At 54.1% G+C, this 57,671-nt stretch carries 43 protein-coding genes (2 of these 43 running past the window's edge); 28 read left to right on the top strand and 15 right to left on the bottom strand.

The genetic code is table 11. From position 1 onward, the window contains the following. Positions 1-1,480 carry the 5' portion of a response regulator gene (locus tag HQN87_RS05280; protein ID WP_173128806.1) on the bottom strand. It extends 137 nt beyond the left edge of the window, so the window shows 1,480 of its 1,617 coding nt (coding positions 1-1,480); it begins with the start codon at positions 1,478-1,480; its stop codon lies beyond the left edge, outside the window. Then, positions 1,473-3,305: a sensor histidine kinase gene (locus HQN87_RS05275; protein ID WP_173128803.1), complete on the bottom strand. Its 1,833-nt coding sequence runs from the start codon at positions 3,303-3,305 to the stop codon at positions 1,473-1,475. The genes HQN87_RS05280 and HQN87_RS05275 overlap by 8 nt, the downstream gene beginning before the upstream one ends. Before the next feature lie 321 nt (positions 3,306-3,626). Here HQN87_RS05275 and HQN87_RS05270 point away from each other — a divergent pair, with 321 nt between their 5' ends. From HQN87_RS05270 to HQN87_RS05240, 7 genes are read left to right on the top strand one after another with little or no spacing between them, the layout of a single operon-like run. Continuing rightward, positions 3,627-4,973, top strand: coding sequence for an ABC transporter substrate-binding protein (locus HQN87_RS05270; RefSeq protein ID WP_211720855.1), 1,347 nt, complete (start codon positions 3,627-3,629; stop codon positions 4,971-4,973). 56 nt (positions 4,974-5,029) lie between these two features. Next, on the top strand, positions 5,030-5,905 hold the full coding sequence (locus HQN87_RS05265) for a carbohydrate ABC transporter permease (RefSeq protein ID WP_173128800.1): 876 nt from the start codon (positions 5,030-5,032) through the stop codon (positions 5,903-5,905). Positions 5,906-5,928: 23 nt separating this feature from the next. Further along, positions 5,929-6,750, top strand: a complete 822-nt coding sequence (locus HQN87_RS05260; protein ID WP_216857152.1) for a carbohydrate ABC transporter permease — start codon at positions 5,929-5,931, stop codon at positions 6,748-6,750. A gap of 58 nt (positions 6,751-6,808) precedes the next feature. After that, entirely contained in the window at positions 6,809-9,067 is a 2,259-nt protein-coding gene (locus HQN87_RS05255; RefSeq protein ID WP_216857151.1) for a glycoside hydrolase family 65 protein, read from the top strand. After that, entirely contained in the window at positions 9,048-9,752 is a 705-nt protein-coding gene (gene pgmB / locus HQN87_RS05250) for a beta-phosphoglucomutase (RefSeq protein WP_367272658.1), read from the top strand. The genes HQN87_RS05255 and pgmB overlap by 20 nt, the downstream gene beginning before the upstream one ends. Before the next feature lie 45 nt (positions 9,753-9,797). Next, on the top strand, positions 9,798-9,980 hold the full coding sequence (locus HQN87_RS05245; RefSeq protein ID WP_173128790.1) for a hypothetical protein: 183 nt from the start codon (positions 9,798-9,800) through the stop codon (positions 9,978-9,980). After that, complete coding sequence (locus HQN87_RS05240) at positions 9,973-11,097, top strand: DUF4432 family protein (RefSeq protein WP_173128787.1); 1,125 nt, start codon at positions 9,973-9,975, stop codon at positions 11,095-11,097. The genes HQN87_RS05245 and HQN87_RS05240 overlap by 8 nt, the downstream gene beginning before the upstream one ends. 201 nt (positions 11,098-11,298) lie before the next feature. Here the strand turns inward: HQN87_RS05240 and HQN87_RS05235 are convergent, their stop codons facing one another. From HQN87_RS05235 to HQN87_RS05225, 3 genes are all read right to left on the bottom strand, one after another. Then, positions 11,299-12,159 (bottom strand): alpha/beta fold hydrolase, encoded by an 861-nt coding sequence (locus HQN87_RS05235; protein ID WP_173128784.1) that lies wholly within the window; start codon positions 12,157-12,159, stop codon positions 11,299-11,301. A gap of 642 nt (positions 12,160-12,801) precedes the next feature. Beyond that, entirely contained in the window at positions 12,802-18,162 is a 5,361-nt protein-coding gene (locus HQN87_RS05230; RefSeq protein ID WP_216857150.1) for a CBM35 domain-containing protein, read from the bottom strand. A gap of 776 nt (positions 18,163-18,938) precedes the next feature. Continuing rightward, the gene (locus HQN87_RS05225; protein WP_173128778.1) at positions 18,939-20,924 is read right to left on the bottom strand and encodes an alpha-amylase family protein; all 1,986 of its coding nucleotides are present in this window, start codon (positions 20,922-20,924) and stop codon (positions 18,939-18,941) included. Positions 20,925-21,058: 134 nt separating this feature from the next. Between HQN87_RS05225 and HQN87_RS05220 the strand changes: the two genes are divergently transcribed. Continuing rightward, the gene (locus HQN87_RS05220; protein ID WP_173128774.1) at positions 21,059-21,961 is read left to right on the top strand and encodes an AraC family transcriptional regulator; all 903 of its coding nucleotides are present in this window, start codon (positions 21,059-21,061) and stop codon (positions 21,959-21,961) included. Positions 21,962-21,981: 20 nt separating this feature from the next. On the opposite strand, the gene HQN87_RS05215 is transcribed toward HQN87_RS05220, so the two are convergent. Next, positions 21,982-22,848 carry a helix-turn-helix domain-containing protein gene (locus HQN87_RS05215; protein ID WP_173128771.1) on the bottom strand — a complete coding sequence of 289 codons (867 nt, stop codon included), beginning with the start codon at positions 22,846-22,848 and terminating at the stop codon, positions 21,982-21,984. 135 nt (positions 22,849-22,983) lie between these two features. Between HQN87_RS05215 and HQN87_RS05210 the strand changes: the two genes are divergently transcribed. The 7 genes from HQN87_RS05210 (at position 22,984) to HQN87_RS32035 (ending at position 33,945) form a co-directional block, all read left to right on the top strand. Continuing rightward, positions 22,984-23,712 (top strand): GDSL-type esterase/lipase family protein, encoded by a 729-nt coding sequence (locus HQN87_RS05210; RefSeq protein WP_173128768.1) that lies wholly within the window; start codon positions 22,984-22,986, stop codon positions 23,710-23,712. A 94-nt stretch (positions 23,713-23,806) separates the two neighbouring features. Next, positions 23,807-26,116 (top strand): AraC family transcriptional regulator, encoded by a 2,310-nt coding sequence (locus tag HQN87_RS05205; RefSeq protein WP_173128765.1) that lies wholly within the window; start codon positions 23,807-23,809, stop codon positions 26,114-26,116. Between the two features lie 248 nt (positions 26,117-26,364). Beyond that, positions 26,365-27,351 carry an ABC transporter permease gene (locus HQN87_RS05200; RefSeq protein WP_173128762.1) on the top strand — a complete coding sequence of 329 codons (987 nt, stop codon included), beginning with the start codon at positions 26,365-26,367 and terminating at the stop codon, positions 27,349-27,351. A gap of 15 nt (positions 27,352-27,366) precedes the next feature. After that, positions 27,367-28,251, top strand: coding sequence for a carbohydrate ABC transporter permease (locus HQN87_RS05195; protein WP_173128759.1), 885 nt, complete (start codon positions 27,367-27,369; stop codon positions 28,249-28,251). Positions 28,252-28,289: 38 nt separating this feature from the next. Beyond that, positions 28,290-29,837, top strand: a complete 1,548-nt coding sequence (locus tag HQN87_RS05190; protein ID WP_173128756.1) for an ABC transporter substrate-binding protein — start codon at positions 28,290-28,292, stop codon at positions 29,835-29,837. A 100-nt stretch (positions 29,838-29,937) separates the two neighbouring features. Further along, positions 29,938-33,702, top strand: coding sequence for an Ig-like domain-containing protein (locus HQN87_RS05185; RefSeq protein WP_173128753.1), 3,765 nt, complete (start codon positions 29,938-29,940; stop codon positions 33,700-33,702). Between the two features lie 54 nt (positions 33,703-33,756). Continuing rightward, entirely contained in the window at positions 33,757-33,945 is a 189-nt protein-coding gene (locus HQN87_RS32035; RefSeq protein ID WP_216857148.1) for a hypothetical protein, read from the top strand. Between the two features lie 438 nt (positions 33,946-34,383). Here the strand turns inward: HQN87_RS32035 and HQN87_RS05175 are convergent, their stop codons facing one another. The 5 genes from HQN87_RS05175 to HQN87_RS05155 all read right to left on the bottom strand — a co-directional run bounded on the left by HQN87_RS05175 (position 34,384) and on the right by HQN87_RS05155 (position 39,575). Continuing rightward, complete coding sequence (locus tag HQN87_RS05175; protein WP_173128747.1) at positions 34,384-36,264, bottom strand: FtsX-like permease family protein; 1,881 nt, start codon at positions 36,262-36,264, stop codon at positions 34,384-34,386. Next, the gene (locus HQN87_RS05170) at positions 36,236-37,003 is read right to left on the bottom strand and encodes an ABC transporter ATP-binding protein (protein WP_173128744.1); all 768 of its coding nucleotides are present in this window, start codon (positions 37,001-37,003) and stop codon (positions 36,236-36,238) included. Before HQN87_RS05170 ends, HQN87_RS05175 begins: the two co-directional genes overlap by 29 nt. Before the next feature lie 110 nt (positions 37,004-37,113). Next, the gene (locus HQN87_RS05165; RefSeq protein WP_173128741.1) at positions 37,114-38,112 is read right to left on the bottom strand and encodes a sensor histidine kinase; all 999 of its coding nucleotides are present in this window, start codon (positions 38,110-38,112) and stop codon (positions 37,114-37,116) included. Continuing rightward, a complete protein-coding gene (locus HQN87_RS05160) occupies positions 38,109-38,813 on the bottom strand; it encodes a response regulator transcription factor (RefSeq protein WP_173128738.1) in 705 nt (234 codons plus the stop codon). The genes HQN87_RS05165 and HQN87_RS05160 overlap by 4 nt, the downstream gene beginning before the upstream one ends. A 57-nt stretch (positions 38,814-38,870) precedes the next feature. Then, positions 38,871-39,575: an ArsR/SmtB family transcription factor gene (locus HQN87_RS05155; RefSeq protein WP_173128735.1), complete on the bottom strand. Its 705-nt coding sequence runs from the start codon at positions 39,573-39,575 to the stop codon at positions 38,871-38,873. 94 nt (positions 39,576-39,669) lie between these two features. Between HQN87_RS05155 and HQN87_RS05150 the strand changes: the two genes are divergently transcribed. Next, the gene (locus HQN87_RS05150; protein WP_173128732.1) at positions 39,670-40,290 is read left to right on the top strand and encodes a flavin reductase family protein; all 621 of its coding nucleotides are present in this window, start codon (positions 39,670-39,672) and stop codon (positions 40,288-40,290) included. On the opposite strand, the gene HQN87_RS05145 is transcribed toward HQN87_RS05150, so the two are convergent. The 3 genes from HQN87_RS05145 to HQN87_RS05135 all read right to left on the bottom strand — a co-directional run bounded on the left by HQN87_RS05145 (position 40,287) and on the right by HQN87_RS05135 (position 43,222). Beyond that, positions 40,287-41,165 (bottom strand): phosphotransferase family protein, encoded by an 879-nt coding sequence (locus HQN87_RS05145; RefSeq protein ID WP_173128729.1) that lies wholly within the window; start codon positions 41,163-41,165, stop codon positions 40,287-40,289. The genes HQN87_RS05150 and HQN87_RS05145 overlap by 4 nt on opposite strands. A gap of 366 nt (positions 41,166-41,531) precedes the next feature. After that, positions 41,532-42,665, bottom strand: a complete 1,134-nt coding sequence (locus tag HQN87_RS05140) for a glycoside hydrolase family 88 protein (protein ID WP_173128726.1) — start codon at positions 42,663-42,665, stop codon at positions 41,532-41,534. An 86-nt stretch (positions 42,666-42,751) separates the two neighbouring features. Continuing rightward, positions 42,752-43,222, bottom strand: a complete 471-nt coding sequence (locus HQN87_RS05135; RefSeq protein ID WP_173128724.1) for a hypothetical protein — start codon at positions 43,220-43,222, stop codon at positions 42,752-42,754. Between the two features lie 106 nt (positions 43,223-43,328). Between HQN87_RS05135 and HQN87_RS05130 the strand changes: the two genes are divergently transcribed. The 3 genes from HQN87_RS05130 (at position 43,329) to HQN87_RS05120 (ending at position 45,921) form a co-directional block, all read left to right on the top strand. Then, the gene (locus tag HQN87_RS05130) at positions 43,329-44,264 is read left to right on the top strand and encodes a LytTR family transcriptional regulator DNA-binding domain-containing protein (RefSeq protein ID WP_173128722.1); all 936 of its coding nucleotides are present in this window, start codon (positions 43,329-43,331) and stop codon (positions 44,262-44,264) included. Between the two features lie 104 nt (positions 44,265-44,368). Continuing rightward, positions 44,369-45,214: an ABC transporter ATP-binding protein gene (locus HQN87_RS05125; RefSeq protein WP_173128720.1), complete on the top strand. Its 846-nt coding sequence runs from the start codon at positions 44,369-44,371 to the stop codon at positions 45,212-45,214. Beyond that, the gene (locus HQN87_RS05120; protein ID WP_173128718.1) at positions 45,211-45,921 is read left to right on the top strand and encodes an ABC transporter permease; all 711 of its coding nucleotides are present in this window, start codon (positions 45,211-45,213) and stop codon (positions 45,919-45,921) included. Before HQN87_RS05125 ends, HQN87_RS05120 begins: the two co-directional genes overlap by 4 nt. A gap of 390 nt (positions 45,922-46,311) precedes the next feature. On the opposite strand, the gene fabV is transcribed toward HQN87_RS05120, so the two are convergent. Further along, positions 46,312-47,502 carry an enoyl-ACP reductase FabV gene (gene fabV, locus HQN87_RS05115; protein WP_173128716.1) on the bottom strand — a complete coding sequence of 397 codons (1,191 nt, stop codon included), beginning with the start codon at positions 47,500-47,502 and terminating at the stop codon, positions 46,312-46,314. A gap of 142 nt (positions 47,503-47,644) precedes the next feature. Here fabV and HQN87_RS05110 point away from each other — a divergent pair, with 142 nt between their 5' ends. From HQN87_RS05110 to HQN87_RS05070, 9 genes are all read left to right on the top strand, one after another. Continuing rightward, on the top strand, positions 47,645-48,613 hold the full coding sequence (locus tag HQN87_RS05110) for an ornithine cyclodeaminase family protein (RefSeq protein ID WP_367272661.1): 969 nt from the start codon (positions 47,645-47,647) through the stop codon (positions 48,611-48,613). Positions 48,614-48,942: 329 nt separating this feature from the next. Beyond that, complete coding sequence (locus HQN87_RS05105) at positions 48,943-50,103, top strand: dipeptidase (protein ID WP_173128714.1); 1,161 nt, start codon at positions 48,943-48,945, stop codon at positions 50,101-50,103. Positions 50,104-50,116: 13 nt separating this feature from the next. Next, positions 50,117-52,249 carry a CocE/NonD family hydrolase gene (locus tag HQN87_RS05100; RefSeq protein ID WP_173128712.1) on the top strand — a complete coding sequence of 711 codons (2,133 nt, stop codon included), beginning with the start codon at positions 50,117-50,119 and terminating at the stop codon, positions 52,247-52,249. A gap of 159 nt (positions 52,250-52,408) precedes the next feature. Continuing rightward, positions 52,409-53,650: a serpin family protein gene (locus HQN87_RS05095; protein ID WP_173128709.1), complete on the top strand. Its 1,242-nt coding sequence runs from the start codon at positions 52,409-52,411 to the stop codon at positions 53,648-53,650. A 102-nt stretch (positions 53,651-53,752) separates the two neighbouring features. Beyond that, positions 53,753-54,499, top strand: coding sequence for a BofC C-terminal domain-containing protein (locus HQN87_RS05090; RefSeq protein ID WP_173128706.1), 747 nt, complete (start codon positions 53,753-53,755; stop codon positions 54,497-54,499). 193 nt (positions 54,500-54,692) lie between these two features. Further along, positions 54,693-55,196 (top strand): crossover junction endodeoxyribonuclease RuvC, encoded by a 504-nt coding sequence (ruvC, locus tag HQN87_RS05085; RefSeq protein WP_173128703.1) that lies wholly within the window; start codon positions 54,693-54,695, stop codon positions 55,194-55,196. Then, positions 55,193-55,816, top strand: coding sequence for a Holliday junction branch migration protein RuvA (gene ruvA / locus HQN87_RS05080; RefSeq protein WP_173128700.1), 624 nt, complete (start codon positions 55,193-55,195; stop codon positions 55,814-55,816). Before ruvC ends, ruvA begins: the two co-directional genes overlap by 4 nt. Positions 55,817-55,841: 25 nt before the next feature. Continuing rightward, the gene (ruvB, locus tag HQN87_RS05075) at positions 55,842-56,849 is read left to right on the top strand and encodes a Holliday junction branch migration DNA helicase RuvB (RefSeq protein WP_173128697.1); all 1,008 of its coding nucleotides are present in this window, start codon (positions 55,842-55,844) and stop codon (positions 56,847-56,849) included. 89 nt (positions 56,850-56,938) lie between these two features. Further along, positions 56,939-57,671 carry the start of a SpoIID/LytB domain-containing protein gene (locus HQN87_RS05070; protein ID WP_173128694.1) on the top strand. It continues 1,376 nt past the right edge of the window, so only the first 733 of its 2,109 coding nucleotides appear in the window; the start codon lies at positions 56,939-56,941; its stop codon lies off the right edge, out of view.

Here is a 57,671-nt window from a genome sequence, read left to right as displayed (position 1 = left end):
TGAGCAGCTTCTTGGCCATTTCGATCCGGTATTTGTTGATGACGTCGATGATGGACTCACCGGTTACCTTTTTGTAAAGGCGGCTGAGGTAGCTGCTGTTGATATGAATATGGTCGGCAATAATCTGCAAATTCAGGTTCTGGTTGTAATGCTCTCTTATATATTTCTGGCATTCGATCACGATGTAATTCGGCTGTGTGTCCGTCTGTGCCATGACTCTTGCGCAGCTCTGAATAAGGCGGATGAGGATATCGGTGAGCAGCTGGATGCTCTTGCTCTCCTGGATCTGCTTATATACTGCCGACTGGCTCTCCTCCATCTCCGGGGCGAAGGGCTGGCTGGCGCTCAGCAGACGGAAGCAGTAGGACCCGATGAGCAGACAAGCCACTTTGACATTCTCGATCGGCTCTTGGCTGCTCCGGTAGCCCTCCAGCAATTGATTGAGCTGCTGGATCGCCTGATCACTCTGCCCTTGCTGCAGATACCCGGCAATTTGCTCGGCAGCATGATGGGGCGGCGCTCCCGGAGTCAGGGTCTGGTTCGGATGAGGCATGTATACGGCGACATAATTATCGTTATAAAAGCTGCCTTGCAGCGCCTCCCGGGCCTCCTGATAGGCTCTGGGCAAGGTCAGGACATCCCGGTGCAGCAGGCTGATCCCGATATTGACATGGTATTGCCGGAAGTGCTCCGCCATGGCCAGAATTTCATTGCTGATGGTGAGCAGGGACTGGGTAGAGACGGGGGCATTGCCGCCATCCATGGAGACGATCACCAGCAGGGTGCTTTTATCCATATTCAAAATCGTTAAGGGGCGGTCCGCGAACGCCAGTGTCAGGAATTGGCGGATGGAAGCCAGAAACCGGTGATGGTCATTGCTCGGCGCAGAGGCATGGGCTTGGGGGCTGAACATCTCTTTAACCTCCAGATAGACCGCGAAATAATTCTCGAGTTGCAGACCCAGCTCGCCGGTACGGCTGATTAAACTGGCCTCATTGCTGATCAAGCCGTCGATGGCCTCCTTCAGGAATTTCTCGCTGATTTCGGAGAGGTTGTCATTGATCTGGTTCTCCAGCTGTTTCACTTTCTGTTTCTGCTCCCGTTCCTTTTCCAGGAGTCGTGTTGCCTTGGCGATGGCCCGGGGAATCTGCTCTGTGGGATTGGTCTTGACTACAAAATCGATGACTTCATATTGAATCGCTGTTTGAGCATAGGAGAAGTCAGCAAACGCGGTAAGAATAATCACCTTAATCTGCGGAAAGTTCTGATGTACATAATCCGACAGAGCAAGGCCGTCCATTCCCGGCATACGGATATCGGTGACGATAATATCTATATCATAATAGCCCAGCATTTCTACGGCTTCCATGCCGTTAGAGGCCTCGCACAGCACCTCACAATGCAGAACGCTCCAGTCAATGAAGCACTGCAGCCCTTTTTTGATCACAGGCTCATCATCCACAATCATCACGTTATACATGCGGTACTCCCCCCCAATCTGTCGGTATGTGCAGGGTAACCTTGGAACCTGTCCCCAGCTCGCTCTCCACTTCAATTCCATACGGCTCGCCGTAGATCAGCTTGACCCGCTTATGGGTGTTAATCAGGCCAATGTTGTTGTGGCCTTGTTTGCGTATAGTGATGTTCTCGAAATTATTCCAATCCTGCGGAACATGCTCGAATCCGTTGCCATTGTCTGTGATCTCAAAATAAACCGAATCCTCTCTGCGGTAAATACGGATATGGATGATGCCCTTACCCAGCTTTTTCTCCACCCCATGCACCACAGCATTCTCGACCAAGGGTTCGACGCTCAGCTTGGGCAGGTACAGATCCAGCAGGGCTTCATCTTCGATCTCGATGGTATACTCCATCTTATCTTCAAACCGTTCTTTCTGGAGATAGAGATAAAACCGGATGACATCCAGCTCCTGACGAATCGGAATGGTGGCCATATTGCCCGAATATATACTGGCCTGCAGCAGCTCTGTAAGGGAGGTCACCATTTTGTAAACGGTCTCATCTTTGGACAGCTTCGCTTTGTAGCCAATGGTAATTAACGTATTGAACAGGAAGTGCGGATTGATCTGGGCTTGCAGAAATTTGATCTCCGATTCCTTGATGAGCAGATGCTTCTCATACACTTCCTTAATCAGATAGCTGATCTCGTCGGTCATGTGGTTGAAGGTGTTGCTTAGCTGATTCAGCTCCGCATCCTTGTAGGCGGGCATCCTGGCGTTGTAATCCCCCTTCTTCACTTTACGGATACTCCGCAGCAGATCACGGACGACGCGGGTAAACCGCAGGGAAATCACAATTCCTGCCGCCAGGGAGACACAGGCAATCAGGGTGATGATCCATATGTAGTTGTGCATGCTCCCGGATAGTCTGGAGAGCACCTGCTTCCTCGGGATGCCGGCAATAAAGGTAAGCCCGGTGGTACCAATGCTGCGTGAAGCAGCCAGGTAAGTCTCCTGACCCAGCTTGACCTCCCTGACTTCAGTGTTGTCTTTCAGCGCCAGGATATCAGGAGGAACAACGGAGCCCAGCTCCTGCTTACCGGCACTGGAATAAATAATTCCCTGGTTATCAATAATGTAGGCCAGCGCACCGGTGAAATCGAGCAGTCCGGAATACTCCTCGGCCAGATCAGCCTCCTTCGTGCCGAAGATCAGTACCAGACGCTGCCGGGGAAGATTGATATTGGACATCACCCGGGTGAAGTAGATGGTGGGGTCCTCCAGGCTTGGCGTGAGAATCTCCTTGCCCCGGACCATTCTTCCGTTGACCGATTGATAGACCGCGAGGTTGTTCTTGTTAGTCAGTTCTATATTGGGCGGTGATTTGAGAACGGATACATAGTTGTCGTTATCAAAAAATACAAATGCCGTCGAGAGCAGGCTGATATTCCAGGCATTGTTGAACATGAGGCTGTACTTCAGGTCCTCTTCCATTTCCGCTTTGTTGACGAATTTCTTGTAGAAGTCATCGCTCAGCGACCTATTGTCGATTAACCAGCTTCTTAACATTTTGTTAGAGAGGAAGTGCAGGGAGGTGTTATCAATAATCTGAAAGGATTTCTCGATATTGTCGTTGGTCTGGCGGATCAGCAGGGACAGATTGGCATTGGCATTCCTGGTTAGAATCTGGGAGATGTTCCAGTAGAAATAGCAGCCGGCGACCGTCATCGGCAGAAGAATCAGCAGAACGATGATAATTACAATTTTGTTCCGCACAGGAATACGGGTAAACAATGCGGAAACCGGGCGAAGGCTGAGCCAGCGCAGGATAGGCTTGTTGGACATGCAGACTGCTCCTTGGTGATGATTCATATGGTTAGAGGTATTATATAATTTTTCGGGGAGGGCGAATAGCGGAACAGGGGGAAAACCAGCCGTTTCGGCGAAGATGGTAAAGATAACGAAGAAGAGTTAAAGAAATCTGAAAACCCTTTCAGCTATACCGCTGCCCAGCCCGATTTACTCAAGATATTATAAAAGAGTATACCGAAAAACGAATTCATTCGTATTTGGGTTTGGTCTACAATGAGAGCTGTAACAAACCGCACCGGGCCGCAGAACTTACACTTGTGTAGGAGGGCCATCATTCATTAAGGGGGATTTCATTTGAACAGACCACGTTATAAAACAGGAATTACTCTGGCAAGCGCGCTGCTTCTGGCCATGTCCATCTCAGCTTGCGGAGCTGAGAATTCAGCTAATAAGGGCGGGGCGGCAACGGAAGGCTCAGGCAATGCTGCTGCGCCTGCGGCCAAAGCGCCGGTGAAAATATCCTATCTCACCTTCCGGGTAGGCACACATGCGTCAGCCAAGATGGAGGAGGAACAGATCAAGCAGTTCAATGCCAAGTACGGCAATGAAGTGGAGGTTGTCGTTGAAGAAATTCCAAGTGATGCCGCCTATGTTGACAAGATCAAGATTCTGGCTGCCTCCGGGGATGTTCCCGATGTCGTTATGGGCAAGGACGGGATTAATGATGTTCTGATCAAAGGCAATCTTGCAACCCCTTTCAATGAATACCTGGATAAAGATGCGGAATGGAAGGCTGCTATCGGAGAAGATGCGCTCGCTTCCAATACGCGGGACGGCAAGGTCTGGGCGATCAGTGATCAGAAGCAGAACATCGGCTACTTTTACAATAAAGACATGTTCGATCAGACGGGGATTAAGCCCGCAGAGACCTGGGATGAATTCATGAGCAACAACGAGAAGCTGAAGGCCGCAGGCTTCGTGCCGCTCGCACTGATGACCGGGGAGAATGCCTGGACGAGTAATCTGATTCTTGCTGCGAGGATCGGCACGAACGGGGAGAACGGCAAAACGTTCATGAACACCCTGCACCCCACCGACTTCAATACACCGGAGATGATTCAGGCGCTGAACATGATGAAGGAGCTGCTGGAGAAGTATACGACGAAGGATGCGCTTGGAGCGGGATATGCCAATGCCGCCAACGCGTTCAGCCAGGGCAAGGCCGCGATGATTGCCAATGGTCCGTGGATGATTGGAGATTTCAGCGATCCTACCAAATCCAGTGAAGGCTTCGATAAAAAAGTGGGAGTCGCAGCTTATCCGAACAACAGTCTGATCTCCACGTATGAGGTTGGTTATATGATCGGAGCCAAAACGCCGGAAACCCGCGATGCTGCTGAGAAATTCATCAAGTTCAAAACAGGGCTTGAAGGACAGACCCTTGCGCTGGAATACGGCAATGTAATGCCGGTATCGAGTGAAGTTCAGCCTTCGGATGCGCTGAAGCAGAAATATCCGATCATGGTCGAATCCATCACCGTCGCTCAAAAGACACAGCTTCATTACCGGACCCTGGACTCCATCGTGTATCCGAACGTAACGGATGCCTGGAAGAACCTGTATCCAAAGCTGGTCGCCGGCAAGGCAACAGCCGAAGACATTGCCAAGGAACTGACGGAGATTGCTGCTAAGAATAAATAAAGAGCAGGATAGGCTGGATTTAAGAATCTCTATATAGATTGGGGAGGACCATATGGATGGTTAGGAAAAATAGAGGGTATATCACGCTTTTCCTGTTGCCGACTGTACTATTGTTTATTCTTGTCTATGCCGTTTCACTTGTCATGCTGTTCGGCACATCGTTCACAGAATGGTCAGCCGGACGCAGCCCGGTGTTTATCGGTCTCACTAATTATATCAAGCTATTCACGGACGATGCCGATTTTCGCCAAAGCGCACTGAATACGGGCATCTGGGTGGTGCTGCAATCTACGATCCACGTTGCCATCGGGACCCTATTCGCGATTATTCTCAGCATGAAGGAGTTCTACTGGAAGTTCGCACGCACAGTCTACATGTTTCCGAATATTATCTCGGGTGCAGCCGTAGGGATGCTGTTCCTCTGTATGCTCAATCCAGATTTCGGTGCGGTGAACAGTATTGCCCGCTTATTCGGGAATGCGGATTACTCCCAGAACTGGTTCATGGATTACGCGACCGCCTTCTTCTCCGTCACGATGACCTGGCTGCCCTATGCGGCGGTGGTCACGATCCTGATTCTGGCTGAGATCGCAGCCATTCCGGAGAGCCTGTATGAATCGGCGCGGATTGACGGGGCCAGTACCTTGAAGATCAATTTGTACATCGTTATTCCCATGCTGCGCAACATTATCGGTACCTGCGTGATTCTATCAGGAACCAGTATGCTGCAGAAGATGGATATTATCCTGATGACAACAGGCGGCGGACCCGGTAATGAGACGATGAACCTGCCTATTTATATTTACAAGACCGCACTCATGGACAACAACTTCGGTTATTCCAATTCCGTGGGCGTCTTCCTAATCGGCTTTGGCTTGATCTTTGTCCTGCTGTGCCGAAATCTGTTCAGAATAGGCAGCTCCCAAAACTGAATGGAGCGGATGGGGTGAGTATGATGAAAAAAGGTTTGGCTGTACTTAAATACGGGTTTGTGTTCTTGATTGTTCTGTTGTCCCTGGGTCCGTTCCTGTGGGTGCTGCTCGCTTCGTTCAAGACGAATGCCGAGATATTGACCAATTCGCTGGGCTGGCCCAGCAGCTTCCGCTTCTCGAATTACACGATGGCCTTCAAAATAGCGCCGATCTCCCGGTTCTACATCAACAGTGTGATCGTGGGGATCTTCGGAACCCTGCTCAATCTGCTGCTGCTCGGAATGGCCGCTTATGTTCTGGCACGCTTCAAATTCCGCGGCAAGAAGCTATTGATGGGAGCCTTCTCCCTGTCGCTCCTCATTCCGGGCGCTGCGATGCTGCAGCCGCTGTATTTGACGGTGAACACGCTCGGGCTGTACGACAAGCTGATTGGCCTTATTATCGTGTATACCGGCTTCGGCTTGCCGGTCTCGCTCTACATTCTATCCAGCTATTTCCTGACCATTCCGAAGGAAATGGAGGAATCGGCTTATCTGGATGGTGCCAGCTTCATCCAGACGTTCTTCAAGATTATTCTGCCCATCTCGAAGCCGGGCTTCGGCACAGCGGGGGTGATGCAGTTCCTGCTCTGCTGGAATGAATTTCAGTTTGCTATTATTCTGACGACTGGCAATCAGAGCCGAACCCTGCCCCTGGCCCTCTATTACTTCAAAAGCCAGTTCGCCAGTGATTACGGCGTCATGTTCGCAGCCACGATGGTCGTGATCATCCCGAGTATTCTGGTCTATATCCTGCTGCAGGAGCAGGTGGTATCGGGCCTTGCTGCGGGAGCAGTCAAGGGATGAGGAACCGGAGGCGGAGGTTAACCAAATGAAAGATACCGGAGAAATCAGGGGGTTGCAAATGAAGGAGGATCACCTGTGGTGCCTGAAGGAGAACGGATATCAGGCTACACTGCATAAGCATTATGAAGGGCTTTTTACGCAGGGGAACGGCTATATGCATATGCGCGGAAGCTTCGAGGAGGGATGCAGCGATGCCCCCCAGGATGAGGAATATCTGCGTTTCCCGGATAACGTCACGCTGGAGAAGCCGCGGCACCCCAAATCCAAGCAGGGAACCTATATCCCGGGCATTGTCGCACCGCACCCGCTGCTGAAGGAGGAGATTGTCAACCTGCCTTATGTATTGGGGCTTGAGTTCCGGTCGGCGGGCGAGCCGCTGGATATGGACCGCAGCCGGATCAGCGGCTACAGACGCTGGCTGGATCTGCGGGATGGAAGTCTGCATCGTTCATTCCTATGGGAGACGGGGGAGGGGATGCAGCTGGAGTGTACTTATAGCCGCTACCTTAGTATGGCTGATACCCATCTGTGCATTCAGCAGGTTCAGCTGGAGGTGCTGGCTGGTGAAGGCCGGCTGGAGATGACTGCGGCGCTGCGCGGAGATGTGCGGACCAACGGGATGAATCATTTTGCCCGGATCATTCCCCTGGCAGAATCAGAAGGCAGCCTGTCCCTGGAGACCCTGACAGAGAAGGGGAACCAGATCTATATGCTGTCTGCGCTGGAGGTCTCTGAAGCGGTGGACTGGCAGGAGGAGCTTACGGGAGTAAGGGCGGCGCTGCGAGGGGAGCTTCAGCTGCGGGCCGGGGAACGGTTCACGCTCCGCAAGCTGACTGCGGTAACCACGGACCGTGACAGGGAAGAAGGAACAGTGTACGGCAGGGCGCATGAACAGCTCCGCCGTGCACGGGAATTAGGCTGGGAGCAGCTATATAACCGTCATGCGGACTGCTGGACAAGCAAATGGCAGGAGGCCGATATCCGCATCAAGGGAGACGGCACAGCGCAACTGAATGTCCGCGCTTCGCTCTACCATCTTATCCGCTCCAATGCGGAGCAGGATGACCGGGTAGCGATCTGTGCCAAGGGCTATGCCGGGGAAGCTTATTTCGGCAGGTATTTTTGGGATACGGAGATTAATCTGCTCCCGTTCTATCTGCATACTAATCCGCAGGCTGCCCGCAATCTGCTTCTGTTCCGCTATCATACGCTTGAAGGTGCGAGGCGCAATGCTCAGAGCTATGGATACCGGGGAGCACGGTACGCCTGGGAGTCCTCATTAGGCGGGGAAGAGCAATGTGCCAACTGGCAATACGCCGATCATGAAATTCATATAACAGCGGATGTAGTCTATGCGGTCTGCCATTACGTCAGGGCTACAGGAGATGATGAATTCCTGGAGCACTACGGGATTGATATTCTGGTGGAGACGGCCCGTTATTGGTGTGACCGCGTGGACTGGAACGGGGAAGGGGCTTGCGAGCTGCTGGGCGTGATGGGACCGGATGAATATTTGCCTTTTACCCGCAACAATGCCTTCACTAACCGGATGGTCAAGTTCAGTCTGGAGCAGACCGCTGCTTATCTGGACAGCCTGGAAGACGGTGATCAAGGCAGCTATGCGGCTGTGGCTGAGCGGCTGGATCTTCGTCCAGGTGAGCGGGAGCTGTTCCGGCATACGGCGGAGAAGTTAAGGCTGCCATATGACAGCCAGAGTGAACTGATTCCGCAATCGGACGATTTCGCTTCTTATGCGGAGGTGGACTTCGGGAGTCTCTGGACGGACAGGTCCCGGCCCTTCGGCCATTTCATTTCCCAGGAGCGTAATTACCGTTCCAAGGCGCTGAAGCAGGCGGATGTGCTGGAATTGATGCTGCTGTTCAGGCAGGAGTTCACCGGCCGGCAGATGCAGGCCTCCTATGCCTACTATGAGCCGATTACGACCCACGATTCTTCCTTGTCGGCGGCGGTTCACGGCATTGTGGCTTCGTGGCTGAACCAGAAGGAGGCAGCGGCAGGGTTCCTTCAGCGGGTCATGGATATTGATCTCTCGCTGGAGAAAAAAGGTGCCGCCGAAGGAATTCACATCGCCAATTGCGGCGGCCTGTGGCAGCTTATTGTCTACGGATTCGCCGGGCTGAAGAGTGCGATGTGGAGTGAGGTTATAGAGCTGGAGCCCCGGCTGCCTGAAGGCTGGACGGAACTAAGCTTCCGGCTGGCCTGGAGGGGGGAGCACTATCAGGTCACCGTGAGTCCGGGTGCGCATGAAATACACAAGCTGAATGGAGGGGATTCCGGTGCGGGCACTATCCTTTGAGGCAGCCATCTTCGATCTGGACGGGGTCATTGTCGATACGGCGAAGTTTCATTATCTGGCCTGGAAACGCCTCGCCGGGGAGTTAGGCTTCGTCTTCAGTGAACAGGCGAATGAACAGCTTAAGGGGGTTAGCCGTATGGAGTCGCTTGAGCTTCTGCTCCGGGACGGCGGGATCACGGAAGTAACTCCAGAGCAGAAAGAGTCGCTGGCTTCCCGGAAAAACGAGTGGTACAAGGAGTATCTTGCCACGCTTACGCCTGCTGATGTATTGCCGGGGGTGGCGGATTTCATTGGACTGCTGCGCTCACAGGGAGTCAGGACGGCAATCGCATCGGCCAGCCAGAACGCTCCGCTGATTCTGGAGAAGGTGAACATCAGGCCGCTGTTTGATGTGGTGGTGGACGGAAACAGCATCGCCCGGGCGAAGCCGGACCCGGAGGAGTTCCTGCAGGCGGCCCGGCTGCTTGGCGCAGACCCGGCCCGCTGCTACGTCTTCGAGGATGCGGCCGCCGGTGTAGAAGGTGCGGTCCGGGCAGGTATGCGCGTGGTCGGCATCGGCGACAGGGCGCTGCTTGCCCGAGCACATCTTACCCTCACCAGCTTCGAACAACTGGAGCCTGTGTTCCTGCTGAGCCATCTCGGTGTAGCGGGACAAGCCGGAGGGGGAGACCGTCCGAATGGCTAATGAGCGGACGAAGGTGAACGGCTGGATGGATAATGAGCGGACGGGGTGAACGGGTGGATGGCTAATGAGCGGACGGGGATGAATGGCTGGATGGCTAATGATTGGGCAGGAGTGGACGGCTGGATAGATAATGAGCGGACGGGGGTGAATGGCTGGATGGATAATGAGCGGACGAAGGTGAACGGCTGGATGGCTAATGAGCGGAGGGGGAAACGGATGGATGGATAATAAGGGGATCGGTAATTTGGCACTGGCTCAGCTGCTGCCGGACATTCCACAAGTGCTGCCGGAAGGCGGGCAGGTCACCTTGGAGCTGGTTACTGACCTCTTCGGCTCACAAATGCGTGTGTTGAGGATAAGCAACGGGCGGCTTCTCTTTACGGTGATTCTGGAGCGGGGCATGGACATTGGGGAAATCTGGCTGGATGCCGAGAAGATCAGTTGGGAGCGTGATGAGCGGTATCTGCTGCACCCCGATCACGTGGATCTGTCGGATAATGAGCACTCGGGCTGGGATTCAGGCTTCTATGCCGCCGTAGCTGCCATTGGACCTGAAATCTTCGGCACCCCGGATGAGGTAAGAACTGTCCATGGGACAGGGTCGTACTCCCCGGCACTCCTGGAATCGGTACGGATTACTTGGGATGAGCAGCAGATCTGCCTTGAAGGCAAGGTTTCGGTGAGAGGGTACGGGCAGGCGCCTGTGTATGACAAGATCATCCGTATCGTTACCCGTTACGGGGCAGCCGATCTGTTCCGGGAAGATACGGTACGGAATCTAACCGATTCCGTCCAGCCGGTGGATGACGGATACCATATCCAGCTGGCGGGAGGCTTCATGGCGGGCGGGGGGAGTTATGTACTGCCGGTCCATCCCGGGAGTATGCTGCTCCGTGACTCTGCCCCGCCGGAGGAAGATGCGCTTGCCGTCTACGATTCCCGGACCCGGCTGGACCCGATCCGCTGTTATCAATACGTTCCGCAGCCGGTGGCAGGGTTGTCCGATCTGCCGCAGGTCCGCAACTATCAGGCGGCGGCAGACGGAAGTCAGGCGCTGACGGCTGAGATGCTGGTGAACACAGGGCAGGACGCGGCAGCTTATGTGATCCGTTCTCTGCAGTGTTATCCCCGTTCCCTGATCGCCAAACGGGCGATTGGGGACAACATGTATGCCCTGGAGCCATGTAAAACGAGGCCCAATTCGATGAAGCAAAAAATGATAGACGGTGAAGTGGTCTATCTCGGACCGTATAGCCAATGCAGCGGCTGGATCATCCTGGGCGTATCGCGTGTTCCGCAGGAAATAACGGGACTTGCGGAGCTGATCCGAAGAGCAGCAAAGTAATCTATGCAGGGGTAGAGTACGCTAGAGCAGAGTATACCAGAGCAGACTTGCCAGCGTAGAACACCTTTAACAGGTTCGTCTTGTCGTATGACAGGGAGAGTACCTTGAAGGTGTTTTTTTGTATGGCTCATTTCTAGAATTTTATGATATGTCTTACACAGAAAAGTGAAATTGTACGCCATCATCCTCATAAACCATATTTCATTTCAAAACATGCCTAGATAAAAACTCGTTTATTTGCTTTCCTAAAGCATCAGAATTATCAAGCCAAGGATAATGTCCAGCATTAGGAATCAATGCAAATTCGCAGTTTTGCAAATTGGATGCAAGCTCTCTCACGTAATTATATGGGCGAGGATCTGTCTCTCCATGAATAAAAAGAGAGGGGATTTTATTTAATGAAATAGCTTTTTTGAATTTCTCATTTTCAAAATACTCATTATATTCAGAACCAACTTTTTGATTGACTTCATTGTTTACAAATTCTCCGTGTATACGAGGAAGTTTATTAAAGTTATCCTGATTAAATAAATCAGTTCTTAAACTGAGTTCACGTAATCGTTCTTTTGTATGATCTTGTTCTTCACCTTTCATAGTTTCTATAACTGAACGCAAATAAATATATTCTTCTCTGTCAGTAGGACTCATTCTGTTAAGTCTATTAGTACGATAGTCAGCGTGCCAAGCGGGATTAACTCCTGTTCCCGATATATAGATTAGAGCTTCAACATTAGCATGATATTTGGTGGAATATGCTAACGCCAATGATGCACCCCAAGAATGCCCACAGACAACCCAATTTTTTAAACCTAAATGAATCCTTAACTGTTCTAAATCTTCAATAAATGTCTCAATATCGTAGGGACCCGTTTTCTCTGATCTCCAACTCCCCCGTTGCTCATACCGAATAATTTGAAAACAACCATCATCCAATAACTCAGCCACAGGTTCTAAATAATCATACGCACCTGGACCCCCATGTAAAAGTACAATTGGAATACCCTGACCGTGAACAAGATGCCAGAGCGACACACCGTTTACTTTCGAAATAATCTCTTGCATTTGCTCCTCCTTTTTTCACACTTTTGTAATGAAATTCTATGAAGAAATCGAAATTCCTATGAGGTGTTCAATATTTCAGGAAAAAGCCATTTGTTTTGAAGGGAAGGAAAATTACCTGGCCGGTATATGAAGGTGTAGCTTAAAAGGTGGGGTATAGGCGAAAATGTTGCACATTCTGCAGCCTTGACTCTTACATTACCAGCAGTTAGGCGGGAATCTTGCACGAAATGCAAGATTTGTTCTGTACGGAGACTGGGAGAGGGAGAAATGTTGACATTCTTACAACAATCTCGTGGTGGGGCCGAATTTGGGAGGGAGATGTTGTATTTTGGGCAGGAATCGGGAGACTATTGTGACAGTAAGCCCGGAAGCTCACACATTTGCTGTGGTGGAAGCAGAACGTTACTGTGATAGAGCAGGATGTCACTATGGTGGTGGAGGCAGAACGTTACTGTGGTAGAGAAAGGGCGTCATTGTATGGCAAGCAGAGCGTTACTAGGATAAACGAGAGGCTGGGTCTAGCGGGTAGCCGCATTTAAGAAGGAGAGTATAGGAAGAGGCGCTCCCCGTATGGTTCCAGGGGGAGCGCCTTATCTATGCCTTGCAGAACAGCTGAATATGGATGGCTGTTCCCGCCGCTGCTTATTTCAGAACATTCAGCAGAATCTGCGCAGCTTCGGCACGGGTGGCGGGTGCCTTCGGAGCGAAGGTACCGTCTGCCCGTCCTTGCACGAAGCCGAGGGCCGCCGCTGCAGTTACCTGTTCCGCTGCCCAGCCGGAGATGCTTGCCGCATCTTTAAGGGATGGGCTAAGCGGTGCTGCGGGCATGATCCCCTGCCGGAGCCGGTAGGCCCGCATGAGAATGACGGTCATCTCTTCGCGGCTGATCTCCGTATTCGGCTGGAAGGACGCTGGAGTCCGTCCGGTAATCAGACCGGCCTGCACCATGCCGGACAGAGCGCTCTGATACCAGGCATCCTGCGGGACATCCGTGAAGGAGACGCTGCCGCTGCCAGTCAATTGCAGGGCATTCGCCATCAGCTGAACGAATTCAGCCCGGGTGATATTCCGGCCGGGCTGGAATTCCAGCTCGGAGATGCCCTTGATCAGATGCTTCGCAGACAGCTCGCGCAGCGCTTCAAATGCCCAGTGCGAGGCGGGAACATCGCTGAATTGCTTGGAATACTCCAGCAGCGCGTAGGTGCTGCTGCCGTCAAGCGCGGCCTTCAGCCCGCCAGCTTCAGCCGCTCCGCCCAGATAGGTGAGCGTACCGTCTGTTCCTACGCGGTATAGGCCAAGCCGCTTCGGATCAAGCCCGCCCGCGGTTAAGCGCAGGCTCACCGGAACCGCATAATAGTCCAGACGGTGGAGCGTTCCGTCCGCCCCGGCCAGGCTCAGATCATATTCCAGCAGCCTGCCCTTCAGGGACACGCCTGCTTCTGTCTTCAGCTTCATGTCTTCGAGCGGCTTAGGTTCTGCCTTCAGCAGAATCCGGGTGCCGCTGCCCTTAACCGCAGACGCGGCTTCGGCCAGCTGCTTCAGCAGCTCCGGCGCCAGTACCAGCTCTATTGTGTCTCCCTGCAGACGCAGGGAATGACTTCCCAGCAGCTCCCCGGTATTCACCGGAAGCAGAGCCGCGGTTGCCGGTCCCACTTGAACCGTAACCAGTCCGTTCACCGCAGGACTGCTGAGCTGAGCAGCCGAAATGACTGCAGTCGAAGGCAGCGGGGTTGCCGCTGGCTGTGGCTTGGCTGACGGCACAGGTGTGGCCCGAGGGACATCTGTGGATGACGGCGGGTTGGTCGGCGTGACCGGAGTAGGGTTGACCGTCAGTTCAACAGGCTCCGTATAAACTGTGTCCACATAGGTGCGGCTGCCAATGATACGGGTGTTGGTTACCTCTACTTTATAAGCTCCCGTATCTGATATAGCGGCCTTCTCAATCGTCAGACTGCTGCCGGTGGCGCCGTTCAGGACAAGGTCATTCTTCAGCCAGCGGTAGCTCAGCTCTCCATACGTTGAAGTGGCCACTACGCTGAGGGTTACCGGATGATCCTCAGCGGCCGGGTTAACGGTTGCCGCGAAGGATTGGACGGACGGAAGCTCATGGGCCGGATAGACCTTGAGCGTTAGCTCCGTTCCGGTAATCCGAACGGGATTCCCCTCCGCTGTGCCGGTCAATCCCACACGGTACTGTGTTCCGTGATCCTCCATACCGGGAACGAAGCGGTAGACCGCACCGGTAACACTGGTAACGGGCAGCCATTCCTCAGTGCCGGGCCGTTTCACTTCCCATTCGATAGACTGAACGTCTCCTGCCGGTTCAACCAGCAGCATCACCGGCTCCCCTTCCACGGTCTCCAGCAGAGACGGCAGGTCGGTCCCGAAGGCCGGCGGGGTCCATTCTGCATCAGCCGGGAGCACCTTCAGGAGATAATCCTGCTCTCTGGTTAATCCGCCTTCACCGGTCACGACCACCTTGTAACGGTAACCGGTCATCGCTTCGGACAACACGGGAAGATTCAGGACCTCGCCTGCTCCGACCGGCTCTCCGTAGCCTGCTCCCTTGTCAACATACCAGGAGTAGGACAGGGTTCCTGTCCCTGTTCCGGCAGCGCGGAGGTTACCCTCCGAGCCTGCCCGCAGTGAGCCTTCACTGATAATCCTCACCTCGGGAGCCTTGAGCTCCCACTTCGCCGTCAGCGTTAATGCACCTGGTACTGTCTGGGCCGCAAAATCCCATTTCGAGCTATCGGTGAACCAGCCCTCCAGCTCATAGCCTTCTTTGGTCACCGCAGGAGGGGTTAACGGTTCGCCGTATACGGCCTGAATCACCGTCTGTGCCGGGCTTCCGCCACTGGCGTTGAACGTTACTTCATAGCGTCCTCCTGCCTCACTCAATGCGCTGATCTCGCTGTTGCTGAGGTTGCGGATTTCAATCCTCATGCGCTGGTTATCCTTGCCCTGGTCATCGGCTACTCTTACGGCCGCGCCGTTGTTGTTCGATGCCCCGTCTACAGTGATGATTTTATTATTGCTTTTGTTGACTACTTTGTAGTAGTCGCCGTCTTTGACCAGCTTCCACTGCTGGGTATCCGGTATGGCCCCGGAGGCTTGGGTATTCTGACAGAGCTGCTGTATGGCTGAACCGGGAAGCAGGTCAAGGACATGCCCGCTGTGCACCGACTGAATCTGGTAATAACCTGTGCCGAGGTCCAGGAACCTCCACAGCTGATTATTGCCGTCGCCATTAGCCCACTGGTTGATGACTGCCAGCGGATCACTGGAAACCCGGTCCACATCGAGTGATTTTCCGCTATGCTTCGGCTGGATTTTGACCATCTTTTCGGGGATGATCTTCTTGGCAATGGAGCTCATGAATCCGCCGCTGGTCTTATCAATGGTGAGACTGTCGATATTGAATCTTCCCGTGTCGCCTTGTTCGCGGATGAATTCAATAATATTGTTTCCGGCGTTAAGGTTCACGGACTCTGTGCTGTTCGCCCACATCTCCCAATTGGCTGTAGGCGGCAGGGAGACTTGCTTGATCCGCTGTCCGTTAACGTACATGGACATTGTGATATTGGAGCTCTGTGCGCCGGAATACCGCAGGGTGGAGGTATAAGCTGCTGTATTGGGCACGTTGACCTGGAAGCGTAGCGCGTCCCCTTTTTGCTCAAAGCCGCCGACGAATCCGTTGCCTTCATACCAGAGATGGTCTCTGCCAATCTGCAAACTGCCTGTTCGGGCTGCATCTTCGGCCTGATATCTCCAGGGGGTGCGTTTGTTCAGATGAATACTGTCGATAAGGAGGATGCCGGAATGGTCGGTCTCGTTCTTGTAAGTGATATGGTTGGTTCCCTCTTTCAGGCTTAGCGTCTCCAGCTGCTCTTTCCAGACCGCAGCTCCGCCGGTGGCCGGGAGGGTGATGTTCTTGATCCGGGTGCCGTTTAAGTAGAGGGCCAGGGTTTTACCCGCTTCGGCTTTTGCATATCTTAATTTCACATCATAGGACGCCGCGTTCTCCACATTTACAGCAAATTCGACGGAGGAGTTCGCGCTGGATAGTCCGGTTACATAACCGGTTCCCATGTTGCCGTCTTTGGCGTACACAACTGAGGTGTCAGCCGCACCGGTCAGCTTCGCATCTTCCGCTCCATAATGCCAGGTGGTTGCTTCGGTAACTGTGATATAGTCCAGATTGACATTGCCGGTGTCACCCGCGTCATATTTATACATGATCGTATTTTCCCCTTCTTTGAGGAAAACATTGTCATAACGGTCGGCCCAGCGGTCCCAGTTGCCCAGGTTGAAGAAATCGGCCCGCTTCATCTTGTGTCCGTTCACATACATACTCAGGGTCCGGTCATCGTTAAATCCTAAGCCGTAGCCCAGATTCACCGAGTAACTGCCTGCAGCGGCGGCATTGACCTTGAAGGTGACCGCAGAACCTGTAACCCATAAGCCGCCGGCAAATCCGGTTCCGCTATATCCGGCATGGTCTCTGTCTACCTTGGCGTTCCCCGACAGTACGGCATCCTCGGCCTCATAGAGGCTGCTTCTTTTGATAATCAGGGCATCCAGAGCCAGATTGCTTTTGCCGGACAGGCGGATCTTGTTGCTTCCGGCATTCAGCTTCATATTATGAACGGACTGAATATTGAAGTTGGCGTCAAAGCCTGCATTGGAGGCAAAAGAGAGATCCCGGGCTGCCTCCCCGTTAACTTTTAATTTCATATTAACAGCGCTTGGCGTGTTGTTATTGTACCGGAAATCCAGAGAGTAGGTCCCTTGGGCGTTGGTGTTCACAGTAAACTCTACATAGTTATTGTCGCTGCTGTTGCTGAATTTCTCATACAGGCCGCCGGAAGCGTAACCGCTTTTGCCGACGACTCTGGAGACTCCCGACTGGCTGGCCTCCTCGGCTTCATAGATTTCACTTTTCTCCTCGCCGGAGGGTCTGTTCAGAACGGTACCGGGATTGGAAGGGATGCCAAGGTTGATGAAATCCTGATCATCCCAGTGAATACGCTGGGCCCTTATTCCCCGGTTCCCGCCGCCTTGTCCATGGGTTGGAATGCCGTGATACATAATCCAGTCCTCGGTGTCGTCCTCGGACTTCAGGAACAGGGGAGATCCCGGTCCATAGGAGCTGTTCTCATCCGACCTTTTCATCACCGGCTCAGGATGCTTCACCCAGGACTCTGCCTGCATCACATCAGCGCCGGCGTTGGCCACGGATACCCCTACAGAATAGTTATCGTTCATGAAGCTGCTGGCGGAATAGGCGAAATAGGTTTTACCGTTCCGTTCCACGACTGCCGCACCCTCATTGATATTGTCGTGCTGCTTCTCCCAGTCATATTGGGGCCTTGCGACCACGCCCTCCGGGCCTTCCAGGGTCCACGGGTTTTTCATTTTGACGATGGTCGGACTCTCGTCGAATTTCGTCTTGGAAGGATCCTTCGGGTCGGGGTAATAGTAGTATTTGGTGTAGGTGAAGTAGGTTTGCCCCTGGATGGAGACCACCCCGCAAGCCAAACCGAAGCCCTGCGTGTTCAGCAGCCCCTTCTTGACCGTCACCTGTCCGTCCTTGTCTTCGTTGGCAGATTCACCCTTAAGCTCCCAAGTGCCTTCAAAAGGATCGGGAGAAGCATTCTCCAGGACATAAGAGCTGGGATGGCCATAGCCGAAGCTCTCCTCCGGGCCGGAGGAGAAATACAGATACCACTTGCCTTCCAGACGATAGATGTAGGGACCCCATACGAATCCGAAGTTATCCGGCTTTTTCCAGACAATCTTGCTCTTGGCTGTGGATACTCCGAGAATGGTCTCATGCCTCTTAAGCGTGATGTTGTTATCGCCTGAAAAGGCTGAATAATAATAACCGTCCGCTGCCCTGGCAATGGTAGGGTCCGCACCTCCCATTAGCGGGTTCACATAATTGGAGGTTACCTCTGCACTGGAGACGCCTGCCAGCATGAATGACAGCAGAAAAGCCAAGGGCAGCATCAAGAACCTTTTTTTCCTCATAGTTCTCTCCTTCGGATACTCAATTTTTGTTGTTCTACAGCTCTGGACCGCCTTTATTGAAACCGCTTACTTTTTGTTGTAGCGCTACGCATTCATTATAAAATAAAAGCGGAACCGTTTTTCCGCATCATGTTTTACGATATTTTGAGCGATTATCCCTGCGGAAGAGGAGTCAGGAACGGAAATTGGTGGGTCTTTCATTTTTTTTAGGTTTCTTATGTTATTTTGTCTCTCAAGCCACAACTCCAGCATGAAAATGAGCAGCGCGCCTAAAAACAGAACGTCGTCTGTTCATCTATTTAACAAATTTTAACGGAAAACCGAATACAATTGGATTGGGAGCGCCACGTAGGCCGAATGTAATCGGAAAACCGAACACAATTGGACTGGGCGCACCGCGTAGGCCGAATGTAATCGGAAAACCGAACACAATTGGACTGTGAGCGCTGCGTAGGCCGAATGTAATCGGAAAACCGAACACAATTGGACTGGGAGCGCCGCGTAGGCCGAATGTAATCGGAAAACCGAACACAATTGGACTGGAGGTGCCACATAGGCCGTGCGTTTAGCGCAGGTTGTGCCAGAAGTATTTTCACAGAAAGCCGAATACAATAGCCACTACGAGGACGATTGGCCCGAATGTATGCAAAAAACAACCCTAAACAGACAGGCCGCCCCCATGCCGGAAGCAAGGGGATGACCTGCCTGTATAGCGCAAACACTCCGTAATTAAGGCGGACTTGCCCTTAAGCCAGCTCAATCACTGCCATCTGGTGATTCTCCAGGTAAGGAATGGTGTAGGTAAGTTCACCCTGCTGGCCGGCTGTGAACGGCAGCTCTGTCATCGACGGGGCCAGGTAGACCCGGTGGACGGGAGCTGGAGACGGAAGTCGCAGGCTGACGGATATATCCCGCAGCGGCACAATGTCCTCGATGACTTCGATCCGTCCTTTGAGTGCAGGAGCGGCATAGAGCAGATGGTGCACATAACGCTGCTCCGCCTGCTGGTACTGCAGGGTCGTTATGCCCCGGGCCGGCAGGTTGGTGCGCAGCGAAGGGAGCGGAAGCAGCCGCTCCAGGGCATGAAGGACCAGCTCCTTCAGGATGAGATGACCTGCCTCTGCATACTCGCTGAATACATCCCAGGCGATATAGATCCCGCTGCTGCTCTCCACCATCCCCGGCCCGTTGTCCTCCCGGGCACCCGGCGTATGCTGGTGCGAGCAGAAGGTGAAGACGTCGCGGTTGAAATAAGGATTCTCCAGATGGCCCAACGATTGTCCTTCCAAGAGTTCTACAAGCTGGCCTTCGCTGTACATGACATAGGAGGCGGGCAAGAGGTCGCCGGGAGTGAAATAGGGCTTGAAGTAAGCTGGACGGTACGGATTGGTACCCAGCCAGGTCACCCCCAGGTCCAGCGCAAAAGCATCGCCTGCCGGATTCAATCCGGAGCGTCCGGTAGCCAGTACCTTGCCGCCGCCGGCGGTGAAGCGCTCTATAGCCTCGGCCAGCTCCGGCCATACGGCTACCTCATCCGGCAGAATTAACACCTTGTACGCGGTGAAGTCGCTGAAGGTATCTACGATATCATACAGGTAATGTCCTTCTGTCAATATGCGCACTGCCCCGGCGTCGGCCAAGTTAGGCTCCCCCCGGCGCGCCTGCCCGCCGGGACAGGCCTCGCGCGCAGCCTCCAGCGACAAGACGGCAATATCAGCAACGGAGGTTACCCCGCCGCACCATTCCTCCTTCGCCTCCACCTCGCTGTAGGCGGCGCCGATCAGGGCGTAGGTCGCCTCATCCATCAGGCCGGAGGGGTGAAGCTGGTCACCGATGGAGCATCTGGCTCCATGGGCGAGGCTGAGCGCAGTCTCGAACCGCAGGGCGTTCGGATGCTTATACCCGCCGAATTCCCCCCAGGAGGTATGGAATTTGCCGGTCATGCCGAGGAACTCCATTCCCAGCGTCTGGGCATACCGTGCCGACAGCGGGAAATGATCATAACCCCAGCCTCCGGTGGGCAGGGACTCCAGCTCCAGATGGCTGTTGACCTGGACAAGGTCGCGGCGTCCGCGCTGCTGATGACCGTTGTTATGGTAGACCGGAAGACCGGGCTTCACGGCATCAATGGTCTCGCGCACACGGCGGGCATAGTGCAGATAGGTCTGTTCGCCCAGAGCCACAACCGCTGCTTCATCCCGGGGGTCCCGGCCCGCTGCCCGCAGGGCGGTAACGCAGTACTGGCAGCGGCATTTACGGACGCCGACGATATCAAGGAAGATGCCGTCGGCCTCGTACCGGGAGACGGCTTCATGAATCTGCGCCAGCAACAGGTCCAGGTACGGCGTGTTCATGCAGAACTCATGGTACCCCGGTGTCATAAAGTCCTTCACCCAGCGCGTGCGGTCTTCGGCATCGCGGATCAGCCACTCGGGGTGAAGGCGGGCCAGCTTCTCGTCAAGGCCCGCCGACAGATACACCGGTGTGCGGACGCCGATCTCATGGGCTGCCGCTATCATCTCGCCCAGCAGGTCAAAGGTCAGCTGAGGGTGTATCTCATTGGCTTCACTGGGATGATAGGCCCAGCCGTGATGACATTTGGAGAATACCGTGACAGAGTCTACATGACCTGTGCGCAGCATGGACTGAAACTGGGCTTTGGAGAATTCACGGCCAATGCCGGGAATGGCTTCTGAAGTATGGAAATCAAGGTGAACCTGACGAAAACGCATGGATACACAGCCCCTTATGGAATGGAATGAAAAGCGGATTCCCAGTCAATGTACCTCTTTATTGCCGCAGCAGCCAGTGATAATATAGACCTTAACTAGCACAAAACCGACTTAAGACAGGAGGAGGGGATATCATGCTGTGCCTGGAATTTGCCATTCCGCCGCTGCCGCAGTTCGTCACGGTGGGACATGCCGTCTGGTCGGCGGGGGACCGGCATTTCGCCCGCACGTTCGGGGTATATGATCTGCTGCTGGTCAAGCGGGGAACGCTCTATATGACAGAAGAGGGCAAGGAGTATGCAGTGGGTCCGGGAATGCTGCTGGTGCTGGAGGCGGGACGGCCGCATGACGGCTACCGTGCCTGCGAGGAGGATACGGAGATCTTCTGGGTCCACTTCATCCATGAATCTAAGCCGGCCTATATCCGGCGCGGGGATATTCCCTGGTCTTCCCTGCTGTCCAAGGGAACGGTGGAGGACGAGGAGCCTGTCCGGCAGCGGCTGTACCTGCCGAAGTTCGCTGCGGTCGATGTAGAGAGGCTGGAGCCGATCTTGCGGGAGATGAACGAGATTCATAGCCGGCTCAGCGCAGGGAACGCGCTGCGGCTGCATCTGCTGCTGGCCGGGCTGCTGGCGGGACTGCAGGCGGAATGTGAACGGACGATCCAGCCGGAGCCGGCAGTCCGGCTGGCCCGGGCTGCCGCGGCCTATCTGGATGTTCATTGGAGGGAGCCGTTTCATCTGGCCCGGCTTGAGGAGGAGCTGCATTTCCAGGCGGATTATATTACGAGGTGCATGAAGCAGCATATCGGCACCACACCGCTGCAGTATGTGCTGCATCTGCGTCTGGAGGAAGCCAAGAAATTACTGGGCGGCACAGTGCTGGGGGTCTCGGAGATTGCCGAACGGGTAGGGATTCCGGACCCGAGCTATCTGTCCCGCCTGTTCGGCAGCCGGTTCGGAATCACGCCCGGAGCCTACCGGCGGCGGCTGCACCAGCAGGAGGCGGCCGGCGCAGCGGGACGGGAGGAGCTCTAAGCGCCTGTTCCGGCTTACGGTCAGGTACCCTGCATCCTCTCTCGGTATTGGCTGGGGGTGCAGTTGAATACCTTGCGGAACTGGCGGGAGTAATAATTCTGGTCATGGAAGCCGCTGTCCATCGCCACCTGGGAGATGCTCAGGCCGGGGCTGCGCAGCAGTGTGCAGGAATAATCCAGCCGCTTGCGGATGACATAATCCATAGGGGTGGTGTGGTAATTGCGGGTGAATACTCTCAGGAACTGGCGGGTAGACATATAGGCCCGGTCCGCCATGGATTGCAGCGTGACCGGCTGCAGGAAATGCTCCTCGATATAGGTGACGGTCTCCCCGATCCGCAGCGCCTTGTTATCCTCATGGCCGCTGCTGTTCTGATAATAGCGGGAGAGCATGCCTACCAGAGCGGTGAAGTAGGTGCGGATCATCAGCCGGTAGCCTTCCGGCTGCCGGTCATGCTCCTCCAGAATATCATCGAGCAGCCGCGTAGCTTCCCTTAGCTGCCCGGCTTCAAGAGAGAGCATGCCCTTGAAGTACATCTCCTTCCGGTAGAACGGCTCAATGTAGAACAGTGCCTGGAAGCCTGGCAGAAGTCTTAACTCGGACTGCTGAAGCAGCTGCTCGGGCTGGAACATTACATTGACGTATTCGATGCCGTCGACATTCTTGTAGCCGTGGGAAACGTTGCTGTGGATTAGAAAAACCTGGCCGGCGGTAACCGGATATTCCCTCCCCTCAATGATATGAACGGCATTTCCCGACAGAATAACGACCAGCTCCGAGAAGTCATGGCTGTGGACATAGTAATCATGGGTCAGCGGGCATTTCTGGATTCTGAAGGTGAAACCGGGCTCAAGGCCAATATCCCGCGCTAGTATTTTGGTTGTCATGGCCATATTATGCTAAAGAAGGTCGGGATCGTCAAGGCGGAAAGGGGCAGGCGGCGCTACCATTAGATGGCGGGTATACCGGCCCGGCTGCGGCAGGGCCAGGCACAGGCCTGCGTAAGGTGAGGAGGGACAAGAATGCTGCATGTACTGAGGAATAAAGGAATAACCCATACCGGAGGTCCCAAGATTCTGTTTCTCGGGGACAGCATCACGGCTGACGGACGATATATCCGGCTGATCCGGGAATGGCTGAGCAGACACCGCCCGGAGTGGACCGTGGAGCTGGCTCCATCCGGAGTTCCCAGCGAGACGGTCTCGGGACTCAGCGAAGCGGCGCATCCCGGCCCGCGGCCGAGCGTCCATGAGCGGCTGGCCGGGGAACTGGCGGCAGCCGCTCCCGATGTGGCCGTAGCCTGTTATGGGATGAATGACGGAATCTATCATCCGTTCTCGGATAAGCGGTTCGGCGCTTATCAGGCGGGGATGCTGGCGCTCAGCACACAGATTCGTAATGCGGGAGCAGGGGTAGTGCTCATGACCCCGCCGCCGTTCGATGCCTTGTCCATGAACGGTCCACTGCAGCCGGCGGATGCAGCTGACTTCAGCTATCTGGCGCCGTATGAAGACTATGATCAGGTGCTGGAGCGTTATGCAGGCTGGCTGCTGTCCGGGGGGTGTCCGGCGGACGGAGTCATTGATCTGCGCACACCGCTGCTGGAGCATATCCGGCATGAGCGGTCGCTGAATGCCTCCTATAGATACGGCGACGGCATCCACCCGGATACCCCGGGACATGAGGTGATTGCCCGGACCCTTCTCCGGGAGCTGCTTCGGTGCGAGGCGGATCAGCTGCACGGTGCGTAAGAATTCCCGAAGGCGGCTCACAGAACCACCGATTGACAAGCAATTTGGCGCGGGATTATAGTAAGGTCACCCTAAGAGCCGGGAGAGATCACCTATGAATGTACTTCAGACGATCCGTTCGCGGAAATATCTGCAGCGGATCTTACTCAGCTTCATGCTTGTTGTCGCTATACTGGCTGTGGCCTCGCTGTTTGTGAACTCGGGTGCCCGCAGCAAGGTGCTTAGCATGCAGAATGAAGCCGACCGCAAGCTGCTGACCCAGATCAATTACAATATCGAGAACATGAACGGGATCGTAAAAGATCTGGCGGTGTCCCTGTACAATGACGAGGAATTGCTGGCGCTGAAGTCCGGTGCGGATTACAGGCAGAGCATTCTCAAAATTGAACGGCTTAACCATACGGTCGCAGCGTCCCCGTATCTTCATGCGGCTGTATTCTATAACGGGGCCCAGCACCGCTTCTTCTCGTCGCTGAATCATGAGATTGATAATAATCTTCTGTACAGCTCCCTTCAGGGCTATATGGACTCCAGGGCAGACTTGCCGAAGCTACAGCTTATTCCGCTGGACCTGGACGGAAAGGGCGAGGGCATTGATGTCTTTGCGTTCTTCCTGTATGACGGGGAGGCGCTGGGTTCAATCAATGACAATGTGCTAATTCTGACGGTGAAGCCGGGCTGGATGCTGGACAACATGAAAGCGCTTAACCAGGTAGCCGAGCGGCAAAGTGATGTTCTATTCGTGACCGATACCGACGGTGAGGTGCTCATCTCCACCGGCGGGCAGCTGCCTGAGGATCTCGACCTCAAGGGGGAGCTGCTGCCGCGGATCAGCGAATCGGGCAGGCCGCTGGATTCCTTCAACTATAAGCATGACGACACGAAGTATAAGGTTACTTATCTGAGCAAAGCCCTGAACAACTGGCAGATTGTCAGCATGCAGGATTATGATGTGGTGCTGGGCAGCGTCCGGCAGATGAAATGGACGGAGATCGCGGTCACACTGTCCGTAGTTCTGCTCGCCGTCCTGCTCTCCGTGTTCTTTGCGGTACGTCTGTATAAGCCGGTAGGCCAACTGCTGACACTGGTTCCGCAGGATGTCCGCGGGGCGCCGCAGGCCAAGGATGAGCTGTCGCTGATTGCGGCCAACCTCACCGAGATGATCAGTAAGCTCAAGGGCCTTGAGCTGGAGCGGGCTTCGCAGTCCAATGTTGCCAAGCTCTATCAGCTCCGCAGCCTGATCGGCGCAAGCCACAGCCTGGATGAGCAGGCCATCTTGCAGCTCAGGGAGCAGCACAGCATTGACATCGCCTATCCGTCCCCGCTCCGTCTGGCGCTCGTTCAGATCGACAATCTGCAGGGGCTTGCGGCAGAGCCGGGACTGCCGATGGAATCCCTGCTGTATTTCGCCATAGCCAACATCGGCCAGGAGGTACTGCGCCTGGAAGGGTCCTGCGAAGCCGCAGATATGAAGAGCGGCCATCTGGTCTTCATTGCCGGGAACACGGAGGAGGAGCTGGCGAAGCTGGAGGAGCGCTTCAGGGAGCTTCAGCAGAAGATTGCCCGTTATTATCATATTACTTTTACCGTTACACTAAGCGAAGTGTTCAGCGATTACCGCCTCATTACCCGGCATTACAATCTGGCTATACGCCACTCCAACTACCGGATGATCTTCGGCAAGGGAGCGGTTATGGAGCCTGGGCTGCTCCGGGAGAATGAGCAGAATGAAGCGCTGCGTATCCCGCAGGAGCTGGAACGGCAGCTGACGGACGGGCTGAAGGGCGGAGATCTGGCAGAGACAGAGCAGACGATCCGTAAATGGAGAGAGCTGCTCGGCGGCTTCAGCTACGAGAATATGTACTCTGCGGTGCTGCATCTTGCCGTGACCTTAAACCAGACGCTTGGAGAGATGAACAGCCGTAACGTGAACCCGGTCTCGGTCAACCTTCAGGCGATTAACCGGCGGATTCTGGAAAAGGAAACACTGGATGAGATCGAGACTGTCCTTCAGGAGGTGGTGCGTGAAGTCGCGGAGCAGCGCCGGAGCGGCCGGGAAGATAAGAACCGGCTGCTGGCGGAAACGGTGAAGGAGATCATTGATAAGCATTACGCTGATCCCGACCTCAATGTGCAGCGGATCGCCGATATGCTCAAGATGAGCTCCGTGTACCTGGGGCAGGTGTTCAAGGCGCAGGAAGGGACAACTGTGGTCGATCAGATCAATGCCGCCCGGCTGTCCTGTGCCAGAGAGTATCTGGAGCAGAAGGACCTGACTGTGACTGAGATTATGGAGAAGGTCGGATTCGGGAATGAGAGCTATTTCTACCGCCTGTTCAAACGCCGCTACGGCACTACGCCGAAGGAGTACCGTCTGAAATGTGCTATTGACCGCAGCAAATAATTTCCTTCTTCCCATACGAAAGGCACAAGTCCGCTGAATGAGCGCTGCTCATTTAGCGGGCTTTTTGCGCCGCACCTGAGTTCTGCGCCCGCCGGAACAGGAATCTGGCAACAATACAGCCCGCCGTTACAGCATTCTTGCAATTGTACAGTAACGCTACAGCCGGATTCTGCGCTATGTTAGTCGTGCAAAGCCTGGGACACAGGCAAACAGCTGCAGCTAAGGAAGGAAAGGAAGGGGCTTTGGTTATGTTGAATAAGGTTCCACTAGCGGAACAAAGAGCAAGTTCAGGTGCGCCGCCGGGAACGCGCAGAAGAACGTGGATCGGAAGAGAGCTGCATCATTTCAAGAACAACCGGGAGCTGTTTCTGCTCTCACTGCCGGGACTGCTGTACAAATTGATTTTTGCCTACATTCCCATGATCGGCCTGATTATTGCCTTCAAGAATTACCGGTATGATCTCGGTATCTTCGGCAGTAAGTGGGTGGGACTGGATAATTTCCGTTATTTATTCACTACGGATACGGCATGGCGGATTACCCGAAATACGGTTCTATATAATACCGCCTACATTGTGGTAGGTACCTCGGCAGCACTGCTGCTGGCGATTCTAATGAATGAAATCAAGGCGAAATGGAGCAAGTTCTACCAGACAGCCTTGTTTCTGCCACATTTCCTTTCATGGGTACTTGTGGGTTATGTGGCCTATGCTTTCCTGAACCATTCGGATGGTTTTATCAACCGCACCCTGGAATCCTTCGGGCTGAATCCGGTGAGCTGGTACCAGGATGCCGGGCCGTGGCCGGTCATTCTCATTCTGGTTCAATTATGGAAGGTCGTGGGCTTCAATACGCTGATTTATTTTGCCGGGATTATTGGCATTAACAGTGAATATTACGAGGCGGCGCGGATCGACGGGGCAACCAAGCGGCAGATGGCGTTCAAAATCACTATCCCGCTGATGGCTCCGATCATCATTATTATGCTGATTCTGTCCATCGGCAATATGTTCCGCGGAGATTTCGGCCTGCATTATTTCATCCCGAATAACTCCGGTTTCCTGTACGGCTCTACGGATATCATTGATACCTATGTATACCGTGCGCTGCGTGAAGTCGGCAATGTAAGCATGTCTGCGGCTACAGGCTTTTACCAGTCGGTTGTAGGTCTGGTACTGGTGCTGACGGCTAACGGAATTGTGCGCAAGGTCGATCCCGATAATTCCCTGTGGTAAGGAGGTGCCCTGAGCGTGGGCAAGAAATTTGAATTTTCCAAGCTGTTTATTAATCTGCTGTTTACGGTGTTGTCGCTGGTGGTGATTCTGCCGTTCCTGCTGGTGATAGCCGTATCGCTGACCGATGAGAAGTCGCTGACCCACAATGGGTATCAGTTCATCCCTGAGTCCTTCAGTCTGGATGCCTACCGGTATCTGCTGGACGCTCCCGATATTCTGCTCCGTGCCTATGGGGTGACCTTCACGGTGACCATTATCGGCGCGCTGGCCGGACTGCTCCTGACCGCGATGACCGCATACGTGATTTCAAGGCAGGATTACCGGTATAACCGGGCGACGACCTTCTATGTATTTTTCACCATGCTGTTCAGCGGGGGGCTCGTTCCCTCCTACATTCTCATTACGCAATATCTGCATCTGAAAGACAGCCTGCTGGCGCTGATTCTGCCCATTCTGCTGTCACCGTTCAACATTATGGTCATGAAGGGCTTCATGTCCAAGATTCCGCTGGAGATCATTGAATCGGCCAAAATCGACGGGGCGCGGGAATTCCGCATTTTCTTCCGGATCATCCTGCCGTTGTCCACTCCGGCGCTGGCGACGCTGGGTCTGCTGATCTCCTTTACCTACTGGAACGAATGGTTCAACGCCATGCTCTACATCGACGATCCGAACAAGGTGCCGCTGCAGCTTCTGCTGGTGCGGACGCTCAACAGCATCGAGTTTCTGACGACGAACTCTGAATTTACCGGACAGCTCGGCATTGATCTGAGCAGCTTCCCGAACAGCTCGGCGCGGATGGCGATTGCTGTACTGGCCGGCGGACCGATGCTGGTGATCTTCCCGTTTTTTCAGCGGTTTTTCGTCAAAGGACTTACGGTTGGCTCCCTAAAGGGTTAACATACAATTACATGTACTAAGTACAGGAGGTCACTTACATGAGAAAAAGGCTGGTTGGAGTATTGGCGTCCGTAATGCTGGTTGCATCTGTGCTGTCAGGCTGCGGGGGGAATAATAACGGCGGCACGAATGCCGGGACAGGCACGGAAGGAAGCGGGACGGATGCCGCGCAAAGTGCGGCTCCGGAATCCGGAAGCGCAGGGGAGCTGAAGCCGGTTGAACTGACCTGGTATTATCCGTTGTCGCAGCTTCAGGCAGATCAGGCTAAGGTGCAGGAGGAAGTAAACAAGATTACGAAGGCGAAGATCAATGCCACCGTCAAGCTGATGCCTGTAGCGATCGGGGATTATGTGCAGAAGATGAACACGGTGCTTGCGGCAGGCGAGAAGTTCGATATTCTCTGGACCGGCTACATGCTGAAGCCTGAAGAGCTGGTGCGCAAGGGCGCCATCCAGCCGATGGATGCTCTGCTTGAGGAGTATGCGCCGGAGCTGAAGAAGGATGTGCCGCAGGTCATGTGGGACGGCCTCTCGGTGGACGGGGAGATATACGGCATCCCGAACCAGCAGATCAACGGCTCCCGGTATGGATTCATCATCCAGAAGCGCTTCGCTGACAAGTACAAACTTGACACCGCTTCCATCAAAAAAGTAGCCGATATCGAGCCCTTCCTGGCCCAGATTAAGCAGAATGAGCCGGACATCATTCCGTTTGGCATATTCGGTACCTCCTTCATCAATCCCGAGGCTCATGACGACAAGTACTGGGTGGTTCCAGGTCTGGATGACCATTTCTATATCAAAACAGATGATCCCACTTATACATTACAGCGCTATCCCGAAGAAGAGCTGAACAATTTCCGGCTGGCCAGCAAATGGTATAAGGATGGCTATATTTACAAGGATGCCGCCACCGAAAAAGCGAATGATTACCTGGCGAAAGGCCAAATTGCCGTCGATTTCAACGTGACGCTGAAGCCGGGGGTTGAGGCTGAGGTGAAGGCCAAAAACGGCGGCAATGATGTGATCACCGTTCCGCTTAGCGACTGGTTCTCTAACGGCTATTCAGCCACCACCAACCAGTCCATCAGCCGTACCGCTCCTAATCCCGAACGCGCGATGATGTTCCTGAATCTGGTGAATACCGACAAGGAGCTGTACAATCTGCTCTGTAACGGCATTGCTGGTGAACATTATGATAAGGCCGATGGAGAGTACATCAAGGCCAAAGCGGATTCCCGTTACCTGCCGAATATGGACTGGGTGTTCGGGAGTGTGTTCAACTCTTATCTGAAGGAGGGACAGCCGGAGAATGTCTGGGAAGAGACCAAGAAGATCAATTCTGATTCCGAGGTCAATCCTGTCGGTGCCTTCAAATTCAATTCCGAGCCGGTGAATACCGAAATTGCCAACCTGAACGCCGTATGGGGAGAATACAAACGGGGACTGGTTACCGGTACGCTTGATTTTGAAGAGACCTGGCCTGCGCTGTACGGCAAGCTGAAGGAAGCGGGCGAGGAGAAATACGTGGCGGAAGTCACCAAGCAATTTGAACAATTCCTGAAGGATAAAGGTCTGAAGAAATAGGCTGAGGAGAAACCGGAGAAATCTGCTGCTCATGGAGGGCTTCGTCAAGGTATAGATGGCGAAGCCCCTACATCCCACTTTGAAAGGAAGAGGAGCCTTGGTGAAAAAACGTTTGCTTGCGGCACTTGCAGCCAGTCTGCTGTTCACGCTCAACCCCACTCCCCCAGTTGCACAAGCGGAGGGCGGTACGTCCGGGACGGCTTTTTATGTCGCCAATAATGGAAGCGATTCCAATTCCGGGACCCTGACTGCCCCATTCCAGACGCTGGAGAAGGCGCGCGATGCGATCCGGACGCTGAAGACGGAGGAAGGACTGCCGGACGGCGGCGTCACCGTGTATCTGCGTGAAGGCAGGTACGAACGGACCTCCAGCTTCGAGCTGCGCCAGCAGGACTCCGGCGAGGCCGGTAAGCCGGTTAAGTACACGGCTTATCCGGGGGAGTCGGTGACTCTGTCAGGCTCCCGTAAGCTGGCCAAATCCGCGTTCGTTCCGGTCACTGACCCGGCCATTCTCGGCCGGATTATCAGTACCGACGCGAGAACGAAAGTGCTCGCAGCAGATCTGGGGGCGCTTGGCATCACCGATTACGGCCAGCTCAGCCGCCATGGCTATTATCTGGCCAATGATCTGAGCGAGGTGCCGCCGATGGAGCTGTATGTGGCCGGGCAGGGCATGACCCTGGCCCGCTGGCCCAATGAGAGCACGGTCCAGATGGATGAGATCCTTGATCCGGGTCCGACCAGGAAGGACCCGAACGGGGAAGTGCATACGCGCGGCGGGACCTTCACGTACACGTATGACCGGCCCCAGTACTGGACGCAGGCAGACGATATCTGGCTGGACGGGATCTTCGGCTACAGCTGGGAATGGTCGTACAACAAGATTGCATCCATTGACACGGCTGCTAAGAGCATCACCCTTCGCTACGGGGAAATGAGCGGCATCTTCAAGAACTGGTATCCGGACTTCCATTTCGCGCAGAATCTGCTGGAGGAAATGGATATGCCCGGCGAATATTATATTGACCGCCAGGCGGGGAAGCTCTATTTCCTGCCGAACGCCGAGTTTGCAGCGGATAACCCGGATATTGAAGTTACGATGCTGAAGAGTCCGATGATTAACGCGCTCAATGCTTCGTATATCGACTTCTCCGAGCTTATCCTTGAGAACGGCCGTGATTCGGCAGCCGTATTCATGGGCGGCAGTCATATGCGTATTCTGAACAGCGAGATCCGTAACTTCACCAACAGCGGCGTGCTGGTCAATACGCAGAGCCGGTTCTACTACAACAACTTTGAAGGGGCGCCGGGAACGGACCACGCCATTATCAGCACTCATATTCATCATATCGGCGGCACCGCCGTCACACTGACAGGCGGCAACAAAACGACGCTGGCGCCAGGGAACAATGTGGTGGAGAATTCGCATATTCACGATTTTGCCTACTATCACAAAGCCTACAATCCCGGGGTACTGCTATCCGGCGTCGGCAACCGCATGTCGGACAATGAGCTGCATGATGCGCCTCATCCCGGCGTGCTGATCTTCGGCAATGATCATACCGTGGAGTATAACGAGATCTATGACGTATGCACTACCTTCTCGGATCTCGGCGCGATCTATATGAATGCAGGTGAGCAGCCCCATGAGCGGGGGACGGTCATCCGGCGTAATTACTTCCATAACATCGGCGAGAGCAAGGCCGGGGTGGAGGGCGTCTATCCCGACAATTTCACGATGGGGTTGACCATCGACGAGAATATCTTTTACAAGATGGGCAATTCGGCTATTAAAAACAACGGCGGTGCACATATCCTGACCCGTAACAATATATTCATCGACAGCAAAATTCCTTATGATTATGCGGATATGTTCCTGGGCGATGAGCCGGATGATCAGGTCCCGCTCAACTACATGCCGAAATGGCAGGCGCTGTTCGCGGCGAACAATAATTTTACCGGAACCCCTTATCTGACCAAGTATCCGGAGCTGGCGGATTTCTTCACGGAGAACCGTTATTATCCGGACACGAATACCTTCCAGGGGAATGTCGTCTATAACCCGTCGGTTCCGCGCAGTGTGACGACCAATGTATACGGGGCATATGACAAGTTCGGACTGGTCCAGTACGCGGATAACTGGGTGACCACAGCAGATCCCGGCTTCACCAACCTGGCGGGAGGCGATCTGTCGCTGCGGCCGGATGCGGATGTCTTCGATGTTATTCCCGGCTTCCCGGATATCCCGTTTGGCGATATCGGCATTGACGGCAAGGCGGGCACAACAGACGGTCCAGACAGCTATCCTGTAGAGGGGGTAGCCGTCTATGACAGTGAAATTACCGTGGACCGCTGGAAAACGGTGAAGCTGCGCACGGCGGTGCTTCCGTGGAACGCGGACCATCCCGCTCTGACCTTCACTTCGGCCGATCCCGGAGTTGCGGCTGTAGATAGCGGAGGTGCCGTTACCGGACAGTCGGTTGGCACCACGGTTATTACGGTAGCCTCGGCGGAGAATCCGCTGCTGACCGCTGCGGTTACGGTGCACGTGGAGGCAGGGGACGGCGTGATGGACTTCACGGATTTCGAATCCGGCGCGAACGGCTGGCTGCAGGATGCGAACCGCAGCATTGAGAAGATTGGGTCGAACCGCTGGTACAAGATTCTGAACGGGGCCTCGTCGCTCAGTCCCAAGTCCTTCTCTGATTATGAGCTGAACTTCAAGCTGAAGACACCGGAGGTCATGGGGGATAATGCGACCTTCTACATCTTCGACCGTCAGGCCGGCAGCGGTTCCAGCCGGATCGGGTACAGGACACGGGCAGACGGAAGCTCTGCCTGGCTGCTGTACAATTCGGCTTGGACGGTGCTGAAGGAGGTTAAGCGGCCAGGGCATGATCTGCAGCCGAATACGGAATATGCGGTCAAGATGCTGGTGAAGGGCGGCGACATCAGCGTCTACCTGGATGGGGCGTTTCGTCTGAAGGGCAATGATCCGGGGCATAACGCGGCAGGGAAAGTCGGATTCTACGTCAGCAATGTCAGCCAGATGCACTTCGATGACATTCAGTTCAAGGCGCTGACCCCTACGCTGGCCGGAATCATTCCGGCAGAGAGCACAGTGCGTATAGCCGCCGGGGAACAGCGGCAACTGGAGCTGGCCTTCGACCCTGTGGATACGCCGGATACAGGCGTCACCTGGCAGTCGGCTAACCCTGCGGTCGCTACGGTGGACAGTACGGGAGTGGTTCAAGCCGTATACGAGGGGCAGACCCTGATCTCTGCAGTGTCCACGGTGAATCCGCTCGTGAAGGCGGATATCACAGTCACCGTCTCGAATATTATGCATGAGACAGACTTCGAGAACGGAGGCAACGGCTGGCCGGTAGACCCGAACCGCAGCATTGCCGCAGATGCGGACGGCAACCGCCGCTACAAGCTCCTGAATGGTGCCAGCGGTCTGCTCGACCGCAGCTTCACGAACTATCAGCTGGACTTCAAGCTGAAGACGCCACCCATGATGCCGGATAACGGTATCCTGTACATCTTCGACCGCCAGGACAGCGCCGGCTCCACCCGGATTGGCTACCGGACCCGGGCCGACGGATCTTCCGGCTGGATTCTGTATGATACCGCGTGGCAGAAGCTTACCGAGAATGTGCTGCCGGGACATGACCTGCTGCCGGATACAGAATATGAGGTGAAGGTGACGGTGCAGGACGGAGATATTGCCGTATCTGTCAATGGTTCGCCAAGGCTCTCCGGCACTGATCCGGGCCACCGCCCGTCCGGCAAGGTCGGCTTCTACACCAGCGGCTTCGCTTATATGCTGTTCGACGATATTGTCTTCTCGGTCTTGCCGTAGGGGAGGGCGGGCGCTACTTGCGCAGAACCATAACGGGTGCGGTTAGAACAGACAATGGATACGGCAAAAGAGGCTGTACCAAAAGCAGATTTTCTATGGCAGAAGGCAGTTGTCATCATCATTCTTAATGCTACAAAAAGTGAGCAGAGCAGCGATTCTCCCGTTATTGGAGGATCGCTGCTCTGCTTTTTTGGTCATGGGTGGCTTTTTCGTCAGCCAGAAACTGAAGCATGGCGGTGGTAGCTGTCACGGCCGCCGCCGGGATAGGCAGCGTCAAAAATGGCGTTGTCCAGCCGATTGACGGTTGCATTCACGAGCACGAACGAGGTGACTTTCCGGGATATCTTCTTCCAGATCCATTGGCAAGCAAAGTGGGTCCATGGACTATTGAATGTACAGAAAACTCTCCTCTGAAAGGGTTGTGTAGTAACTCCATTTTACCAAAGGCCGGTTTCTCTTTGTGATTTTAGAAAGATTTTAAAAACTTTTCCCGCTTAAACAGCGGAGAGGACGGAACGATTGTGGAAAAGCGGAAGCGGTCGCCTTGGTCTCCGGATTTTCACCGCTAAGGGGAATGAAAAAAATCTGGAGAGCACAGCGATTGGAACAACGGTCCGTTCACGCAGCGTCCACCCAAGTGCTCACGTTGATCCTACTCCAAAACAAAGTGTCGTGCCGGGGTTATCCGGCTAATGCCGACCGGATCTGTCTCGTGTAGAACAGGCGGACAATGAAGAAGTAGATCACCTGAATGAAGAAGAACAGGCCAAGCACAAGCAGGGACTCCCTGAATATGGAGTACTGGAACATGTGAGACAAGGCCGTAAGGGCAACGGCTCCATGTACCAGGGCGACCACGATTGGAGCAAAGAAGAGCAGGCTGAGCTGGCGGTTCAATATCCGGCCAAGCTCCTTGTCACTCAGCCCCAGCTTGGAAATAGCCTTGAACTTGTGCTTATCCTCATCCAGATCACTATACAGCCGGAAATAGAGGAAGCTGCCGGCAGAGACAAAAAATACGATCCCGACAAAAAAACCGATGAACATCACCGGGCCAAAGCCCTCATTTGTCTTGGAGGTCAAATACTCAAGGGCATAGAAAGTATACTGCTCATCATAGGGAAGCTCATTGGTCAGCTTTTCGCCTGCCTTCTTTACTCCCGGCTGTCCAGTTGCCCCGTGCCATGCATAATAACGGCTCACTTTGAGCGGCTGTCCAAGCGTCCCGATCCACTCATCGGGGACGACATAATAACCGCTGACTCCCCGGATCGCCCAAGATACGACAGCCTGGTCCGCCTCGATGACGACTCCCGGCTGCAGCTCGACCGGCTGGTTGAGCAGTTCTTCTCCCTTGCGGGACAGCCCGAAATCAACAATTGCGGCTTTCCCTGCGGCCAGCCGGATGGACTTCAGCTCCATCAGCGCTGCCAGGCGGTTATAATCGGATTGCTTCACCAGAACCATTGTCCGGCCATCCACAGCTTTATAGTAGTTAAGCTCCAGACCTGTTTTCTCGGCGGAAATCCCGGCTCTGCCAAGGCTCTCGTCAATCAGCTGTATATGGGCCTGTGCGTTGCTGTCACCGTCTGCGGACTGATAGGTGAACAGATAGGGATTCTTCTGCGTCAGCGCTCCGTTGATCATCGACTGAAATCCGTATAACGCTCCTATCGCGCTGAAGGACACGGTAGAGATGATGGCGACCAGAAAAAAAGCGCGGGCGTTGTCCTTCATCCGGTGGGAAAGGTCAGAGAACAGCAGCATATTGGTCCGGCGCCAGTACAGTCCCTCCCGTGCCTTCAGCTTGTGAATCAGGTACACGCTGAGCTGTGTGAACAGCAGATAGGTACCGATCGTGACCATAATGACCACCGGCACGAGCAGCAGTACTACATTCAGACCACTCGCCCGGAGAGACAGGAAGTAGCTGACCCCCAGCAGCGATACCACCAGCAATGACAATAGCAGCGAGGCCTTCGGCTCCGGCTTGGGCTGACGGTCTGCCTTAATGAGCGTAATCAGCTTTCCGCTGCGCAGCACGGATGAGATGAACAGGGAGATCAGGACGAACAGCAGCAGGAAGGAGAACAGGGTCAACACTATCGCCTTGAACGGCAAATAGAATTGAAGCGGCTCGTTAAGGGCAAGCACGTTCTCTCCTGCAAGCAGAATCCCTTTGGCAAAGATAAGGCCAAGTCCGATGCCGCTCAGAGTGGCGCCTGACCCGACGATCATATTCTCCAGAAAAATCATCCGCCGCAGCTGCCGGACAGTCATACCGTGCATCATCATCAGCCCGAACTCCCGTTTACGCGATTGCAGAAATGCACTCATGGAGTAGAGGACGAAGAAGAAGGAGAATATGTAGATCACCCATTTGGAGACCGCAAGCGCAAGAGCGGCGCTGGATTGAATGCGCTCCCCGCTAAGCAGCGGATGATAAGCGAAGATGGAGAAGGTGAAGAAGACCATCACCGTAAACATGCTGCTGAGAAAATAGGCGGTGTATAACCTGGCGTTCCGGGTGACATTACGGAATGCGAACTGGCGGAACGTCATGGTTATATCCTCCTAACAGCGAAAGTGTATCCATAATTTTCTGGAAAAAGCTCTGGCGGTTATCCCCCCGGTGAATCTCTGTATAGAACCTGCCGTCCTTAATGAACACCACGCGATGACAATAGCTGGCGGCTAAGGCGTCATGGGTAACCAGCATCATCGTCGTTGCCTGCTGCCGGTTGATCGTTTCCAGCAGATCCATCACATCCCTGGCTGCGCCTGAATCCAGATTGCCGGTGGGCTCATCCGCCAGCAGCAGCTTGGGGGAATGGATCATGGCTCTGGCGATGGCTGTCCGCTGGGCTTGTCCGCCGGAGATCTCGTACGTACGTTTTTTCATAATGGAGCTAATGCCCAGCTTCCCGGCAATCTCCCGCGACTTTTGCTTCATTTCACTGATCCGGGTGCCATCCAGTGTCAGCGGCAGCACGATATTCTCTTCTACCGTTAAGGTATTCAGCAGATTGAAATCCTGAAAGACAAAACCCAGCTCGCGGCGGCGGAATACCGCCAGTTCATGGTTATCCAGCTTGCCGATATCCTTGCCGCCGATTAGAATGCTTCCCGTAGTCGGTGCGTCCACGGTGGCAATCATATTCAGCAGAGTGGTTTTTCCGCTTCCCGAAGGCCCCATAATCCCCACGAATTCTCCGTCCGCAATGGTTAAATCAATATTGGTCAAGGCCCGGTAGGTGACGTTTCCCTCATATATTTTACTGACCTGTTGTACCTCCAGCATAAGGTTCTCTCCTTCTCTGTATGCACTAGAATGGTGTTAAGACCAATATAGCGGAGGCGGCGGCCTTTCATCTATCGAATTAGATTTCACTTGTATTACACGTATGTAAGCTAAGGATCAGCCTTCAAAATAATCCGTATGACCGTTCCTTCGCCCACCGCCGATTCCAGCTCAAGCCGGTGCCCCAGACGGTCTGCGGCCTCCTTGGTCAAATACAGCCCCATTCCCGTAGACTCCCGCAGTCCGCGCCCGTTGTCACCGGTGAAGAAGGGGGCGAATACCCTGGACAGATCAGACGCCTGAATACCGATCCCCTGGTCCTTCACCTCAATGACCGCGTCCGCTCCTCTCATGTAGCAGGATATAGCAATCTTCAGTCCGCCGCCCTTAGAGGCCGCTGCTGAATATTTGATAGCATTGCCCAGGATCTGCGACAGCATGAAGAACAGCCATTTCTCATCGGTCCGGGCGGTAATTCCGGGAGAGCCGGCCTTCACATCAGGGAATATGCCGTTTCGGATGAAAAGACGCTTGTGATCATGGACAACCTCATTTACGAGTCTCGGCAGGACAACTGGTTTAATATGAAAATCCTGTTCAAAGGCCCGCAGCCGGGCCATATAAAGAACGGTATGCAGTCCGCCGCGCATACGTTCCAGCTCCTCGCGGATGCTGGCGAACTCAGGCTCGTCTATATTCTGCACCGTCAGTTCAATCACGGACAGCGGGGTTTTCATCTGATGGACCCATTGGTCGATGAAGGTCAGATGCTGCTCCTGCTGGAGCTTCGCCGCTGTCAGCTGCTGCTGATAGAGGCGGTATTGGGAGTGAAGCAGCTGCTCCAGGGCTTGGGATACGGGGTTGTTCTCCATCGTCTGGAAGGATTCGTCCAGCGTCTCAAGCGGCTTCCCGAGGCGAAGATAGTACCGGCGCCTGCTGATGAATTGATAGATCAAGTAGCAGCAGAGAAAGAAGAAGCCAAGGAAGACCGAATAGAGTGCGGTCGGAAGATCGCGGTAGCCGTCCAGCCAGTAGATCGACAGCATAGCGCCAAATTGCACGATCTGAACAACCAATAACAAGACATGCTCACGGATAAACAGCTTCATGACTCCGCCTCTTCAGCGCTAAGATTCAGCCGGTATCCTGAACCTCTGACGGTAAGCACCGCATCCTCCAGCCCAAGCTCCTGGAATTTCTTGCGGGCCCTTGCAATATTCACATTAAGCGTGTTCTCATCCACGAATGCCTGCGGGTCCCACAGCTTCTCCAGCAGAGCCTCCCGGCTGGCTACTCTGGGGTAACGCTCCATAAGACTCTCGATGAGATCGGATTCCTTGCGGGTGAGGGTCACAACCGCCTGCCCATACTGCAGTTCAAGCCGTTCAAGATACAGCTTCAGCCCTTCCTTCTCCAGCATCAGCTCCCCGCGCTTGCCCGCATATTCCCCGTAGGCCCGGCGGAGGTGACTGTGGATTTTGGCGAGTACAATTCCTGAATGGAAGGGCTTGGTGATATAATCATCCCCGCCGTTCTCAAGCGCCATGATCTGGTCCATCTCCCCGTCCCGCGCCGAGATGAACAGCACCGGACAAGTGGAGACCCCGCGGATTTGCCGGCACCAGTAATACCCGTCATAGCTGGGCAGATTCACATCCAGCAGCACCAGCTCCGGTCTCATCTGTTCAAATTCCTGCAGCACGTGGCGGAAGTCCTTGACCCTGACCACCTCATACCCATACTTCTCAATAGCTGACTGCAGCAGGTCTGCAATCTTCGGATCATCTTCCACAATCATGATTCTGGACATATTTATGGGGCTCCTTGTCTTGGTTGTCTATGCCGGTTGGCAGCCTTAGGTCGAACCTTATTCGTGGCTACCAATCTCCATATCCAATGAAAATACTTCTTTAAAGCCTATCTTACCCTCGGAAGTAATGATTATCGCGCGCGTCTTGGGCAGACGTTGAATCCAATTCAACTCTAAAAGCCGTTCCAGAAGGGCATTACCTAAGGCTCCGGCAAGATGGGGGCGCCGTTCACTCCAATCCAGACATTTATGACAGAAGGAGCGGCGTTTTTTTTCGGCTTTTTCAAGGTCAATTCTAAAGTTTGTGAAAAAGTCCTTCCCGCGTTCAGTAACGGTAAACTGTTTGTTTTCTTCGCACAGAATGCCTGTCCTGATCAGTGAATCTGTTAATTGCACCCCCAAACTCCCGGCGAGATGATCATAACAGGTCCTTGCCAGACGCAGCGCTTTATCCTCTGAAGCTTGTTTTAATGACTTGATATGAACAGGGGGAGCAATAGATAGTAAGGATTCCATAACCTGAGCCACCTCTGGATTGTGAATCCCGTAGTATCGGTGTCTGCCTTGTTGTTCAACGGAAATTACATGGGCATCGACCATTTTGGCTAAATGGAAGCTTGCCGTTTGAGGTGTGATTCCGGCTATATAGGCTAGTTCACCTGCTGCATGAAACCTTCCGTCCAATAGGACAGTTAATATTGCTGCGCGGGAAGTTTCACTCACTAGAGAAGCGATGATTGCTACATTTGAATTTGTTTTCATGTTACCCTCCGCTTTGCATTCCATCATTCGATGATCCTTGAATTATTTATATTATACAATTTAGGAGAACGAATACACATCGAGGAGAACTAAAATGAAAAATTCAAAACAGATTCCGGTAACAGAAACGATTAAACCTAAAATTTTATATTATGGGACCCCTGTCATTTTACTAAATACATTGAATGAAGATGGAACAGTAAATATTAGCCCGATCTCATCATCATGGGCCTTAGGAGATTGTATTGTATTAGGGATTGGTCTTGGGGGGAAAGCGATTGATAATTTAGAACGGCTTCCGGAGTGTGTGATTAATATTCCCGGTCCTTCACTTTGGGAGAATGTTGAACAGCTGGCTCCTTACACAGGGAAGAATCCAGTTCCTGAAAATAAGGAGAAATATGGATACACGTATCAAAAAGATAAGTATGCTATGAGCGGATTAACCCCCATTGACTCGGAGACGGTACAGCCTGCACGAATTATGGAATGTCCGTTACAAATAGAGGCCAGGGTTCACAACATCCGGATTCCTGAGCATTCCCCTAACTTTGCGATCATTGAGACACAAGCCGTACTTGTACATGCCCACAAAGAAATAATCATGGAAGGCAATCATATTGATCCCCAAAAATGGGCTCCTCTAATATATAATTTTCGTCATTATTTCGGTCTGGGTAACCAGCTTGGTAAAACCTTTCGGGCCGAAGTTTAGCCCACCGAATTTGATAATATAAGAATATTTTCCTGGAGGAATGTTTGATTTTTGGCAATTCCTCTTTTTTTACACCAGGCAATGGAGGAGAAAGCGTCGTAAAAATTATAAAATGGCAGCACTCTTTCCAGTGCCATCATAGGCCGAACCGATTGATAACCCTCAATAAATGGTGACTTTGTTCTCGGGTTAGCCTCCCAAATATAGCGGTTGACTTTGGTAAAATCTACTTCCGATGATCCTCCGCGGGCACTCTCGAAATCAATAATGCCGGCAACCTCGTTACCTTGCACCAATATATTGCCTGGTCGAAAATCCATGTGAACAAAGCACGGCCCGTCAGGCTCCGGTAAAGCAGAGAAAACTCTATCAAAATGAAGAATACATTTCTCATACAATGTTGAGCCGAGAATCTCTTTGCAGGGCTCTTTCCACATTTCAAAATTACTTTGGATATGTAATCTCCAGTTATTATGGTCAAATAACTTATAACCTTCGGCTGCATGATGCCCATACCCGGGAGCCTGGACCTCATGGAGCATGGCAAGATATGTACCCATTTGAAAAGAAAGCTTCTCATCTACGTCACCTGTACAAGGCATACCTTGAATGGCTGATAGAAGCAATGCGCCCTTAGTGCGCTCATCCCCATACCAAATGTCGAGTACCTTAGGAACAGGTAATACCTCCTTTAAGGTTTCGAGCATCTGAAATTCACGGAACAGTTTATCCTTGTTGAAGGGGATTTTAACAAATACAGTTTCTCCACTGGAGAGAGTAAGCTTGTAGACATCAGAGCTAAATGACTCTGGAACATCTTCAATATTCAAGACGTTCAACTTTAGCTTCTCTATAACGTTTAGAATTGAATTCATTTGGGGCCTCCTGTGTAATCTAGGCTTCTTTTCCTAAACTGTTGTAAGAATTGCAGCTTTGCCTCCGCGATAGCCGTGAGCGCGGGAGGAATGCTGCATAGAATGCAGGAATTTTCCCGCTAGGTTGCTTGGTGGAGGGGGGAATCCTGCTTTTTGTGCAACAAGTGCTGATCTAAGGCTGAAATGATGAGGGGAAGTTGCTTTTTGTGCAGGATTTCAACTAGTACTTCTAATATTCACTGGGGAATTCCCCCATCCAGATCAGCACAAACAGGCAGACTTATAGTAGGCCTGCCTGTCCAGGCGGACGGGCGGATTGCCGCAAGGTCTCATACGGTCCACTGGCTTCATTTAGAAGCGGTGCGGTTATCCCCGTTCATACCAGTACCCCGGAACCCCCCGCTCCAGACGCAGCAGCGCCTCCAGGAAGAAATAGTCGCCCCAGATCATGAAATCATCGGGTGAGGAATTGCCTCTGACTGAATAGGAGCCATGCCGCAGAAAGCCCTCTTCGGATGGATTGCCTGCGGTGAAGTAGTAGTTCATCAACGAATCCATAGACCGGGTCACGGCTTCCCTGAAATATTCCCGATCCGGGTCATTCTCCGGCAGATGCTCCAGCAGCTCCAGGAGACCGCATACTACGATGGCGGAGGCTGAACTGTCGCGCGGCGTGCCTTCCTCCTGCGGGGCATCGAAATCCCAGTATGCTACATGGTCGGCGGGCAGATGCTCCAGGAAGTAGCGGGCCATTCGTTTGGAGGTTTCGAGATAAGGAGGCTCCTGGAAGCTGCGGTAGGCCAGGGCGAAGCCGTAGACTCCCCAGGCCTGTCCCCGCGTCCAGGTGGAGCCGTCCTGATAGCCTTGGGCAGTCCCGCCGCGCAGGGCATTCCCCGTCTGCGGATCGAAATAAAAGGTATGATAGGAGGAGTCGTCCCCCCTCACCAGGAAGCGGCGGCTCTTCTCGGCTTGGGTCCGGGCGGCCCTGGCATAGACCGGGTCTCCGGTCTGCTCACTGGCCCAGCAGAGGAGCGGAAGATTCATCAGGCAGTCGATGATGATCCGCCCTCCGTTCTCTTCATCGCCTTCCGGTCCCCAAGCCTGAAAGAGCTGGGGTCCGGAGCGCCAGCGCTTCATTAACATGTCGGCCGCCTCCACCGCCAGCAGACGCGAGGCTTCATCCTGTTCGGTGATCCAGCGGGCCTTGGCCGACAACGAATACAGGAAGCCTATGTCGTGGTGATCCAGCGCCTGCCCGTCAATCATACGCTGGTGGAAGGACTCTGTCGCCTGGATCGCAGCGGCGTGAATCTCCGGGTCCTGGCTGTATTCATAGCTCAGCCACAGAATGCCGCTCCAGAAGCCTTCCGTCCAGTTGGTGTGGTCCGTCAGGTGGTATTTGCCGCCCCCCATGCTTACGATAGGAAAAGCTTCTCCAAAGCGCTTAATATTAAGCCGAGTAGTCGTTAGCGTGTGTTCAATGACATCGGTCCAGTTCATTATCCTAACCTCCATAATATCGTTATATTGTTCTTAAGGATATTATAGGCCTGGTAGGATATAGGTTTGTTGCGTGAAACTTTAGGTTAATTGCGGTATTGGCGGATCTGCTGATAGACGCTCCAGCTATTGACCAGATGACCCACGGTGAACAGACAGGCAGGGACCGCAAACAGCCAGGACTGAAGCCAATAACTGAGCAGCAGGAAATAGAGGGCCGGAAAGACAGCCATAGGGACCGGAATGCCAAGCCAGGGCGTAAATAACACAGAGAACTCTCTCTTCCTGCGGTAAAAGCGGACCCAGCACCCGTAATAAATCAGCAGACAGATTACCATGAGTACAGCGGACCCTCCAAGCGGCTCTGCAGCAAGCAGGTCGCCAAAGAGAATAGGCATCATGAAGCAGGTGACCTGGCCGGCCCGTTCCAGGAGCGTGAAGATCAGCGGGGTGGAGGACAGGGATTCAGGAGCATTCCGGGGCGGGAGGAATATAAAAATCAGATTCGGAAGTAATACGAATAAGGGTACAATAAATCCTAGGGGATGCAGGCCCATATGATATCGCCGTCCTATACTTATAAATTGGCCGTACCTGACAAATACATAGCATAACTTTATAATCGTATTATATATCCAAGAGCGCTCTAACCGGGAGGAAGACATGCAATTTCAACCTATATATGAAGACGGGGAGTTACTTCTGCCCCTGATCGAATTAGATCTGGCTGCAGCCCCATCGACTGGCATCATAACAGATCTGAAGCGGAAGCAGCTATTAATGAGTCAATTGGAGAATGCGGAGCATTATTATGTATTCCGGGCCGGGCAAAATGAGTACATGCGCCTGACGGTAGAGGAACTGATTACTTTTCTGATCCGGGTAACGGAGAAGAAGGAGCATGCCGCTTCACTGATCGGCTATTTCGGCCTGCAAGAGGAGAGCAGGGTGAGAATCATGCACCTTAGCGCCTCTAAGAGGATGTATGTGACCTTGCTGCGTGTCTTTTTTGCACATCAACGGGCACTTGTCCTGGAGGAGCCTTATTTCTACCTGGAAGAGCAGGAGCGCCGTCAATTCAAACGGATACTCGATGACCTGTCACAGCACAAGCAGATTCTCATTCTGACCTCCAATTTGGAGGATGCCATGATATCCTGTGATGTCATTTACCGGCTCAACGGGTCCGGCTGCCATCCGCTCGATATCCGGGATTCCGAAGAGGACAAGCAGGAGATGCAGAAGCAGGACGAGGCCAATATTACCTTACAGAAGGTCTCTACCAAACGGCAGGACAAGGTGATTTTATTTGATCCGCCGGAGATTGATTTCATCGAAAGTGTAGAGGGCTCCATCCTGGTTCATGTGGGCGGTGAGCATTATGACTGTGCCCTGACGCTGACCCAGCTCGAACAGAGATTGCTGAATTTCGGGTTCTTCAGGTGTCACCGGTCCTACATCGTCAATCTGCAAAAAATCAGGGAGATCATCACCTGGACGAAGAATAGCTACAGCCTGCGGTTGAACACAGGTCAGGATGCCGTGGTCCCGTTATCGCGTTCCAGATTGCAGGAATTGAAGGTACTGCTCAAGCTGTAAAAGGTACCGTTCAGGCCGCAAGGGCTACATTTCGGCGTGTTTTGGTGGCTGAACCTCTATGATCTGTATATGTTTATGGCATCAACGTTAAGGAAGTGGTGTTCATGGATGTGATCCAGGTAGAACGGGTCCGCAAGACATTTGGAGACAGGGATGCGCTCGCAGAGGTGTCTTTTAACATTCCGAAGGGAGAGATATTCGGGTTCCTCGGTCCGAGCGGTGCAGGCAAAACAACCCTGATTAAAATTCTGACGGCACAGTTAAATCCGACAAGCGGACAGGCGAAAGTATTCAATCAGCCGGCGGAGACCATGCGGCAATCTGCCCAGAAGATGCGCTTTGGCATTTTGACGGATAACAGCGGCCTATATGAAAGACTGTCAGTTGAGGAGAATCTGGAGCTGTACCGGAAGTTATATGATCTTCCCCCCTCTGCGGTCGATCAGGTGCTGCAGTTTGTCAACTTAAGCGCCGACCGTAAGAAGAAAGCCAATCTCTTGTCCAAAGGGATGCGTCAGCGCGTCCTGCTGGCCTGTGCGATTATCCATGAGCCGGAATTATTATTCCTGGATGAGCCTACTTCGGCACTCGATCCGGTTAACGCCGCGCATATTTACAAAGGCTTACGGTACTTGAATGAGCGGGGAACAACGATTTTTATCACTACACATAATATGGCGGAGGCAGAGCTGATCTGTAACCGTGTAGCGATTCTGTATCAGGGGCGCATTCAAACGATTGGCTCCCCGAAGGAGCTGAAGCGGCAGCACCGGGAGAATGTGATCCAGGTGGACCTGATTAACGGGGAAGCCCACGAGCTTCCGGTGGATGGGGTAACGGCTGACCGGATTGCGGACTGGATGAAGCAGGGGTTAATTGACCGCCTGGAGACGAAGGAACCGAGCCTGGGCGATATTTTTATCAAAATGACGGGAAGTGAGCTGCTATGAGTATCTCCTATAAACGGGTCCGGGCGATTTTTGTGAAGGATTACAAGGAGTTCTCCCGCAACTATGCGCTGTCCATTATGCTGATTTTTCCTATTATTCTCGCTCTGCTGTTCAGGAGGGCAGGTACGACTCTGCCCGGGGCCAGCGGATTCCTGTTCAACAGCTCGTTCGTATTGCTGACCTGCTTCGCCCAAGCCTGCCTGATTGCGGAAGAGAAGGAGCGCAGCACGTTGCGTTCATTAATGATGACTCCGGCGACTACGATGGATGTCCTATTGGGCAAAAGCAGTCTGGTCTTTGTCATGTCCGCAGTGGTTATCGCTATTTCCAGCTTATTATTCGGTTATGAGCCAGTGAATGTTGGAGCGTTCGTCACTGGAATCGTGCTGTCCATTATTCTGTACACAGCAGCCGGGACGATCTGCGGTCTGTTCTCCAAGACATTGCTTGAAGCCTCATTATCCATTCTTCCTGTGGCGTTCATCTTCATGGGGGCACCGTGGGGGGCCGTACTGGCGAAGGATTATCCGGTCTTCCAGGTGCTGGATTATATGCCAAGCAGTCAGCTGGTGCATTTGCTGAGCATAAGCGGTACAGGTTATACAACAGCCGATCTAACGCAGCCTCTGCTTATTATTCTGGCCTGGACGGTTGGATTAACGATAGTGTCTGTGGTTCTATATCAGAAGCGTTTGAAGGACGAGTAGATGTTTGAGGAGCGAGTAGGCGTTAAAGGATAAGGGCCGCTTGCCGTGTGGCCGTGCAGTGACCAACTGTAAAGGAATGCATAATAAGCCGCCCCGGAGAGGGGGCGGCTTATTATCGTTGATCTATGTTGATCTATATAAATTGAACTGCTTACAAGTACATCTATCTATAAAAGATGCACAAAAGAAATTAACAAAAAGCAAAAGAAACGGAGGGGAAATTTGGAACTGTAGGAGCGGTAGCGATCGCCTTTGTCACCGGATTTCACCCGCGGATAGCGGTTTAATTCAAGAAATCTGGGGACAACAGCGGCCGGAAGTCCAAATGTTCACCGCAGTGACGACGAAGCTTCATTGTTCAAGACTTAAAGTGCATCTTATATAGAACTCTTAAACCCTATTAGGAATCTCAACAGCAGGATCAGTCTCAGCCTCGTAATCCACGCCTTCGGTGCGGAAGCCGAACAGATGGAAGAAGTCATCCTGATAGCCTGCAAGATCCGCCAGCTCAGGCACATTATCCGTCTCCAGCTCGTTCCAGCGTCTCATAACCTCAATCTGCACATCCTCACGCATCTCCCAGTCATCAATGCGGATCAGGTGGCTGCCGTCCGCAGCGGCTTCACCGCCGTTATACAGATGGTCTGCGAACAGGCGGTACATCTGCTGAATGCAGTTCTCATGCAGCTCCTTCTCCTTCATCACTCTGTACAGCGCGGAGATATACAGCGGCACCACCGGAATCGCAGAGCTGGACTGGGTAACCAGCGCCTTGTTCACGGATACGAAGGCCCGTCCGCCGGTGGCGGAGAGCTGATCATTCAGGGCAATGGCAGTCTGCTCCAGGTCATTCTTCGCCTGGCCGATGGTTCCATCGCGGTAGATTGGGTGAGTGATCTTGGGTCCGATATAGGAATAAGCCACTGTCGTTGCGCCGTCTGCCAGCACACCGGCTTCCTGCAGCTGATGAATCCACATGCCCCAGTCTTCTCCGCCCATGACGGCGATGGTCTGGCGGACTTCGTCTTCGGTGGCCGGCTCAATGGTAACGGTGGAGACTTCTCCGGTGTGGAAATTCATCGTCTTGTTCGTGTATGCTTCGCCTACCGGCTTAATCACGGAGGAGAATACTTCTCCGGTTACCGGATGTGTGCGGCGCGGGGAAGCCACGCTGTATACCACCAGATCAACGGTGCCGAATTCGCTCTTAATGAGATCTATAGTCTTGGTCTTGATAGCGTCCGAGAAGGCATCGCCGACGATGCTGAAGGATTTCAGGCCCTGCTTGGCCGCCTCCTGTTCAAAAGCCGCAGAATTATACCAGCCTGCCGAGGCTGTGCGGGCGCCTTCAGCGGCTTTGTCGAAGAATACGCCGATGGTGTTGGCGCCTGCGCCGAAGGCAGCGGCAATCCGCGAAGCCAGTCCATAACCCGTAGAAGCGCCGATCACCAGCACGTTGGCCGGGCCTGTGAGCTTCTTTTGTGCCCGTACATAATCAATCTGTTCCTGTATTTGTCCGGCACATCCCTCCGGGTGAGCAGTTGTGCAGATAAAGCCGCGTGTTTTTGGCTGAATAATCATCAAGGATATCCCCTTTGTTTTAATTTTTTAATTTTTTTCGTTAATATAGAGTATAGCAAATGATGGCATAGAAAGATAAGCTTGAATCTATTTAGCTGCAATTCTTTATTCTGTGGAAATCCGGGAGGGTCTATAATTGCTGGTGATTAAAGGGAGTGAGGCTGCGGAGCTTCTGACCATGGAGTCGTGTATAAAAGTGATGGAGACTGTTCTCGCTGAACTGTCGGAGGGGGAGGCTGTGCAGAGCCTCCGCCAGGTTCTGCCGCTGGAGGAGCGGAATGTGCTGGGCTTCATGCCCGGCTATCTGCGCCGCGGGGGCGTTGCCGGTGCGAAGCTGATCAGCGTATTCCCGGGGAATCACGGGATCGGCCTGCCTTCGCATCAGGGGGTGGTGGCGCTGTTCGATGCCGCCACCGGTGTGCCGCTGGCCATGGTGGACGGCCAGGCGATTACCGCGATCCGCACGGCGGCAGTCAGTGCGGCAGCGACGAAGCTGCTCGCCAGGGAGGAGGCGGAGTCCCTGGCGGTGCTCGGTACCGGGGAGCAGGCCCGGTGCCATCTGGAAGCGATGCTGCAGGTGCGCGGTATCAGGCGTGCCCAGGTATGGAGCAGAACGCCGGGCAAAGCCCAGGCGTTCGCCTCCGCGATGAGCCGCCGGTGGAACGCAGAGATCACGGCGGCGCCGTCTGTGCAGGACGCGGTCAAGGACGCGGACATTATCTGTACGGCGACGGCTTCGGCAGAGCCGGTGCTGCACGGCGCCTGGGTGAAGCCAGGCGCGCATATCAATGCGATCGGCGCATGCAGGGCGCATGAACGGGAGCTGGACACGGCGCTTGTAGCCGGGGCGAGACTCTATGTGGACCGGCTGGAGTCGGCGGTCCATGAGGCGGGGGATTATCTGATCCCGCTCAGTGAAGGGGCGATCCCTGCGGACCATATTATTGGCGAAATCGGCGGGCTACTGACGGGCGATGTCCCCGGCCGGGGAAGCCACCATGAGATTACGCTGTTTAAGGGGCTGGGGCTGGCTGTTGAGGATCTTGCCGCAGCCTTCTATATTTACAAACAGGCAGTTGCTCTGCACAAAGGCGTGGAAATTGCATTTTAAATAAATAGCGTGTCTGTATATTCTTCAATCAATATAGCTGTATTCTGTACAGTTAAAAAGCGGCGGAAGGCCGGATTTTCCAGGATAACTGTATTCTGTACAATTAAAAATAGCGGTAAGTCTTCTTTATATGAAATATGGGATATTTAGCTGTAGAGAATGCAATTAAACCCTTCGCAGCACAATAATCAATCGCTTTAGTTGTACAAAATACAGTTATAGCGTAGGCGGGTTAAATGGGCAGCCGCCGGAAGGCCTAATTATCCACCGCTGTTACAAATGAGCACCAAGTAAAATAAGGTAGTTTCATATAGAAGGGGCTGGATTAAGTGAGTATACAGGAAGGCCGGTACGATTTTGGACTGAGCGCTGCGCAGGAGGAGCGGGCGGAGCGCCTGCATGATAAGAATATAAATATCGACCTGCTGTTTCAGGGACCGCTATCCCCAGCCGCCATTCCGGAGAGCATCTCCCTTAAGGTGAAGGAGCTATGCGAGCCGTACAAGGATGAACCCATGGTCTACAGCACCATGCCGGCGCAGATCATCACCCGGCTGGCGGCCAGCGGTGAGATTGCGGAGTACAAGGAGGAGTGGTACAAGTCCGGGATTACCGCCGGTAACCGGGAGCTGCATCTGAAGGATACAGAGAGCCTGATTACCAGTATGGGTGAGGTGCAGCTGCAGTTCGATTCCTGCGATTGGCTGGTGAAGGCGCTGAACGCAGAGGATATCCGCAGGGCTAAACGTGAAGGCAAGAAGGCCGGGATCGTAACGGCACAGGAGACGGATGCACTGGGCAAGAATCTTGCCCTGCTGGATACGCTGCACAGCTTCGGTCTAAGAATTCTGCAGTTAACGTACAACAACCAGAATCTCATCGGTTCCGGCTGTGCGGAGCCTGGGAATGGCGGTCTGTCTTCCTACGGCCTGCGTGTAGTGGAGCGGATGAACACACTGGGAATGATCGTGGATACCGGGCATTGCGGCAGGCAGACGACTCTGGACGCCTGCGCCGCCTCAGCCTCCCCTGTCATCGCCTCGCATACCGGCGCCGAAGCGGTCTATCCCCATATGCGCTGCAAAAGCGATGAGGAGCTCCGCGCCATTGCTGCAACCGGGGGAGTGATTGGTGTATTTGCGATGCCGTGGTTTGTGCATGAAGATCCTGACCATACCACGATAGAGCATGTGCTGGACCATATGGAATATGTGATCAGACTGGTGGGCGTAGAGCATGTAGGAATTGGTACGGACTGGCCTATGAGTGACCTCGAATGGTCGCTGGTTTTTTTCAAAGAGCAGATCGCACCGAAGCTGGGATTCGCCAAAGGGGATGGACCCTCAACCGAAACCGTAGCCGGCCTTGCGAAATACAGTAATTTCATTAATTTCACACGGGGACTGGTGGCGCGCGGGTACAGCGATGAAGAGGTCGCGAAGCTGATGGGCGGCAACTGGCTGCGTGTATTTGAGCAAATTTGCGGATAGGGGACCTGGAGAGATGAGTACATATTTACAGCAGACAAGCTTCAATTTCTATTGCTCGGGAATCTACAGCGGGACGATCCGGTTCACGGACCAAGCGGTAATGCACGCCAAGGTTGATGCCCGCAGACGTACGCAGATGCAGGAGAATGTGCTGGACCCCGGGGCGAAATATGTGCTTCCTCTGAGCAAGATCGCCGGACAGCTTAGTTCATACAGCTCCGCAGAATGGGCTGGGGATGAGGTGGTGCTGGAGAACGGGGACCGGTATCAGAAGCATATCGCTTATCAGGCGGAGATCTCCGGCGCCGAACGGACCTCTCAGGTTTGGGCTTACCGGGGTGGCACGGCGCTGGATATCGTGACGGTGGACGGTGAGGTGATTGCTTTTGTGACCCCTAACCGCTACGGGCTGGAGCTGATTGTCCGGGCAGGCTATGAGCCGCTGACCCCTCTTGCAGTCTATGCTGAGCCGCTGTTGTCGCAGCCGGAGTACGGTGTGAATGATCTGGGGACGGAGCTTGTGCCGATGCGGGACGGGGTGAAGCTGGCGACCGATGTATTTCTGCCGGAAGGCCTGCCGCCGGGAGCGAAGGTGCCGGCTATTCTGGTAAGAACCTGTTATGACCGTAATGGCAAAAAAGAAATTTTCATGCGCTGGGCGAACCGGGGCTACGCCGTAGTCTCCCAGGATGTGCGCGGCCGGGCCGATTCGGAAGGGGAATTGATTCCCTTCTATAATGAAAGGGAGGACGGCTACGATACCATCGAGTGGATGATCAGCCAGGATTGGTCGGACGGCAAGGTGGGGATGTGGGGCGCCTCTTATCTTGGCTATGTTGTGGTTGCAGCCGCTACCAGCGGCCACCCGAATCTGCTGGCAGTGGTCGATGAAGTGAATGTAGGCTCACCGTTCGTAGACACCGCGCGCAAAGGCGGGACGCTCTGCTCCTGGCCGCTGCTGTCCTGGACATTGGCTCAGTCTGTGGGAACGCGGACGGACTTCGATATATTTGGCGGCATCACGGTAGATCCGGAGGCGGCGGTGGATGCCAGACCGATCAGGGATATTCCGCAGCAGATGATCGGCCGCCCCTCAGGGCCTTGGGAGCTGTGGAGCCAGCATCCCGAATATGATGACTTCTGGAGAAACTGTACGTTCACCGAGCGCGGGGATCAGGTCAAGGTGCCGATGTATGTAATCTCCGGCTGGTATGACGGGGACAGCCCCGGGGTATCGGAGACCTGGCGGATGCTGACGGAACATGATGTGCCGGGCCGCAAAATCCGTCTCGGCGCCTGGGAACACGGCCCGAACCGGTCCCGGGATCTGCCCGGCGTGTCCTTCGGCAATGATGCAGTGGTGTACGACTATGATGTCTCCGTGCTGCGCTGGTTCGACCGCTATCTGAAGGATATCCCGAACGGCATTGATCAGGAGCCCCGCGCTTCTTATTATGTGGTGGGCGAGAACCGCTGGAGAACCTCGGAGGACTGGACACCGGCAGAAGCGGTGATTACCCCGTTCTATCTGGGCGGCGGCGGCCGGGCGAATTCTTCGCTGGGGGATGGCCGGCTGGGGCTGGAGCCGGAGGAGCATTCCGTGGCCGATACGTACATCTATAATCCGGCTGATCCGGTGGCTGACAGCGGGGAGCGCGAGCCGGAGAATATGCGGAAGCATGAGCTGCGCAGTGACATTGTTGTCTATACCAGTGAACCGCTGGCGGAGCGGCTGACAATCGCCGGTGAGCTGTCGGCGGTTCTCTATGCCGCAAGCACGGGCTTGGATACGGACTGGGTAGTGACGCTGAGCGATGTGAATGAACAGGGGGATTCCATCCGCCTGTCCAATTATATTGTGCGGGCGAAATACCGTCACGGACTGGAGCGGCCGCAGCTGCTGGTGCCGGGGCAGGTGGAGCGGTACGATATTTTCCTGCAGAACATCGCCCATACGTTTGCCGCAGGACACCGGGTCCGCTTCACCGTCACCTCCTCCAGCAAATTTGTGGCCTTCCCCAATACAAACACCGGGAACAATCCGTATGAAGATACGGAAGCGGTCATTGTGCAGCAGACGATCTGTCATAACCGCGAGTACCCGAGCCATATTAAGCTGCCGGTGGTGCCGAATTTCGATATCTAGCCCTGGCTCGACTCCGAATTGATTTTAGACGGTGTGTAGAAGGTCCTGGATGGAAGAGCGGATTTGGTCTGCAACTTTTCCCCATTGGCAGCGTCCATGAATTTGATGGGATTCTTGTACAGATCCTTGCGCTTCGGATGAACTCAAGGAGGAATTAGAGTGGGCCAAAGATTATCTATACTCCTGCTGGCTGTGCTTCTATTGGCCGGCTGCAGTGAAGGGGGTTCAACTATGAGCTACGCGGAGAGACAGACGGCCGCAGCGGAACTTGATTCGCGCTTGGCGGAACAGAGCAACCGGCTGGGCGTGAAGCTGTTCGGCCAATTATGGAAGCCTGGGGGCGGGAACCTGACCCTCTCCCCTTATAGTGTTGCTGCTGCCCTGGCTCTGGCCTATAACGGCAGCGCCGGGGAGACGGCAGAGGAGCTGGGGGGTCTGCTGGGTTATGCGCCGGAGGAGCGGCAGAAGCTGAATACCGGACATCAGGCACTCTTGAGGCTGCTGAAGGATGGAGGACCAGGGGTAGAGCTGAAGATCGCGAATTCAGTCTGGGGCATGAAGGGTCTGCCGCTGCGGAGGGATTATCTCAAGACCGGTGAGGACTTCTACGGTGCGCAGATTAAGACGACCGACCTGGCTGCCCCGAAGTCCGTCCGGCAGATTAATGAATGGGTCTCTGACCATACGGAGCAGAAGATCGACGGGATGCTCACGGAGCCGCCCGGAACCGAGGCGGTGGCGGTGCTTGTCAACGCCCTGTATTTCACAGGCGGCTGGAGTGATGTGTTCCCGGATGAGGCTACACAGCAGGCAGACTTCTATCCTCCGGGCGGAGCAACTGTACAGGTAATGATGATGAAGCGCAGCGGATTTCTCCCGTATGCAGCTCATAAGGATTGGCAGGCAGTGAAGCTTCCTTACGGAGAGGGCCAGATGGAGATGGTGGTGGTCCTTCCAGCAGAGGCTTCCTCGCTGCAGGAGCTTGCGGACCGGCTGGAAGCGGAGGGGCTGCCGTCTGATGAGGATTTTGCCACTTCCAGAGGGACGCTCCGGCTGCCAAGGTTCACGGCCAGTTACGGGACAGAACTGAGTAAGGCTCTGCAGGCGCTTGGGGTTAAGCAGGCCTTCGATCCGAGCCGGGGGGATTTCTCCCTAATGGCGGATTTAGACAGCCCCATTTACTTCGAGCAGGTTATCCACAAAACGTACATTGATGTAAATGAACGGGGAACGGAGGCGGCGGCTTCGACCGTCATTGATATGCGTGCCGGATCAGCCCCTCCTATGGATAAGCCCTTTGAAATGACCGTCAACCGCCCCTTTCTGTTCCTCATCAGGGATGTGCAGACGAAGGTCGTGCTGTTCCTTGGAGCGGTTGAGAATCCGCTGGACACCGATTAGCTCCGGCTGGGATGAATTTCAAGTGTTTACGCATAAATACTCCCTTCACAGGTCACAATAGGAAAAAACCAGAATGAAGGGATTAACGTGAATGCTTTTCGCTTGAAAAAACAACTGTGGCGGCGGTGGAGACGCTGGAAAAAAGCTCCCTGGGTGGGTGCGGCATGTCTCGTGCTGACCTTGCTGGCCTGGCGCGGCATGCAGGTCCCGGAAGAGATCAGCGACCTGCTGGATCATCCGGCCTGGGCATGGTCTGGAACGCTGAGCGATACCTTGGAACAGAACGCGGAACCCGGCGGCAGCATGGCGGCTGTGGCAGCCGTATATAACCATACAGCTAGTGATGAAGAAGAGAGAACGGCAGTGATGAACAGCCAGGAGCTGCTGGAGGCGATCAGCAAGGAAGCCGTCAGCAGAACGGTGCATCTTAAGACCCTCTATGTAGCCGGTGAAGAGGTGCAGACCCTGCCCGGCGAGCGGACCCCTGCCCAGCTTAGAGAGCTGATTGCCCGTCATGCGGGCTGGAGCGGCTGGCTAAGCCGGGAGGGGGACCTGTGGCTGGAGCAGCGAGTCAATGATCTGTCCCCGCTGACCAAAAAAGAAGCCTACTTCGGTGTAGACGAGCAGGGGAACCTGACCCTGTTCCAAGGCCCTCCTGAGGCCGAGAGAGTTATGAAGACCTTTTTTCAGATGGATATAGGCTCCATTAAATCCTCTCTGCCTCCAGAAATCTGGGAGCAGCTTCATCAGGGCATCCGGGTTCAGGATCTGGAGGAATACAACAGTGTACTCTCCACCTTCAGCGACTATGCACGGGATTCTGCTGAACAGGTGATGCATCCGGAGTGATAGTCAGGTCATAGTATGTATTTCATTTCCCCGGGACAAAGTTTTTGTCTCCCGGGGAAATTTTTTTGCTATAATGGGTGGAAGGAATACATATGTTCGCTTTAGGGCCGGAGGGATGGATGAACCCGCAGGGCTATTCCGCCTTGTTATCTATCTCAAGCCTCTGCCCTGGCATAGAGGAGAGAGAAGGATCTTGCGCATCTTGGGGATTGATCCGGGGCTGGCGATTGTCGGCTTTGGCTTTGTAGATAAGACAGGGAACAAATTGACACCGGTCCAATACGGCTGCATCCAGACCGAGGCCCATACCCCGGAGGAGGAGCGTCTGCTCCATGTCTATGAAGGTGTGGTACAGCTGCTAGATAAATATAAGCCGGATGCAGTAGCGGTAGAGAAGCTGTTCTTCAGCCGTAATGTAACCACAGCCCTGCCGGTGGCGCAGGCGCGCGGAGTGCTGATACTGGCAGCCGTGCAGCGCGGGCTTCCGGTGGCCGAATACACCCCTATGATGGTGAAGCAGGCCGTGGTCGGTTACGGCAAGGCTGAGAAGAAGCAGGTTCAGGAGATGGTCAAGCTGCTGCTTAAGCTGTCGGCTGTGCCGAAGCCCGATGATGTGGCGGATGCGCTGGCGGTGGCTGTCTGCCACGCCCATTCTGTGAGTCTTAATTCCAAATTAAATGAGGTATTGCGAAAATGATAGATTTTCTTAGAGGACCGGTTGTGCATCTGGAGCCGGAATATGTTGTGCTGGATGTGCAGGATGTGGGATACCGGGTATTCTGCCCGAATCCGTATGCTTTTGCCAAGGTGGAGGGCCCGGTGACCGTCTTCATTCATTATCAGACCCGTGAGGATGCTACGCTCCTGTTCGGCTTCCCGACACGCGAGGAGCAGAGGCTGTTCCGCAAGCTGATCGAGGTATCGGGCATCGGCCCGCGTGTTGCGCTGGGGATTCTGACCGGCGGAACACCGGATCAGCTGATCGCGGCTATCTATCAGGAGAACATCACCTTCCTGACGAAGCTGCCGGGGATCGGCAAGAAGACGGCGCAGCGGATGATTCTGGATCTGAAGGACAAGCTGGACGGCTTCGGCGGTGCGGCCCTGCAGACCGGGCTGTTCGCAGTGGCGGCTGAGGCCCAGGCTAAGGTCGAGGCTCTTCCGTGGGAAGAGGCGCGGGACGGTCTGAAGGCGCTGGGGTATACCGATGCCGAGCTTGACCGCGTGTGGCTGAAGATGAAGCAGGAAGGTACGGATACCGGACCGGTTGATGTGCTGATGAAGAAGGCGCTGGGGCTGCTGTATATTGCCAAATAGGCCTGGAAGAACGGAGTGAGGAATAATGGATGACCGGATTATATCAGCAAATCTGATGATGGACGAGCAGGCGGTGGAATTAAGCCTCCGCCCCCGTTATCTGGGAGAATATATCGGCCAGAACCAGGTGAAAGAGAACCTGAAGATCTATATTGAAGCAGCCAAAATGCGCAGTGAAGCGCTGGATCATGTGCTGCTCTACGGGCCTCCGGGTCTCGGCAAAACCACACTGGCCAATATTATCGCCAATGAGCTGGGCGTGAATCTGCGGACCACCTCCGGCCCGGCGATTGAGCGGCCCGGCGATCTGGCGGCCTTGCTGACCAATCTGCAGGAAGGCGATGTGCTGTTCATTGACGAGATTCACCGCCTGCACCGGACGGTGGAGGAGGTCATGTATCCGGCGATGGAGGATTTCGCGCTGGATATCATGATCGGCAAAGGGCCGAGCGCCCGGTCGGTGCGGCTGGACCTGCCGCCCTTCACGCTGATCGGGGCGACGACACGCGCGGGATTGCTGTCCGCTCCGCTGCGTGACCGCTTCGGCGTAGTCAGCCGGCTGGAGTACTACACAATGGATGAACTCAGCTTCATTGTAGCCCGCAACGCGGAACTGCTTGGCATCGAGATTCTGGGCGATGCTGCGGAAGAGATTGCCCTGCGGGCCCGCGGGACTCCGCGGATTGCCAACCGCCTCCTGAAGCGGGTGCGCGATTACGCTCAGGTTCGCGGGGACGGAATCATCACCCCGGAGATTGCCGCCGAATCGCTGAAGATGCTGCAGGTGGACCCCCGGGGACTGGACAGCATCGACCATAAGATGCTCCAGTCCATGATCAGCTCCTTCCGGGGCGGACCTGTCGGACTGGATACCATTGCCGCTACGATAGGCGAAGAGAGCCAGACCATTGAGGATGTATATGAGCCTTATCTGCTGCAGATCGGTTTCCTGCAGCGTACTCCGCGCGGGCGTGTGGTTACCCCTGCGGCCTATCATCATCTTGGACTTCCGCTTCCTCCGCAGCCGAACTGATTTCTTCAGATATAAGCACCGGATAAGTGATTCGATTGATAGTCATCTAAGTTGCGTTTGATATCATTAATTCTTTTAGGAGGCCTACAATGAAACTTGCCAAGTGGAAAGAAACAGGGATAGGGCTGCTGGGCCGGGGGGCGCTGGCTGTATTGCTTGCAGCAGGCAGCCTGCTGATTCCGGCAGACATTACCCGCGCCGATTCCGCCGGGTCCATCCGGGTTGCACTGTATGCCGATATTGGCAGCAAATATAAGTCTACTGTACCTCTGGTTACCCTGCAGTCCGAGCAGAGCTTCAGTCTCCTTCCGGCTGCCGGCGGGGCCCCTCTATTGTCGGTTCCGGCCCAGAACAGAATCCGTGTCAGTCTGGACGGATACCGGGTGAAGGTGCTGGAGACGCCAAGCTGGCAGACGGCTGCTGATGCAGCCAAGAAGCTGCAGGCTACATCCGACAAACCTCAGCTATTCATGGCTGCCAGAGGAGGTTCCAAGGTATATCAGCTCTATACCGGAGGTTATACCAGTGAGAATGCAGCCAGGAATGGCCTGAATTCCGTCTTGAAAGCCGGTCTGGCAATTCCCGAGGGGCAGACTCCTGTGGTGGCCGGAACCAAACATCTGTCGGCGGGCTCCTATGCCACTTTGGAGGAAGCCCAAGCGGTGGTCGGCAGCCTTACCACTGCCGGGCTGGATGCCTGGCCGGTATTCGTATCCGGTGAGGGCGGCAGTGCCCGTACGGAAGTATGGGTAGGCGAGGCCTCCAGTGACAGCGAGCTTGCTGCAGTCTCTGCTTCGGCAGCCGCGCAGCTTCCTCAGCTTG

The organism is Paenibacillus tritici, from assembly GCF_013204885.1.
Classification (GTDB): Bacteria; Bacillota; Bacilli; order Paenibacillales; family Paenibacillaceae; genus Paenibacillus_AQ; species Paenibacillus_AQ tritici.
This window is presented reverse-complemented; position numbering and strand designations above follow the sequence as displayed.

Bases quoted from the DNA above. Each gene is read 5' to 3' on its own strand.
- HQN87_RS05275 (WP_173128803.1), bottom strand. From the start codon at position 3,305: ATGTCCAACAAGCCTATCCTGCGCTGGCTCAGCCTTCGCCCGGTTTCC.
- HQN87_RS05265 (WP_173128800.1), top strand. From the start codon at position 5,030: ATGGTTAGGAAAAATAGAGGGTATATCACGCTTTTCCTGTTGCCGACT.
- HQN87_RS05260 (WP_216857152.1), top strand. From the start codon at position 5,929: ATGAAAAAAGGTTTGGCTGTACTTAAATACGGGTTTGTGTTCTTGATT.
- HQN87_RS05255 (WP_216857151.1), top strand. From the start codon at position 6,809: ATGAAGGAGGATCACCTGTGGTGCCTGAAGGAGAACGGATATCAGGCT.
- HQN87_RS05240 (WP_173128787.1), top strand. From the start codon at position 9,973: ATGGATAATAAGGGGATCGGTAATTTGGCACTGGCTCAGCTGCTGCCG.
- HQN87_RS05235 (WP_173128784.1), bottom strand. From the start codon at position 12,159: ATGCAAGAGATTATTTCGAAAGTAAACGGTGTGTCGCTCTGGCATCTT.
- HQN87_RS05225 (WP_173128778.1), bottom strand. From the start codon at position 20,924: ATGCGTTTTCGTCAGGTTCACCTTGATTTCCATACTTCAGAAGCCATT.
- HQN87_RS05220 (WP_173128774.1), top strand. From the start codon at position 21,059: ATGCTGTGCCTGGAATTTGCCATTCCGCCGCTGCCGCAGTTCGTCACG.
- HQN87_RS05215 (WP_173128771.1), bottom strand. From the start codon at position 22,848: ATGACAACCAAAATACTAGCGCGGGATATTGGCCTTGAGCCCGGTTTC.
- HQN87_RS05210 (WP_173128768.1), top strand. From the start codon at position 22,984: ATGCTGCATGTACTGAGGAATAAAGGAATAACCCATACCGGAGGTCCC.
- HQN87_RS05205 (WP_173128765.1), top strand. From the start codon at position 23,807: ATGAATGTACTTCAGACGATCCGTTCGCGGAAATATCTGCAGCGGATC.
- HQN87_RS05200 (WP_173128762.1), top strand. From the start codon at position 26,365: ATGTTGAATAAGGTTCCACTAGCGGAACAAAGAGCAAGTTCAGGTGCG.
- HQN87_RS05190 (WP_173128756.1), top strand. From the start codon at position 28,290: ATGAGAAAAAGGCTGGTTGGAGTATTGGCGTCCGTAATGCTGGTTGCA.
- HQN87_RS32035 (WP_216857148.1), top strand. From the start codon at position 33,757: ATGGATACGGCAAAAGAGGCTGTACCAAAAGCAGATTTTCTATGGCAG.
- HQN87_RS05175 (WP_173128747.1), bottom strand. From the start codon at position 36,264: ATGACGTTCCGCCAGTTCGCATTCCGTAATGTCACCCGGAACGCCAGG.
- HQN87_RS05170 (WP_173128744.1), bottom strand. From the start codon at position 37,003: ATGCTGGAGGTACAACAGGTCAGTAAAATATATGAGGGAAACGTCACC.
- HQN87_RS05165 (WP_173128741.1), bottom strand. From the start codon at position 38,112: ATGAAGCTGTTTATCCGTGAGCATGTCTTGTTATTGGTTGTTCAGATC.
- HQN87_RS05160 (WP_173128738.1), bottom strand. From the start codon at position 38,813: ATGTCCAGAATCATGATTGTGGAAGATGATCCGAAGATTGCAGACCTG.
- HQN87_RS05155 (WP_173128735.1), bottom strand. From the start codon at position 39,575: ATGAAAACAAATTCAAATGTAGCAATCATCGCTTCTCTAGTGAGTGAA.
- HQN87_RS05150 (WP_173128732.1), top strand. From the start codon at position 39,670: ATGAAAAATTCAAAACAGATTCCGGTAACAGAAACGATTAAACCTAAA.
- HQN87_RS05145 (WP_173128729.1), bottom strand. From the start codon at position 41,165: ATGAATTCAATTCTAAACGTTATAGAGAAGCTAAAGTTGAACGTCTTG.
- HQN87_RS05140 (WP_173128726.1), bottom strand. From the start codon at position 42,665: ATGAACTGGACCGATGTCATTGAACACACGCTAACGACTACTCGGCTT.
- HQN87_RS05135 (WP_173128724.1), bottom strand. From the start codon at position 43,222: ATGGGCCTGCATCCCCTAGGATTTATTGTACCCTTATTCGTATTACTT.
- HQN87_RS05130 (WP_173128722.1), top strand. From the start codon at position 43,329: ATGCAATTTCAACCTATATATGAAGACGGGGAGTTACTTCTGCCCCTG.
- HQN87_RS05125 (WP_173128720.1), top strand. From the start codon at position 44,369: ATGGATGTGATCCAGGTAGAACGGGTCCGCAAGACATTTGGAGACAGG.
- HQN87_RS05120 (WP_173128718.1), top strand. From the start codon at position 45,211: ATGAGTATCTCCTATAAACGGGTCCGGGCGATTTTTGTGAAGGATTAC.
- fabV (WP_173128716.1), bottom strand. From the start codon at position 47,502: ATGATTATTCAGCCAAAAACACGCGGCTTTATCTGCACAACTGCTCAC.
- HQN87_RS05100 (WP_173128712.1), top strand. From the start codon at position 50,117: ATGAGTACATATTTACAGCAGACAAGCTTCAATTTCTATTGCTCGGGA.
- ruvA (WP_173128700.1), top strand. From the start codon at position 55,193: ATGATAGATTTTCTTAGAGGACCGGTTGTGCATCTGGAGCCGGAATAT.
- ruvB (WP_173128697.1), top strand. From the start codon at position 55,842: ATGGATGACCGGATTATATCAGCAAATCTGATGATGGACGAGCAGGCG.